Source organism: Nitrospinota bacterium, from assembly GCA_016208975.1.
GTDB lineage: Bacteria > Nitrospinota_A > UBA7883 > UBA7883 > JACRLM01 > JACQXA01.
Window position 1 is genome coordinate 1 of the sequence record JACQXA010000002.1, and the last position, 57,671, is coordinate 57,671.

The 57,671-nt window shown below is 57.5% G+C and carries 48 protein-coding genes (1 of these 48 running past the window's edge); 46 read left to right on the top strand and 2 right to left on the bottom strand.

Translation table 11 applies throughout. From position 1 onward, the window contains the following. Positions 1–240: 240 nt before the first annotated feature. The 21 genes from HY751_01700 to HY751_01800 all read left to right on the top strand — a co-directional run bounded on the left by HY751_01700 (position 241) and on the right by HY751_01800 (position 21,247). On the top strand, positions 241–891 hold the full coding sequence (locus tag HY751_01700) for a winged helix-turn-helix transcriptional regulator (GenBank protein MBI4665103.1): 651 nt from the start codon (positions 241–243) through the stop codon (positions 889–891). Between the two features lie 24 nt (positions 892–915). After that, on the top strand, positions 916–1,686 hold the full coding sequence (rfbF, locus tag HY751_01705) for a glucose-1-phosphate cytidylyltransferase (protein MBI4665104.1): 771 nt from the start codon (positions 916–918) through the stop codon (positions 1,684–1,686). Further along, positions 1,647–2,744: a CDP-glucose 4,6-dehydratase gene (rfbG, locus tag HY751_01710; GenBank protein ID MBI4665105.1), complete on the top strand. Its 1,098-nt coding sequence runs from the start codon at positions 1,647–1,649 to the stop codon at positions 2,742–2,744. The genes rfbF and rfbG overlap by 40 nt, the downstream gene beginning before the upstream one ends. Beyond that, positions 2,741–3,979 carry a class I SAM-dependent methyltransferase gene (locus HY751_01715; GenBank protein MBI4665106.1) on the top strand — a complete coding sequence of 413 codons (1,239 nt, stop codon included), beginning with the start codon at positions 2,741–2,743 and terminating at the stop codon, positions 3,977–3,979. The genes rfbG and HY751_01715 overlap by 4 nt, the downstream gene beginning before the upstream one ends. A 3-nt stretch (positions 3,980–3,982) precedes the next feature. Continuing rightward, entirely contained in the window at positions 3,983–4,762 is a 780-nt protein-coding gene (locus tag HY751_01720) for a class I SAM-dependent methyltransferase (GenBank protein MBI4665107.1), read from the top strand. A gap of 1 nt (position 4,763) precedes the next feature. Beyond that, complete coding sequence (rfbC, locus tag HY751_01725) at positions 4,764–5,306, top strand: dTDP-4-dehydrorhamnose 3,5-epimerase (protein MBI4665108.1); 543 nt, start codon at positions 4,764–4,766, stop codon at positions 5,304–5,306. Between the two features lie 3 nt (positions 5,307–5,309). After that, positions 5,310–5,798 (top strand): acyltransferase, encoded by a 489-nt coding sequence (locus HY751_01730; GenBank protein ID MBI4665109.1) that lies wholly within the window; start codon positions 5,310–5,312, stop codon positions 5,796–5,798. 2 nt (positions 5,799–5,800) lie between these two features. After that, a complete protein-coding gene (locus HY751_01735) occupies positions 5,801–6,619 on the top strand; it encodes an NAD-dependent epimerase/dehydratase family protein (GenBank protein ID MBI4665110.1) in 819 nt (272 codons plus the stop codon). After that, positions 6,612–7,373, top strand: coding sequence for a cephalosporin hydroxylase family protein (locus tag HY751_01740; GenBank protein MBI4665111.1), 762 nt, complete (start codon positions 6,612–6,614; stop codon positions 7,371–7,373). The genes HY751_01735 and HY751_01740 overlap by 8 nt, the downstream gene beginning before the upstream one ends. A gap of 6 nt (positions 7,374–7,379) precedes the next feature. Further along, entirely contained in the window at positions 7,380–8,210 is an 831-nt protein-coding gene (locus HY751_01745) for an ABC transporter permease (protein ID MBI4665112.1), read from the top strand. 10 nt (positions 8,211–8,220) lie between these two features. Then, positions 8,221–9,504 (top strand): ABC transporter ATP-binding protein, encoded by a 1,284-nt coding sequence (locus tag HY751_01750; protein MBI4665113.1) that lies wholly within the window; start codon positions 8,221–8,223, stop codon positions 9,502–9,504. Positions 9,505–9,509: 5 nt separating this feature from the next. After that, positions 9,510–10,406 (top strand): glycosyltransferase family 2 protein, encoded by an 897-nt coding sequence (locus HY751_01755; GenBank protein ID MBI4665114.1) that lies wholly within the window; start codon positions 9,510–9,512, stop codon positions 10,404–10,406. A gap of 2 nt (positions 10,407–10,408) precedes the next feature. Continuing rightward, a complete protein-coding gene (locus HY751_01760; protein ID MBI4665115.1) occupies positions 10,409–11,443 on the top strand; it encodes an SGNH/GDSL hydrolase family protein in 1,035 nt (344 codons plus the stop codon). Between the two features lie 141 nt (positions 11,444–11,584). Continuing rightward, a complete protein-coding gene (locus HY751_01765; GenBank protein MBI4665116.1) occupies positions 11,585–13,006 on the top strand; it encodes a hypothetical protein in 1,422 nt (473 codons plus the stop codon). A gap of 4 nt (positions 13,007–13,010) precedes the next feature. Beyond that, positions 13,011–14,981, top strand: a complete 1,971-nt coding sequence (gene asnB, locus HY751_01770) for an asparagine synthase (glutamine-hydrolyzing) (GenBank protein MBI4665117.1) — start codon at positions 13,011–13,013, stop codon at positions 14,979–14,981. 177 nt (positions 14,982–15,158) lie between these two features. Next, positions 15,159–16,157: a hypothetical protein gene (locus HY751_01775; GenBank protein MBI4665118.1), complete on the top strand. Its 999-nt coding sequence runs from the start codon at positions 15,159–15,161 to the stop codon at positions 16,155–16,157. After that, a complete protein-coding gene (locus HY751_01780; protein MBI4665119.1) occupies positions 16,158–16,328 on the top strand; it encodes a hypothetical protein in 171 nt (56 codons plus the stop codon). It begins immediately after the preceding gene. A gap of 3 nt (positions 16,329–16,331) precedes the next feature. Beyond that, positions 16,332–17,669 (top strand): hypothetical protein, encoded by a 1,338-nt coding sequence (locus tag HY751_01785; GenBank protein MBI4665120.1) that lies wholly within the window; start codon positions 16,332–16,334, stop codon positions 17,667–17,669. Positions 17,670–17,722: 53 nt separating this feature from the next. Beyond that, the gene (locus HY751_01790; protein ID MBI4665121.1) at positions 17,723–19,741 is read left to right on the top strand and encodes a hypothetical protein; all 2,019 of its coding nucleotides are present in this window, start codon (positions 17,723–17,725) and stop codon (positions 19,739–19,741) included. A gap of 1 nt (position 19,742) precedes the next feature. Then, positions 19,743–20,510 (top strand): class I SAM-dependent methyltransferase, encoded by a 768-nt coding sequence (locus tag HY751_01795; GenBank protein ID MBI4665122.1) that lies wholly within the window; start codon positions 19,743–19,745, stop codon positions 20,508–20,510. Beyond that, positions 20,489–21,247 carry a glycosyltransferase gene (locus HY751_01800; GenBank protein ID MBI4665123.1) on the top strand — a complete coding sequence of 253 codons (759 nt, stop codon included), beginning with the start codon at positions 20,489–20,491 and terminating at the stop codon, positions 21,245–21,247. The genes HY751_01795 and HY751_01800 overlap by 22 nt, the downstream gene beginning before the upstream one ends. A gap of 13 nt (positions 21,248–21,260) precedes the next feature. Here the strand turns inward: HY751_01800 and HY751_01805 are convergent, their stop codons facing one another. After that, positions 21,261–22,619 carry a hypothetical protein gene (locus HY751_01805; protein MBI4665124.1) on the bottom strand — a complete coding sequence of 453 codons (1,359 nt, stop codon included), beginning with the start codon at positions 22,617–22,619 and terminating at the stop codon, positions 21,261–21,263. A gap of 3 nt (positions 22,620–22,622) precedes the next feature. Next, positions 22,623–23,543: a nitroreductase family protein gene (locus tag HY751_01810; protein MBI4665125.1), complete on the bottom strand. Its 921-nt coding sequence runs from the start codon at positions 23,541–23,543 to the stop codon at positions 22,623–22,625. A 286-nt stretch (positions 23,544–23,829) separates the two neighbouring features. Here HY751_01810 and HY751_01815 point away from each other — a divergent pair, with 286 nt between their 5' ends. The 25 genes from HY751_01815 to HY751_01935 form a co-directional block, all read left to right on the top strand. After that, positions 23,830–24,879, top strand: coding sequence for an N-acetylneuraminate synthase family protein (locus HY751_01815; GenBank protein ID MBI4665126.1), 1,050 nt, complete (start codon positions 23,830–23,832; stop codon positions 24,877–24,879). A 3-nt stretch (positions 24,880–24,882) separates the two neighbouring features. Beyond that, entirely contained in the window at positions 24,883–25,392 is a 510-nt protein-coding gene (locus HY751_01820; GenBank protein MBI4665127.1) for an HAD hydrolase family protein, read from the top strand. A gap of 11 nt (positions 25,393–25,403) precedes the next feature. After that, a complete protein-coding gene (locus tag HY751_01825; GenBank protein ID MBI4665128.1) occupies positions 25,404–26,192 on the top strand; it encodes an SDR family oxidoreductase in 789 nt (262 codons plus the stop codon). A gap of 13 nt (positions 26,193–26,205) precedes the next feature. Further along, positions 26,206–27,675 carry an aldehyde dehydrogenase gene (locus tag HY751_01830; protein ID MBI4665129.1) on the top strand — a complete coding sequence of 490 codons (1,470 nt, stop codon included), beginning with the start codon at positions 26,206–26,208 and terminating at the stop codon, positions 27,673–27,675. A 5-nt stretch (positions 27,676–27,680) separates the two neighbouring features. Next, positions 27,681–28,409, top strand: coding sequence for an acylneuraminate cytidylyltransferase family protein (locus HY751_01835; GenBank protein ID MBI4665130.1), 729 nt, complete (start codon positions 27,681–27,683; stop codon positions 28,407–28,409). A 30-nt stretch (positions 28,410–28,439) separates the two neighbouring features. After that, positions 28,440–30,344: a transketolase gene (locus HY751_01840; GenBank protein ID MBI4665131.1), complete on the top strand. Its 1,905-nt coding sequence runs from the start codon at positions 28,440–28,442 to the stop codon at positions 30,342–30,344. A gap of 36 nt (positions 30,345–30,380) precedes the next feature. Next, complete coding sequence (locus tag HY751_01845; GenBank protein ID MBI4665132.1) at positions 30,381–31,802, top strand: hypothetical protein; 1,422 nt, start codon at positions 30,381–30,383, stop codon at positions 31,800–31,802. A 35-nt stretch (positions 31,803–31,837) separates the two neighbouring features. Further along, the gene (locus tag HY751_01850) at positions 31,838–33,934 is read left to right on the top strand and encodes a hypothetical protein (protein ID MBI4665133.1); all 2,097 of its coding nucleotides are present in this window, start codon (positions 31,838–31,840) and stop codon (positions 33,932–33,934) included. A gap of 6 nt (positions 33,935–33,940) precedes the next feature. Then, positions 33,941–34,909 carry a glycosyltransferase family 2 protein gene (locus tag HY751_01855; GenBank protein MBI4665134.1) on the top strand — a complete coding sequence of 323 codons (969 nt, stop codon included), beginning with the start codon at positions 33,941–33,943 and terminating at the stop codon, positions 34,907–34,909. 7 nt (positions 34,910–34,916) lie between these two features. Beyond that, entirely contained in the window at positions 34,917–35,885 is a 969-nt protein-coding gene (locus HY751_01860; protein ID MBI4665135.1) for a glycosyltransferase family 4 protein, read from the top strand. Beyond that, the gene (locus HY751_01865; GenBank protein MBI4665136.1) at positions 35,882–36,991 is read left to right on the top strand and encodes a glycosyltransferase family 4 protein; all 1,110 of its coding nucleotides are present in this window, start codon (positions 35,882–35,884) and stop codon (positions 36,989–36,991) included. The genes HY751_01860 and HY751_01865 overlap by 4 nt, the downstream gene beginning before the upstream one ends. A 5-nt stretch (positions 36,992–36,996) precedes the next feature. Beyond that, entirely contained in the window at positions 36,997–38,070 is a 1,074-nt protein-coding gene (locus tag HY751_01870; protein MBI4665137.1) for a glycosyltransferase, read from the top strand. Between the two features lie 8 nt (positions 38,071–38,078). After that, on the top strand, positions 38,079–39,230 hold the full coding sequence (locus HY751_01875; GenBank protein MBI4665138.1) for a glycosyltransferase: 1,152 nt from the start codon (positions 38,079–38,081) through the stop codon (positions 39,228–39,230). Between the two features lie 71 nt (positions 39,231–39,301). Then, a complete protein-coding gene (locus tag HY751_01880; protein ID MBI4665139.1) occupies positions 39,302–40,750 on the top strand; it encodes a glycosyltransferase family 39 protein in 1,449 nt (482 codons plus the stop codon). 359 nt (positions 40,751–41,109) lie between these two features. After that, a complete protein-coding gene (locus HY751_01885) occupies positions 41,110–41,817 on the top strand; it encodes a methyltransferase domain-containing protein (GenBank protein MBI4665140.1) in 708 nt (235 codons plus the stop codon). Between the two features lie 40 nt (positions 41,818–41,857). Next, positions 41,858–43,171, top strand: coding sequence for a nucleotide sugar dehydrogenase (locus HY751_01890; GenBank protein MBI4665141.1), 1,314 nt, complete (start codon positions 41,858–41,860; stop codon positions 43,169–43,171). A 23-nt stretch (positions 43,172–43,194) separates the two neighbouring features. Continuing rightward, a complete protein-coding gene (gene asnB, locus HY751_01895) occupies positions 43,195–45,105 on the top strand; it encodes an asparagine synthase (glutamine-hydrolyzing) (protein ID MBI4665142.1) in 1,911 nt (636 codons plus the stop codon). Positions 45,106–45,127: 22 nt separating this feature from the next. Beyond that, positions 45,128–46,168 (top strand): glycosyltransferase family 2 protein, encoded by a 1,041-nt coding sequence (locus tag HY751_01900; protein MBI4665143.1) that lies wholly within the window; start codon positions 45,128–45,130, stop codon positions 46,166–46,168. 121 nt (positions 46,169–46,289) lie between these two features. Next, complete coding sequence (locus HY751_01905) at positions 46,290–47,756, top strand: cobalamin B12-binding domain-containing protein (protein MBI4665144.1); 1,467 nt, start codon at positions 46,290–46,292, stop codon at positions 47,754–47,756. A gap of 76 nt (positions 47,757–47,832) precedes the next feature. Continuing rightward, the gene (locus HY751_01910) at positions 47,833–50,412 is read left to right on the top strand and encodes a hypothetical protein (protein ID MBI4665145.1); all 2,580 of its coding nucleotides are present in this window, start codon (positions 47,833–47,835) and stop codon (positions 50,410–50,412) included. Between the two features lie 15 nt (positions 50,413–50,427). Further along, a complete protein-coding gene (locus tag HY751_01915) occupies positions 50,428–52,440 on the top strand; it encodes a hypothetical protein (GenBank protein MBI4665146.1) in 2,013 nt (670 codons plus the stop codon). Between the two features lie 287 nt (positions 52,441–52,727). Continuing rightward, positions 52,728–53,723 (top strand): glycosyltransferase, encoded by a 996-nt coding sequence (locus HY751_01920; protein MBI4665147.1) that lies wholly within the window; start codon positions 52,728–52,730, stop codon positions 53,721–53,723. A 33-nt stretch (positions 53,724–53,756) separates the two neighbouring features. Continuing rightward, positions 53,757–55,442 (top strand): hypothetical protein, encoded by a 1,686-nt coding sequence (locus tag HY751_01925; GenBank protein MBI4665148.1) that lies wholly within the window; start codon positions 53,757–53,759, stop codon positions 55,440–55,442. Positions 55,443–55,454: 12 nt separating this feature from the next. Beyond that, positions 55,455–57,371 (top strand): asparagine synthase (glutamine-hydrolyzing), encoded by a 1,917-nt coding sequence (gene asnB / locus HY751_01930; protein ID MBI4665149.1) that lies wholly within the window; start codon positions 55,455–55,457, stop codon positions 57,369–57,371. A gap of 19 nt (positions 57,372–57,390) precedes the next feature. Beyond that, positions 57,391–57,671, top strand: the beginning of a protein-coding gene (locus HY751_01935; GenBank protein ID MBI4665150.1) for a B12-binding domain-containing radical SAM protein. Its footprint extends 1,249 nt past the window's final position; 281 of the gene's 1,530 nt are visible here — the first part of the coding sequence; it begins with the start codon at positions 57,391–57,393; its stop codon lies beyond the right edge, outside the window.

A 57,671-nucleotide genomic window follows, 5' to 3' on the forward strand; every position in this document is an offset into this window, starting at 1 on the left:
AGCGATGTCGTCCCGGGCGTAGCGCAAGCGGAGACCCGGGATCAGGGCCTCTTTTCAAATACATATAAGGTCGCGGCCCCGGCTCGCGCTTCGCTTGGCCGGGGTGACATTGCGGGAAACGGTTTGGGCAACAGGCCGTTTAGATCCCTAATACTACTCTAATTGGTAGTTATAGCCACCGCTCTTCACCACCACAACTTTCCCCCTGCTCCCCCTAAAGACAAGAGGTTTACGCAAAACATGGCTTTTGACAACACGATGGACAAGGACGACAAAAAGTCGCTCCACGCCCATTACAAAGAGGTGGCCGACGACCTGGTGGCCATCCAGATCCTGGGCATGATAGAAAACGGCCAGGAGATCTCCCAGCGCAAGATAACCGCGAAAACCGGCCTTGCGGCGGGGCTGGTGCACTCCTACATGCGCAAGGTGATAAACAAGGGCTGGGTGAAAGCGCGGCAGGTTAGCCCAAAACGCTGGCTTTATTACCTTACGCCGGAAGGGTTTTTAGAGAAAAGCCAGCTTACGCTGAAATATTTCTCCATCACCTTCCAGAACTACCGCGCCGCCCAGGCCCTGCTGAAAGAAACGGTGCAGACCTGCGTGAAAAACGGCTGGAAACGGCTTGTCATCGCCGGGGAGAACGACCTTTCCGACATCGCGGCGCTGAACATCTACGCCATGGGGGACGAGCTGGTCCTCACCGCCCTGCTGGCGGACATCGAAAAAGACACCGGCGAGCATTTCTTCTACCATTTCGAAAAACTAAAAGAGCTGGAGTTCGACAAGGTGCTGGTGTGCGACGCGAAGTTCCTTGAGTGGTGGAAGAAAACCGGGGGCGCCGTGGACGACCCCAGGCTCATCCATCTTAGCAACCATCTGAGCGTGTGAAAATACGGTGAAAAGGAGCGCAAGGTGAAAGCGGTAATACTGGCCGGGGGCATGGGCACCCGCATATCCGAGGAGACGCATCTTAAGCCCAAGCCCATGGTGGAGATAGGCGGCAAGCCCATCCTGTGGCATATTATGAAAATTTTTACCGCCCACGGAATCACCGAATTCGTCATCTGCCTCGGCTACAAGGGGTATATGATAAAGGAATATTTCGCCAACTATTACATCCATACCTCCGACCTCACCATAGACATGGCCACCAACGACATCTCCTACCACCAGAACTACGCCGAGCCGTGGAAAATAACCCTGGTGGACACCGGCGAGAACACAATGACCGGCGGCAGGCTCAAACGCGTGCGCGATTACCTGGGGGACGGGGATTTCTGTTTCACCTACGGCGATGGCGTTAGCGACGTGGATATAACCGGACTTGTGGGTTTCCATAAGAAGCATGGGAAACCCGCCACGGTAACGGCAATCCAGCCCCCGGGCCGTTATGGAGTGATGAAGCTGGACGGGGAGAGCGTGGCAGATTTCCGCGAAAAGGCGGAGGAGGACGGCGGCTGGATAAACGGCGGGTTCTTCGTGCTGTCGCCAAAGGTGATTGACATGGTTGATGGCGACGCCACCCACTGGGAGCGCGGCCCCATGGAACAGCTGGCCGGCGAGGGGTCGCTGATAGCCTACAAACACCGCGGCTTCTGGAGCGCCATGGACACCCTGCGCGACAAAAACCACCTTGAAGAGTTATGGAACGGCGGAAAAGCGCCCTGGAAAATATGGAAATAAACAAAGCGTTCTGGCGGGGCCGTAAGGTATTTATTACCGGCCACACCGGCTTTAAAGGCGGGTGGCTCGCGCTGTGGCTTTCCAACATGGGGGCGCAGGTGACCGGCTACTCGCTGGAGGCCCCCACGGAGCCATGCTTTTTTAAGGCGGTGGGGCTGGAGAGCCGTGTAAAAAGCTTTATCGGCGACATCCGCGACAGCGATAAACTGCAAAACGCCATGGCCATGGCTACGCCGGAAATCGTGATCCACATGGCGTCCCAGCCCATAGTGCGCCGCTCTTATAAAGAGCCGGAGGAGACTTTCGACGTGAACGTGATGGGCGCGGTGGCCGTTTTCGAGTCCGTCCGCGCCACTCCGGGAATCCGCGCATTGCTGGTGGTCACCAGCGACAAATGTTACGAGAACCGGGAATGGGTTTACGGATACCGGGAGACCGACCCCCTGGGCGGCAAAGACCCGTATTCGGCCTCCAAAGCCTGTCAGGAGCTGGTAACCGCCTCGTATCGCGCCTCGTTTTTCGCAAACGGGCCCGTTGTGGCCAGCGGGCGGGCGGGGAACGTGATCGGTGGCGGCGACTGGGCCGAGGACAGGCTGGCGCCAGACATGGCCCGGGCTTTCAGCGAGAACAGGCCCGTGGTTATCCGCAACCCGAAAGCCCTGCGCCCCTGGCAACACGTGCTGGAGCCTTTGAGCGGCTACATCCTGCTCATGGAGCGGCTGGTAAACGACGGGGGCGAATTCGCCCGGGGTTTCAATTTCGGCCCGGCGGACGGCGAAGCCCGCCCCGTTGAATGGATGGCGGACAGGATGGCGGCCCTTTGGGGCGGCGGGGCGCGGTGGGAACATGCCGGTGGGGACGATCCGCCCGAGGCCGGCCTGCTGAAGCTGGACAGCGCCCTGGCCCGCTCAATGCTTGGCTGGCGCGGGCGGCTGGGCGCCGAGGGGGCCGTCCAGTGGGCCGTGGAATGGTACAAAAAATATTATCAAGGCTGTAACATGATGGAATTTACGCTAAGGCAGATAGAGGCTTACGAAAGCCTGGGGGGTGGCCGGTGACCGGCGCGGTTTGCAGGTTCTGCGCCGCCCCGCTGGATGCCGTGTTCACGGATTTGGGGTCCACCCCGGTTTCCAACTCGTTCCTGAAAGAGTCGGACCTGAACCGTATGGAGCCTTTCTACCCGCTAAAAGCGCTGGTATGCGGGAAATGCCTGCTGGTACAGCTGGAGCAGTTCGAGAGCCCGCGGGACATTTTCTCCGACGAGTACGCGTATTTCTCGTCATTCTCGGACACATGGCTGGCCCATTGCCAGAAATACGCCCGCATGGTTGTGGAGCGGTTCGGCCTGGGCGGTAATAACCTTGTTATGGAGCTGGCCTCCAACGACGGATACCTGCTCCAGTATTTCAAGGAGCAGGGGGTGCCCTGCATGGGGGTGGAGCCCGCCGCCAACGTGGCCCGCGCGGCCATCGAAAAAGGGATAGACACGCTGGTGGCCTTCTTCGGCGTGAAGACCGCCGAGGGGCTGGCCGCTTCCGGCAAACGGGCCGACCTTCTGATAGGCAACAACGTCCTGGCCCACGTGCCGGACCTCAACGATTTCGTGGGCGGCATGAAAAAAGCCCTCAACGCGCGCGGCGTCATCACCATGGAGTTCCCCCATCTTCTGCGCCTCATGGAGGGCAACCAGTTCGACACCATCTATCATGAGCATTTTTCGTATTTCTCGTTCGGCGCCGTAAGCCGCGTTTTCGAAAAGCACGGCCTGAAAATATTCGACGTGGAGGAGATCCCCACCCACGGCGGCTCGTTGCGGATATACGCCACGCATTATGAAGATGACAGCAAGGCGACTTCCACCACCGTCACAGCGCTGATGGAGAAGGAACGGGCCGCGGGGTTGACGGAGCTGGCCACATACCTCGCTTACACGCAAAAGCCCGAGCGGGTGAGGCTGGGCCTGCTGGAGTTTTTGATCAAGGCGAAACGCGATGGGAAAAAGGTGGCCGGATACGGCGCCCCCGCCAAGGGGAACACCCTGCTCAACTATTGCGGCGTGCGGCGCGACCTGATGGAGTTCACCGTGGACAAGAGCCCCCACAAGCAGGGGATGTATCTGCCCGGCACGCGGATTCCCATCCACAATCCCAGGGCCATCGGCGAGGCCCGGCCGGATTATGTGCTCATCCTGCCCTGGAACATAAGGGATGAGATCATGCGGCAGATGGGTTTTATCCGCGAGTGGGGGGGCAAGTTCGTCACCCCCATCCCCGAAGTAAAGGTGTGGGAGTAAGCCATGGGGCTGGGATTGGTTAGCGGGATCCGGCGCGGGATGGACAAGGCCGGGCGGGCCATGTTCGAGGCGTTATTGTCCAAATACACAAAACCCACCTACAACCTGGCGGGGCTCATCACCGACAAGAACAGCGATTTCGTGGGCGACCCCGCCTTTGTGAAAGCCTTCGAGGCGGCCAGAAAACAGGCCCCCGCCAACCATCCCGAATGGGGCGAGGTCATCAAGTGGCAGGTTCACGTCGTGCTATGGGCGGCGGCTCATTCAGCGCGTCTGCCCGGCGATTTCGTGGAATGCGGCGTTAACACCGGCATCTACTCCATGGCGGTCATGACCCATCTGGATTTCGCCTCCATGGGCGACCGCCGCTTTTTCCTGCTGGACACTTTCAAAGGGTTCGCCGAAGAGACCCTTCGCGACGACGAGAAGAAGCTCATGCGCGTAAGCGAACGGAAATACCCGGACTGTTACGAGTTCGTGAAAGACACGCTGGGCAGGATACCCAACGCCGTTATAATCCGCGGGGCCGTGCCCGCCACCCTGCCGCAGGCCGCCACGGACCGGGTGGCGTACCTTTCCATAGACATGAACTGCGTGGAGCCGGAAGTGGCCGCGTTGGAACATTTCTGGCCAAAGCTTGCGTCAGGCGGAATCGTGGTGCTGGACGATTACGGCTGGCCGGGCCACCAGGCGCAGAAAGAGGCGCACGACCAGTTCGCCCGGTCTGTGGGTACTTCGGTTTTGTGCCTCCCCACGGGGCAGGGGATTATCCTGAAGGCCTGAAGTGATATTTAAAGAAACCGGCTTGGGCGGGCTTTATCTTATAGAGCCCGAGTTGATTGAAGACGGGCGGGGCCATTTCGCCCGGGTATTTTGCGCCCGGGAGTTTTCGAAAATGGGGCTGAATCCTGCGGTGGCGCAAAGAAGCGTATCGTATAACAAATCCGCTGGCACGTTGCGGGGGATGCATTATCAACGGGCGCCCCATGGGGAAGACAAGCTGGTGGCATGCGCCAGCGGAGCCATATACGACGTGGCGGTGGATGTGCGGATGGATTCGCCCACCTTCGGCCAGTGGCGGGCGTTCGGGCTTTCGGCGGAGAACGGCCACAGCCTGTATATCCCCGCCGGGTTCGCCCACGGGTTCCAGACCCTCGCGGACAATTCGGTGGTCACCTACCAGATGGCGCAGTTTTACGCGCCGGAGCATTCGGCGGGTTTCCGGTGGGACGACCCGGATGTGGACATACAATGGCCCGTGGCGGTTCAGCGGATAATTTCCGCCAAAGACGGCGCATGGCCGTTATTAAAAGAGGCGGCGCATTAGGCGATGCTGGAAATCTCGGCCACGGCGAAAATATCCCCCCTGGCGGACATAGAGGACTCGGCTCGCGGCTCCCTCATCCGCATCGGGGATGGGGTGGTGATAGACGCTTTCGTGAAGATTAAACCGGTAGGCGGGACCGGCGCCGTGGAGATAGGCGGGAACAGTTATATAAACTCCGGAACGGTGATTTATTCCGGTAACGGGGTTAAAATCGGCCAGAACGTGCTTATCGCCGCCAACGTCACCATCGCCGCCGTGAACCATGAGTACCGCGCCCGCGAAAAAAAGATAATCGAGCAAAGGTTCATGCCCGGCAAAGGCGGCGTGGTGATAGAGGACGACGTGTGGATAGGCGCCGGGGCGGTTATCCTGGACGGGGCCATAATACGCCGTGGCGCGGTGGTGGGGGCGCTGTCGCTGGTTCGCGGCGAGCTGGAGGAGTATGGCGTTTACGGCGGTAACCCGGTACAGCTTATGGGGAGGCGCGAATAGCCATGATTACGGTTCTGGGCGGTTCCGGTTTTGTAGGCTCCCACGTGGTGGCGGAGGCCATCGCCCGGGGTATCGAATGCCACGCCCCCGTGCGGGACGACCAGCTGGAGGGCAAAGAGCTGGGCCACGTTATTTACTGTGTGGGGCTCACGGCGGATTTTCGCCAGAAACCTTTCGAGACGGTGGAGGCGCACGTTTCGCACCTTGCGCATGTGCTGAAAAACACAAACTACGACTCGTTGCTGTATCTTTCCTCCACGCGGATATACGGCCGGAAAACCGGCGCGGCCATGGAGGAAGATGAAATAGTGGTGGAGCCGCGGAACGGCGACCATCTGTATAACATCTCCAAGGTGATGGGGGAGTCGCTGGCGTTAAACGCAAGCGGCAAGACGAAAGTGGCCAGGCTGTCCAACGTGTACGGGCGGGATTTTAAATCGCGGAATTTCCTTGTGGAAGTGATCCGCGCCGCGCTGGCCGGGGGGAAGGTGACCTTGCGCACAACGCTGGAGTCGGCGAAAGACTACATAAACGTCAACGACGTGGCAAAAGCCCTGCTGGACGTCGTGGATAAGGGTAAAAGCAGGGTTTACAACGTGGCCACAGGGGTGAACGTGACGAACCGGGAGATCATGGAAAAACTTTCCGCCATCACCGGGTGCGCCTGTGAGGTGGCGGAGGGCTCGGATACCTTCATCGCCCCCTTGATAAACGTGGACAAAATAAAAGCGGAAACCGGCTTTGCGCCAGCCCGCCTTATGGACGAAATGGAATGGCTTGTGGATATGTATTCTCGAAAAATGGGGCCAAAACATGGATGACCTGATAACGATAGACATGAAAAACGGCCTGGTGGGCGTGGGGGGGCAATCCCTGGAGATAGGATCGCCGGAGGCTTTCAACGCCATCTCCCGCGCCTGGCTCCGCTCCGGGTGGGACGCAAAATACGTTTACAGCTTCACCTGGATGGGGCGCCCCATGATCCAGCTACCCGAAGACATGTTGCGCATCCAGGAGGCGGTTTACTCGGTCAAGCCCGACGTATTGGTGGAGACCGGCGTGGCCCACGGGGGGTCGCTGGTTTTCTACGCCAGCCTGTTCACCGCCATGGGCAGGGGGCGCGTGATAGGGGTGGACGTGGAGATACGCCCCCACAACAGGGCCGCCATGGAAGCCCACGAGATGAAACCGCTCATCACCCTTATAGAAGGCAGTTCCGTGGCGGCTGATACGGTGGGGCAGGTAAAGGCCATGATAAAACCGGGCGAGCGGGTAATGGTGGCGCTGGACTCCAACCACACCAAGGCCCACGTGGCCGCCGAGCTGGAAGCTTACGCGCCGCTGGTTAGCGTGGGGTCGTACATCGTGGCCATGGACGGCATCATGGGCCAGGTGGCGGGGGCGCCCCGCTCGAAACCGGAATGGACGTGGGACAACCCCACCGAGGCCGCCAAAGAGTTCGTGAAAATCAACCCGGACTTTGTGATTGAAGAGCCTCCGTTCCTCTTTAATGAAGGCGCGGTGAAAGACAGGGTCACGTACTGGCCCGGCGCGTTCATAAAGAGGGTGCGGTAACGCCCGATGGCCGATAACAGTTTCGACCTGGTGATAGGGCCCCAGGGGGGCCGGAGCAGGTATTTTAAAGACCTGTGGGCCTACCGGGAGCTTTTCTATTTCCTGGCCTGGCGCGACGTTATCGTGCGCTACAAGCAAACGGCGCTGGGCGCGGTGTGGAGCATACTGCGGCCCATTACCATGATGGTGGTGTTCACGGTGGTGTTCGGCGGGCTGGCGAAAATGCCTTCCGAAGGCGCCGCCCCTTACGCGCTCATGGTGTTCGCCGCCACATTGCCCTGGCAGTTCTTCTCCGACTCGCTGGTGAAATGCTCGGGGTCGGTGGTGTCGTCGTCCTCCATGATCACCAAAATATACTTCCCCCGGCTCATAGTGCCGGTCAGCGCGGTTATGGTCAGCGTGGTGGACCTTTTGGTGGCAACGATAATCCTGGCGGGGCTGATGATATGGTTCCAGTACGCCCCGTCGGCGAGCATCCTGTCCATCCCGCTGTTCATGCTGTTGGGGATGGGCGTTTCGCTCGGCGGCGGGCTGTGGTTCGCCGCGCTAAACGTGAAATACCGGGACTTTAATTTCATCGTGCCCTTCCTTACGCAACTTATGCTCTACATTTCCCCCGTGGGTTTCTCCAGCTCCGTGGTGCCTGAAAAATGGCGGCTGGCATATTCGCTGAACCCCATGGTGGGGGTGATAGACGGGTTCCGCTGGGCCATATTGGGCGGGCAGGAGCTGTATATCCCGTCGGTGGCCATATCGGCGCTCATGGCGGCGCTCCTGCTGGCCACGGGCATGTGGTTCTTCCGCAAGACCGAACGGGCCTTCGCGGACATCATTTGACGCGGTAACCATGACAACCGTAATTAAAGTGGAAAACCTCTCTAAAAAATATGTCATCGGCCACCAGGATGGCGACCCGCGAAAAAGCCTGGCCGAGTCCATCACCAAAGGCGCCCGCGCCCTGGTGAACGCCGTCAGCCGCGCTGGCGGACATTCCAAAGAGGAGTTCTGGGCGCTTAACGATGTATGTCTGGACATAAAAGACGGCGAACGGGTTGGCATAATCGGCAAGAACGGCGCGGGCAAATCCACTCTGTTAAAAGTGATGAGCAGGATAACCGAGCCCACAGCCGGGCGCGTGTCCATTAAGGGCAGGGTGGCCAGCCTGCTGGAGGTGGGCACGGGGTTCCATCCGGAGCTTACCGGGCGGGAGAACATTTATCTAAACGGCTCCATCATGGGCATGAGCCGGGAGGAGATAAAGGGTAAGTTCGACGAGATCGTGGATTTCTCCGGCGTGGAAAAGTTTCTGGACACGCCCATAAAACGCTATTCGTCGGGCATGAAGGTGCGTCTTGCCTTCGCCGTGGCCGCGCATCTGGAGCCGGAGATATTGCTGGTGGACGAGGTTCTGGCCGTGGGGGACTACGAGTTCCAGCGCAAATCCCTCGGCAAGATGGAGGATGTCAGCCGTCAGGGGCGCACCATAATCTTCGTCAGCCACAACATGCCCGCCATCACGTCGCTATGCACCCGGGCGGTTATGCTGGAGAAGGGGAGCGTGGCGAAGGATGGCGACCCGGTCTCGGTGGTGGCCCATTATTACACCGGTGGGGTGGAGTCTCCCGCGTCGGCGGATCTCACCACCGCGAAAGAATTGCCCGGCGACGACGTGGCCCGGATGCTCCGGGCCTCGGCGCGGAATTCCTCCGGGGAAGTGGCCCACGAGATTCCCATAGAAGAACCGTTCACCGTGGACGTGGAGTATGAAGTGTTAAAAGACGGCGCCCCGGTAAGCGTGGCGGTAAGTTTCACCCACGACGATGACACGCTGGCCTTCTGGTCCTCGGATATCGTGGAGGATAAAGACAACACCGCCCGGGCGCGCGCCGGGGTTTACAAGTCCACCATGCGCGTGCCCGCCAGCCTGCTCAACAGCGGAACCTATTATCTTTCGGTGAACCTGTACAACCCGGCCTCCATCAAGTCCGGCAGGCATTGCGTGATGACTAACCTCCTGCAGATCCACGTGGTGGACCCAATTTACGGCGTGAAAACCCGCGGCAAATACGTGGGGCCATATCTTGGCGCCGTGCGGCCCCTTCTGGACTGGGGCGTGGAAAAAGTTTCGTAGGCGCCATGGCTAAAGTATCCATCGGCTACCCGGTGTACAACGAGGAGCGCTGGGCGCGCCGGTCGCTGGATTCGCTGTTGTCCCAGACATGCGCCGATTTTGAGGTTATCGCCTGCGACAACGCCTCCACCGATTCCACATGGGAGATAATCCAGAATTACGCCGCGCTAGACAAGCGCGTAAAACCTGTCAGGCAGAAAGAAAACGTGGGCGCGGTGAAAAATTTCCATTTCGCGCTGGACCAGGCTGATGGCCAGTATTTTCTCTGGGCCGCCGGGGACGACTGGTGGGACGCGCGGTTTATAGAAACTCTGGTATCCGCGCTGGACAACAACCCGGATTACGGCGCGGCCATGTGTTCGGTCACCCGCGTGTTTGACGACGGCGAGGTGAAAAACGAAATAAGTTTTACCGGGGCCAACGACATCACAAGGTTGTCCAAAGAGGATGTGTTCAGGAAGATGGTCGCCGGGGAGCATATACATCACCTGGTGAACGCCATATTCAGGACGGCGGAACTCAAAAAGGTGGCCATCAGGCCCATTCCCCCCTGCGCCCGGGGGGACAGGGTGTTCATGAGCGAGGCGGCGCTGGCCATTCGCTTCTACACGGTCCCGCAATCCTTGTATAAAAAAACGGTTTACCGCAAGAAACGGAGCGAAAAATATTCCGCTACGGATTCCGGCCTCGGCTCCGCCTGGACAAGCCCCAAAAGCCACACCCGATACACTTTTGCAATGTTGTCCAGGTTGATGACATCGAAACTTATACCGCTGGCGCAAAAAGGCCTGGCGCTCCGCCAATGGGCAAAAATGGCGTGGGGTTCGCGCGGCCTCCTGCTGGAAGAGGCGGCGCCACGGCTGTCCGGTTATCTGGCCCGGCGCAAGGAAGCCAAAGGATAGACATGGGCGGCGAATTGTATAAAGAACGCTACAAGCTGGCCCCGCATATGAGGGAGTACGACGAGTTCCATTTCGTGCCCTGCCCATATCTAATGTACCGCGCCATGCCCAATTACACATCGCCGGTGATAAGCGCCGACAAATACGGCTTGCGCCGCTCCACTACCGGCGATGGCTCCATGATAAGCGGCGCGGACATATCAAACCTCCCGAAGGTGAACGTTGTCCTCGGCGGTAGCGCGGCCTTTGGCTGGGGCGCCACCGGCGACTCTAAAACCATCGCCAGCGCGCTGAACCGGCTGGATCCGGGAACGCCTTGGATAAACCTTGGCGGGTGCACATATCAAACACTGCAAGAGGCTATATCGCTACTTATGTACGTCCCCCCGGAGAAAATAGGTCAGCTGGTGATGTTTTCCGGCGTGAACGCGGCGTTTCTCACGTTGTTCGAGACATACGCCGACGCGAACATCCCATTCTTCTTCAAGTTCAGCGAATACTGGAACCCCATAGTCGAACACGAGGAAAGAAAGCAAGCCGAGCCGCTGGGCGGGGTTAGGAACGCCATAAGGAACATTTTGGGCAAGCCTTCCAGAAAAACCGGGCTACCCCCCAGCCCCTATGCTGTTACAGAAAAAGACCCTGCCAAAAGGCTGGCCGCTGGAATGGAACGGGCGGAGCGGGACTTGATGACACTTACGGCCATTGCGCGGGGTTTCGGGTTTCAACTAACATACTTTTTCCAGCCCTGCCTTGTGGAAGGCTCCAAAACCTTGAGCCGGGAAGAGCGGGAGATAATCTCCATCCTCGACAGCATGTACAAGGACAACAACCCCATGCGCAGGCTGGGGGAAGTGGTTCCTTTCATGGCGGAACGTTTGAAGCAAACCTGCGCAAAACAGGGCGTGGGGTTTTATGATCTGCGGGATGGGTTTACCGGCCCGGAATGGTTGTATGTGGACAGGGTGCATCTGACCGACCTGGGGTATGAACGGGCGGCAGGTTTGATACACGAGAGAATAAAGAACGGAAAATGACCTTATATATTGTAGCAGGCGCAGTGGCGCTGGTTCTCATCGGCGCCGGGGCTTATTTCATGTCCGCCAAAAAGCGCAAGAAAAAGGGCGCGGACGACATTTACCCCCTCTGGTAACCTTTCAGTAGTCAATCTCCGGTAAATGAAGTTTCTTTTCGCCATCCAGAACACCGCCCATTTCCTGAACTACCGCCGCGTGGCCGAAAGCCTATGCGCCGGTGGGCATAATGTGGTGTTCCACTTGGAGTATGTTGAAAAACCCTGGGCCAACCTCACGGAACGCCCGCTGGCGGATTTGAAGGATAAATATCCGGACAGGTTCGGTTATTCAGACATCATCCGGCGGAACGGGTTCTGGCGGAAAGCGCTTTTCACAAAACGGGAAATGGCCAACTACGGCGGTTATCTGCGGAAAGAAAATCCCATCGCCACCTCCAATTATACCCGGGAGCGGGCCGAGGCCAAAATGCCCCCCCGGGCGCGGCAGGCGTTGAGCATTGCGCCCATTCGAAAACTGGCGTTTAGTAAGGCCGGATGGGCCGCCATGGATTTTGTTGAAAATGTCGCGCCGCTGGAAAAAAGGGTGATGGATTATCTCCGGCGGGAGAAACCGGATCTGGTGGTGGCGTCGCCGTACATCTTTCCCCATTCCGAGCAGATAGATTACATAAAGTGCGCCAAGGCGTTGAACATCCCCACGGTGGTGGGCATTGCCAGTTGGGACAATCTCACGACCAAGGGGCTTTTCCAGGTTTATCCGGACAGCGTTTTCGTGTGGAACCAGCCGCAGGTGGAAGAGCTGAAAAACATCCACGGCGTGAGCCCGGAACAGGCGTTCACCACCGGCGCCCCCTCGCTGGACATATGGTTCGAGCTTACGCCGAAACTGTCTTACGAGGAGTTTTGCCGGGAAAGCGGCGTGGATCCGGGAAAGGATTACATCGTTTATCTTTGCTCTTCCAAAAGCATCATCAAACGCGAGGACGAGTTCATAAGGAAGCTGGCCGAAAGCCTTAAAGCGCGAATGGGCGATAACAGCCCGGTTATCCTTGCCCGGCCCCATCCCGAGCATACGGAGGTATGGAACGATAACCACATCCCCGGCGTCGCGGTCTATCCGAGCCGGTACGACGCGTATTACGACCGCGAGGCGAAAGGGATTTTCTACCACACCCTCTATCACGGCAAATGCGTTATGGGCATCAACACCACAGCCATTATCGAGGCGGCCATAGTAAGCAGGCCGTGCATTTCCGTTACCGCGCCGGAATACGCCGACACGCACACCGGCAGTTCCCATTTCCATCATCTGCTCAACGCCGGGTTCATAGACGTGGCCAGCGGATTTGAATCAGCGGTGGAACTTGTGGCCGGGGCCATCGCCGGTAAAGACGGGCGTAAAACCGCCCGGCGGGATTTTGTGGGAAGTTTCGTGCGCCCCTGGGGGCTGGAAACGCCCGCGTCGGCCATCATGGCCCATGCGCTGATAAACCTTGCGGAAGGCAAAACCCTTTCCGAAGTGAAGGCGCTGGCTGGCTCCGGCGCGCTGGTTCCGGCCAGCTAAAAATATGTGCGGGTTTGCGGGCGTGGTCAGCGTGAACGGCGGCATGAGGGGCGACGGGCTTAACGCCGCCGTTATGTCCATGAACGGCGCAATCAAACACCGGGGGCCGGACGATGAAGGGTTGTGGAGCGACATTCAGGCCGGTGTTGCGCTGGGGCACCGGCGGCTTTCGATAATTGATTTATCCGCCACGGGGCATCAGCCCATGGTGTCCCACAGCGGCAGATTGGTAATAGCCTACAACGGCGAGATTTATAACTTTCAGGAAATCCGCCAAGTCGTGGAGGGGCGTAACGGCCCGATGAGTTGGCGGGGCCGGTCGGATACGGAAATAATCCTTGAGGCTATGGAGCTGTTCGGTGTTGAAGAGGCCCTCCGCATTGCCAACGGAATGTTCGCCTTCGCCCTGTGGGACAGGCAAGAGCGGAAGCTCACCCTCGGGCGCGACAGGTTGGGGAAAAAACCGCTCTATTACGGATGGTCTGGCGGCAGTTTCATATTCGCCTCGGAGCTTAAAGCGATCCGCCGGTTCCCGGCCTTCGATGGGGATATAGACCGGAACGCCTTGGGCCTGCTTATGCGCCACAATTACGTCCCGTCGCCGTATTCCATATATAAAGGCGTTTTCAAACTGCCCCCGGCTTGCGTTTTATCGTTGGATAAAACCGCGCTGGGCGGCCATACCGGGTTCAACCCGTCGCCGGATAAACCGGGCGCAAGCCCGAAACGCTACTGGAACGCCGGGGATGTTATTTTGAACGGCGCGGCGAACCAGTTCGAGGGTGATGAGGAATCGGCGGCGGACCGGCTGGAAACCTTGCTGAAAGACGCGGTTAAACTTCGCATGGTGTCGGACGTGCCGCTTGGCGCGTTCCTTTCAGGCGGGGTGGACTCGGCCACGGTGGTGGCCCTTATGCAGTCTCAAAGCGCCGGGCCTGTGCGGACTTATACGATTGGATACGAAGATGATCCGGAAAGCGAGGCGGAGCTGGCCAAAGCGGTGGCGCGGCATCTGGGCACGGCCCATACGGAGCTTTACGTTACCGCCGGAGACGCGCTGAAAATCATTCCGCAGTTGCCGGAACTTTCAGACGAGCCCATATCCGATACGGCCCTTATCCCAACGTTTCTGGTTTCCCGCCTGGCCCGGCGCGACGTTACCGTGTGCCTCACCGGCGACGGCGGCGACGAGCTTTTCACGGGTTACCCGCGCTATTTGTGGGCCAATTGGTATTTTAACGACTGGGCCGGTCGCGTGGATTGGATGCCCAATGGCGTCCAGAGGGCCGTAAGTTCAATAGCAGGGCTGGCGGGCGCTGTCAGCGGCTCCGCGAAGCTTAAAGAGGTTCAAAAACTTTTGCCGTTACAAACCCCGGAAGAGGTTTACGCCGGGCTGAACTATCACTGGCGCGACCCGGCCGGGGTTGTGGAAGGGTTTGTCGAGCAGGAGACGGTGTATTCGCCGGAAAACCATCTGGCAAAATGCCCGGACGGCGTTCAGCGCATGGTGTATCTGGACATGGCCAGCCGCCTGCCGGACTCTTTGCTGGCCAAGGTGGACCGGGTCACCATGAGCGTGAGTCTGGAGGCGCGATGCCCAATTCTGGACCACAGGCTGGTGGAGTTTTCCGCCACCATTCCCACCTCCATGAAAATCCGTGGCGGCCACGGAAAATGGCTTCTTCGCAAGGTTTTGTACAAACATGTGCCCCGGGAGCTGGTGGAACGGCCCAAAAAAGGGTTTTCCATGCCCATAAAGGTGTGGCTCAAAGGCCCCCTGCGGGACTGGGCGGAGGATTTGCTGGACGAGGGAAGACTTAGGCGAGAGGGTTTTTTCAACCCCGCGCCCATCCGGGCGGCGTGGGCCGAGCATCTTTCGGGGGAGCGCAACCGGCATTTCCACCTGTGGGACGTTTTGATGTTCCAGGCGTGGAACGCGGCCCGGCAAAACGAACCGGCGTTAAGCGATGTTTAATAAGTGTCACCCTGAGCTTGTCGAAGGGTGAGCTTGTCGAAGGGTGACAGCAAAAATGCGTGTCATGCTTCGGCTTGGCTCAGCATGACACGTTATATCGCGCCGCATGTTGACTATGCGGCCCGAAATAAAAGAAGATAGGGCGTTTTTTCCAAGAAAAGGCAAGGAGATAAAATCGTGAAAAATCTGATGGCCACGCTAATAACGGTGCTCATCAGCGTCGTAATCTGTTTCGGGTTCCTGGAAATGGCCTCCCGCGTCATGTACGCGCGCAAGATGGACTACCAGGTGGAGATGAGCAAATACGCCGCCACCGTCAAGAGGGCTTCGGAAAACTACAACGTGGGGCACGAGCACAAGCCCAACCAGCATGAAACGCTGATGGGGGTGGATTTCCGCACGAACTCCCACGGGTTCCGGGGCGCCGAATATCCGGTGGAAAAACCCGCCGGGGTTTACCGGGTCATGTTGCTGGGCGACTCGCTTACAGTCGGCTGGGGAGCGAAGGAAGACTCGCTTTTCGCCACGCGGCTGGAGGCGGCGCTAAAGGACCATTTCAGCAAGACCGGCCGCGCCGAAACGCCGCAGGTGATCAACACCGGAGTGGGCAATTACAATACCGACCAGGAGATATCGTTCTTCGAGTGGCGCGGGAAAGCCTTCAAGCCGGACCTTGTCGTATTGAACTACTTTATTAACGACGCCGAGCCCACCCCCCGGCAAAAATCGCCGTTGATCATAAAGTACTCTTATCTGGCCATGTGGCTGTGGGGCAGGATAGACACTTTCGAGAGGATGTACCTCTCCAAAGAGGATTACGGCGATTACTACTCCAGGCTCTACGACGACAAGAGCGAAGGCTGGATAAAGACCAAAGAAGCCATGGGGCGGCTGGCGGCCCTGTCGAAGAAAGAGGGTTTCAAGGTGGTGGTGGCGCTACTGCCGGAACTGCACGCCGTGGGCCCCAAATACGGGTTCCAGGACATATACGACAAGGTGGCGCTGGCCGCCAAAGAGGCGGGCATTGAAGAGGTGGTGGACCTGTCGCCCAAATTCGCCAATGAGAAACCGGAGACTTTATGGGTGAGCCCCGACGACGCCCACCCAAACGAAAAGGCGCATGGGATAATCGCCAACGGGCTGTATGAATATCTAACTGCCAGGGAGGTCTTTTAAATGTCAGGCGGCAAAGAGGGTAAAGGCGGGGACACGTCCTTCGCCGGGATGATCAAAAAACGGGTGAAGGTGATAGTCATCACTTTCGCGGTGATGCTCCTTATATGGCTTGCGCTTCTTCTGGCCACCGAGGATTCCAGCGTGGCCCCGTTCGTTTACGCCATTTTCTAGTAGATGGGCTTTCTAAAAAAGGCGTTGGGCGACCTTATGGTGGCCGCCGTGTGCGTGGCGCTGTGCCTGGCCGTGGCCGAGGCGGCCTTGCGGCATACCGAAAAACGCCATCTTGTGTTAAACGCCGGGCTCAAGATGAAGGACTATTTCCATGCGGATGTCGAAACCGGTTACGACATAACCCCGAACCTTCCCCCGTTCACCATCGAGACGTGGGACTTGAAATACGAGGTATGGTCTAACGGGCTGGGTTGTTTCGACCTGCCTTTCAATGGCGGGGAGGATTACATCCTGCTCCTGGGAGACAGCCAGGCCCAATGGTATTCCCCGCTGGAGGACAAGCTGGGCTCGGTGGCCGGAAAAGCGCTGGGGATGCGGGTGCTTCAATGCGCCGTGGACGGTTTCGGCGCGAAGGGAGAGCTGGAAAAGGCCCGGAGGGTCCTGGCCCAACTGCCAAACCCGCCGAAAATGATTATCCTCGCCTCCGCCCCCAATGACGTGAGGGACGATTATCTGTATCCCCTCATGACCGTGGTGGACGGGTACCGGGTGCGCCTGGTCCAGTTGACCGATGAAGTGACGGGCGAGTACGAAGTTAAAAACGACCGTGAGGAGCTGGAGCGCGAAACGGAGAACTTCATTAAGCTGTGCTCCAACCGGCCCGCGTTATCCGGCGTGGATTACGCCATCAGGCGGGCGGGTTGTTTCATGCAACGCAACTCCGTGGTTTACAACATCGCCAAAGAGCCCGCCAAAAAGATCATTAAAAAAGTGGCCGGCGTTTTCATGGACTCCGGGGACAAACGGACCTTGCCCGACAACCATCCGGCTAAAAATGAGCCGCGCAGGCTTCCCTGCCCGGTGTGGTACGCCTCGCCCACGCAATATCCGTGGCTGACGAAGGCGTGGGAAGGGGAGGCGCGGCTGTTCGAGGAGTTCAAAAAACTGGCCAATGATACCGGAGCCATCCCATTCTCGCTAATGATCGCCGAGAACGAGCAGGTTTACTCTTATTTCCCCAAGGGGCCCGGTTGCGATGTGGAATTGCCCAACAGGAAAGTCCAGAAATTCTGCCAGGCATTGGGTATCCCGCATTTTGACTTGATGGATGGCTTCCGTAAATACGCCGACCAGACGCCGAAAGAGAAGATGGATCCCGTGAACGACCTCTATTGGCGTTACGACGGCCACATGAACAAAAAAGGGAACCATCTGGCGGGGCTCCTTCTGGCCCAGCGTATATTGGAATCCGGCCTGCTTCCCATCCAGGACGCCGAAAAGAAACTGGCCGGTATAAAAGAACAGTTGAAATCATTTGAACCGGCGAAAAAATCCGGTTAAGTGCGCTTTGCCCAACCCAGCCATTCCCGGCCATTTATAAAATCATCATCTAAGTGACTCTTCAATTGATCTTCGCCATCCCTTGCTGGGTGGCGTTTGGCGTATTCGGATGGTGGTTCGTGGCCAACGTGAAAAACGGCCGCGGGCCCATGGCGGAATTCGCCGACCTGGCCGTGCGGGGGTTAACCTTTGTCACGTTGCTTGCCGTGTTCCGCCAGCTATTGTGCATGATGGGCGGCGCATGGTGGCTTTCAGGCGCGGTGGCGCTTGGCGCGGCCATCGGCGCGGTGGGATGGAACAAGCCCATAGCCAGCGCAGGCGATGTCGGCGGCCGGGCGAAATGGGAAGGCTTCCTGCTGGCCGGGATGGTGGTCATAGTGAACCTGCCGGTGTTCTGGCATCTTTATTTTAACGGCCTGTCGCCCACGCCCGACATCTTCTTATACGTGGACCAGCCGTGGCACCTCTCCCACGCCGAAGCGTTGATGAACGATTGCGTTCCTAAAGACCTTTCCTTCGCCGGGAAGGACACCCACTACCATTTCGGTTATTCGCTTGTAAGCTCGCTAATGGCCAAGGCGTTCTTCATACCTGTGGGGATATCCCACTACGTTGTAACAAGCGTATTGGCGCGGTTGTTTATTCTGGGCGGGTTTTTACTGGTATTACTCCGCCCGGGCGGGAAGAAGATCGCCGAGAACAGCGGCGCCCTTGTATTGGCCTTCGCGGCGTTCTTCCTGTTTTTCAACCTGGATATGGGTTTGGCGGTCTATTGGCTGTTGTTCTCCCGGGACCCATCCCGCCTTCCCGGTTACGAGTCCTATTTCCAGCCCCAGCTATTCATGACCAACGGCATGGTGGGGCCGGAGCTGTATGTGTTCAGCCTGATGATACCTTTTATCGGCCTGCTGATGTTCCGCCGGTATTTCCTTGCGGCGCCTTTACTGGGATATGTAAGCTTCGTGCGGCCGCAAGGATTCATTTCGTTCGCGCTGGCGTATGTTTTATACGCGGGCTGGGCGCTGGCGGCGCGTAAGGATATAAAACCGCTACTCGCCGGTTTTGTGGCGCTGGCCGTGATGGCGCTGTTGCAGATGTATGGCATGTTGGGCCTGGAAGGGTTCGGCATGAGGCTTGGGCGCGGTTACGGAGCGGATTACTTTTCGCTGGTGTCGGTTATGGTGGATTGGGCCTGGTCCTTGCCCGGCTGGCCTATGGAAGGGGTGTACAAGTGGGTCGCGGTGTTCATATCGAACATGATCCGCATGGGCTCCCTGTTCGTTTTCGCCGGGCCTGCGGTTTATATGGCGTGGCTTCTTTATTCAAAAGGCGCAGGCGAAATCAAAAAACTGCTGGGGCCCCACGCTTACGCCATCGGAAGCTTCGCTTTGCTGTATCTTCTTCCTTTCATCATCGTGTTCAAGGCCGGGGAACAACTCAACAAGGCCTATATGGAGCTTTTGGGCGTCTCTTATGACTCCACATACACAAAATCCGGGTTCGCCGCGCATTCGCTGAAAGTGGGCGCGGCGTTCCTTACCTTCTCCGGCGCGGCGCTCATATATGAGACATACGGAAACTTCCAGCCATGGCTCAAACGCCTTACGGCGCTGTGCGTGTCGGCAAGCGTAATCGTGTTCGCGTTGGGATATGTGCGGCCTCCTTCTTATTACAGCGAGTCGGTGGACACCCGCCAGGTGAAAGAGGCGCTCAAAAACGCCCCGCTGGACGCGGTGATTTTCACGAACCAAAGCTCCTACCCGGTGGAGGAGAACCGGCGCCAGTATCGCAACGTGCTTTACCCGGCTTTGTTCGGACACCAGTTTTTCGCGTCCAACTTCGTGTACAACAACCTCCACAGCCAAAGCGACCACGACAGGTTGCAAGAGGTGAAATGGTTCTGGGCGCGCCCGTTCGACGGCGAGAACGCGGCCTATTTGCAGAAAAACCATATCACCCACCTTTTCATAAACGAAAGTTTCCCAAACAACATTCCGGGCGACATTGCGCGATTCGGGCTCACCGAGATATCGCGCAACGGGCCGTACAGGCTGTTGAAAGCGGGTTCATAAGATGGATCTGGTAGAGGCCGGTTCAGCGCCCGGCGCATGCCGCCACCCCTGGGAGACGGCCCGGCTGGCCGCCATTCGCGGCATTCTGCGCGACGCCCTTGGCGCAACTCCGCTGAAAGCGCTGGATGTGGGGTGTGGCGACGGGTTTGTAAGCGCCAGCCTTTTTGCGGGCGGTCAGGCTACATCTCTAACCTGCATAGACGTTTATTTCACCCCGGAGCAGATGGACGAGGCCAACCGCAATTCCCGTGGCGCGGCGTTCGTGAACGATTACGCCGCCATCGAAGGGCAAAAGTTCGACCTTGTCCTTATGCTTGACGTGGTGGAGCATGAGAAGGATGATACGGCCCTGCTGAAAAAGGTCGCCGGTAGCCATATGGACGATAATGGGAAAATACTGCTTACCGCCCCGGCTTTTCACGGGTTGATGTCATCCCACGACGAAATGTTGCGTCATCACCGAAGATACAGCCTGACGGAGCTGGAAGCGCTGGCGGGCCGGGCGGGGTTGAAAGTGGCCCGTTCCGGCTACCTTTTCGGCCTTCTGTTGTTGCCCAGGCTGGTTTCCGTGGTGTTCCAGAAGCTTTTCAACCGGCCACCTGCTAAAATCACCGGCGTTGGAGGCTGGGAGCATGGTTACGCCGTCACCAAATCGTTAGAATACCTGATGAGAATGGACAACGCGATACTCCTTGCCATAAACAAAATGTCCGGGATAAAACTTCCGGGCCTTTCAGCGTGGGCGCTATGCGTGAAAGAACGGCCATAATAGTCCCCTGTTACAACGAAGCGGCGCGGCTGAATCCCGCCGGGTTCATCAGCGCGCTGGACGAAAACGGATATCTTAAGTTTTATTTCGTAAATGACGGTAGCCGCGACGCCACCCTGGCGGAGCTGGAGAATATCCGCTCCCAACGGCCCGATAGCGTGGTAGTCATAAATCTTGAGCGTAACGGCGGCAAGGCCGAGGCCGTGCGGCGCGGTTTGCTGGAAGCAATGCGGGGCGATTGCAAGATTGTGGGCTATTGGGACGCGGACCTGGCCACCCCCCTGGCGGACATTGACCGGTTCGTGGCCACCATGGTCAAGACCGGCGCGGAGCTTGTGATAGGCTCCCGGGTGGGTTTGATGGGGCGGCGCATAGAGCGCAAAATGACCCGCCATTACCTTGGCCGGGTTTTCGCCACCGTGGCTAGCATCGCCATAAACACCAAGGTTTACGACACCCAGTGCGGCGCAAAAATATTCCGCGTCAACGACAGGCTAAAAAACGCGCTGGCCGGGCCTTTCGCCAGCAGATGGATATTCGATGTGGAGCTTCTGGCCCGTCTGCAAATCGCCCTTAAAAAAGATGGCGGCAAACGGCTGGAGGATATCGCCTACGAATATCCGCTGGAACAATGGGCGGACGTGGCCGGGTCAAAGATCCGCACGGGGCATTTTTTCGCGGGGGGGCTGGACATGCTCAAAATAGCTTTGAAATACTCGCCGGAAATATATGGATAACGGCGCGCGGGCCTTACCTGTCTTTAAATATGTCGCGCAGTTTGGGGTATATGGGCTGGCCTTTTGTGAGCAGGTTTATCATGCCCTTCAGGAAAAGCGCGTTGTATTTGGGGTCAATATGGTCCCTGTTGGGGCCGTGGGTGTAGGTCCGGTAACCTTCGGGGGTGTAATACTCCCGGATGGCGGTTTCCACCAGCGTGGTTGAGGCTGTGGCATACGTTTCGTCGCCGGAAAGCTCGGCGTATCTTCTCAGCGATATGGAAAAATCCACCTGGCTGTCCATATGGGCGGGGGAGCCGTCTTCCTTGTACGGGATAAGCCCGTTGGCCAGCCTGCGTTCCATCTGCCGGTCCAGTACGCTTTTCACCACCGGCATGAACCGGGCGAAATCCTTGTGGGCCGCCACGGAGTCGCATATCAGGTCCGCCAGAATGAACGCCGGAGTCACGGTGGGGTCTTTTATCAAGCCGGATTTGGGATGCCATTCCATATACACGTCGCCGTCTTTAACGAAGTTGGCCGTGGCGGAGGTTATCCAGCTGTCCAGGGCGGCAAGCCATTCACCGGCCCCGGTGGCCTGGTAAAACTCCAGCAGGGCGAAAGCGGCTGTGGAATTGCTTTTCATCAGGAAGCTGTACCAGCAGGAGGCGGTCTCGAACCGGTATCGCTCGATGGCGTACACCGCCAGCGCTTTTGCGCCACGCCCCTTTTCGAACACCGGCTCGGTCTGGTAAATGGTTACCGGCCTGTTTTTATGGAAAACAAGTTTTTGAAGCCCCTTTTTCAGGGTGGACTCGTGCATAAGGTAGGGGAACAGCCCGTGGGCCTTGAAATAATCATCGCCAACCCATCCGCGCAAAACCGCCTGGGCCTGCTCGAACGCCTTGGGGAAGTCGCCCCTCATTTCGCAGAGGACTTCGAGGATTCCGGCGGACCAGGGTTCGTAATATCGCACGGCCTTTTTGTTGGGAATAAGATAAGCGGCGGAGAGGAACCCCCCATCCATCATTTTGTTGATGACGAAATCCAGCGACTCGTGGAGGAGCCTGTAACAAACCTTGTCGCCGGTGGCCCTGTACACCGCGTAAAGGCCGCCAAGCCATTCGTCCATCTCCCGGGCGCGCATCACGCCGCCGGTGGGGAGCAGGGTGAACATGGAGTCGCCGTTCTTTGCGATGATGTGGACCTGGCCCAGCAGGAAATCCAGCTCGCCGAAATGTGCGAAGAAGGGGACCACGTCGTCGAAATTGTCGAATATGGTGCGTTTCCCCGGCGGATAGGCCCGGGCCATCAGCCCGTCGGGCCGCAGGAACCTCCGCTTGATGATGGCGATAAGCTCGCGGGCGCGGGAGTTGATCTCCTCGTTGGTCATGGGCTACTTTCCTTCCGGGAAACGGTTGATGGAGAACCTGGCGTGAGGCTCGTCCCGGGGGATGGAGCATACGAACTGGTTAGACCGGCCCACGGCCAGCGCCGCCACGATGAGATGAGTATCAGGGATGCCAAGTCTCCGGCGGACCTCCGCCTCGTCCCCCACGTTGTTGAAACTGGTGAAAGAGCCCCAGCAGGCGCCCAGCCCCATGGTCTCGCACACAAGATAGATGTTCTGGATGGCGGCCCCCGCCTCGGCGTAGGGGGTGACCCTGTCGTCCGGATAGCGGTAATCCCGCCCGTCGGATACTGCCACGATAATGGCCGGCGCGTCGTTGAAGAATTGGTAACCGCCGCCGATGGCGCCCGTGATGAACTTTTTTAGCTCCGGCTCCTCCACGAAAATGAGGGACAACGGCTGGCGGTTGCACGAAGAGGGAGTAAGTTGCGACGCCTCGGTTATCTTCGCCCGTTGTTCGTCGGTCAAAGGCTCGTTCAGCCAGAACCGGCGGGTGCGCCGGGCGCGCATGAGCCTTAATAGATGCCCGGGATCCACCGCCGGTTGATGGACATGGACGTTTTCTTGCATCATGGGACATGCGCAGGCGCCGCTCATCCCCTCGTACTCGCCCATAACCTTTTTTGTCCAATGGAGCAGGCGTTTGGGAATGTCCGGGGTGGTTTGGAGCAGTTCCACAAGCTCGGCGTGGACAGATTCGGCGAAATTCCCGACATAGGCCCCGGGTTTGAAAAGGCACCGCTCCAGGTGGTGGGTGCGTTTCCTTATGAGAAGCAGTCTGTTGTCCTCATGGACCGGCAGGGTGATTTTGGCCCGGAAATAATAGGCCATTTCCCGGCTGTAAGACAGGATGGCGCGCCGGGCCGCCTGGGCGAAGATGCGATATTTTTGAAAACCGGGAAACATGGCGGTACTTTAGGCGCGAACCTTAATATATGTGGAAAAAAGGTAGTGTCCCAGTTTGAAAGTACAGGGGAGATTCTTCACTTACGCCCAGAACGGCAATATAAAAGCCGTTGATAACATTGTCATCCTGAGCGAAGCGCAAGCGAAGTGAAGGATCTGTCTGTTATTTGGGATTCAAACTGAAACGCCACCGGAAAAAACGCATGGCGGCCCCATATGCCGCCAGGTGGTATAATACCCCATTTTTTATGGGGCCAGTTGAACAGTTTTAACTGAAGGAATGTACATGGCAAGGGAGCTAAAAATAGGGGACAGGCACATCCATGACGATAGCGACTGCTACGTCATAGCGGAAATAGGGCACAACCACCAGGGCAACTTCGAGACCGCCAAGGAGATGATCCGGGTGGCCAGGGAATGCGGGGCCGACGCGGTGAAGTTCCAGAAACGGGACAACCGGAGCCTCTTCACGAAAGCCTATTACGACAAGCCGTACGACAACGAGCTGTCCTACGGCCCCACCTACGGCCTTCACCGCGAGGCGCTGGAGCTTTCAAAGGACCAGTTCAAGGAGCTTATCAATTTCGCCGGGGAGCTGGAGATAGATTTCCTCTCCACCGCTTTCGATTTCGCCAGCGCCGACCTTTTGAACGAGCTGGGCGTACAGGGTTTCAAAATCGCCTCCGGCGACGCCAAAACCACGCCGTTGATGAAATACCTGGCGGCTTTCGGCAAACCGTTGATACTCTCCACCGGCGGATGCTCCATGGAGGACGTGCACCGGATTTACGACACCATCATGCCCATAAACAAGAACCTGAGCATCCTTCAATGCACCGCGTCCTACCCGTGCGATTACGCCCATCTGGACCTCAACGTGATAAAAACCTACCGCGAACGGTTCGAGGATGTGGTGATAGGCCTTTCGGACCATTCCAACGGCATCGCCATGGGGCCCGTGGCGTACCTGCTGGGCGCAAGGGTGATAGAGAAGCATTTCACGCTAAACCGCGCCATGAGGGGGACGGACCACGCCTTCTCGCTGGAGCCTGTGGGTTTGCGCAAGCTGGTGCGGGATTTGAAACGGGTGCGCGTTGCCCTGGGTAGCTCCCAGAAAAGGGTGCATGAATGCGAAAAGTCCCCCATGGTGAAAATGGGCAAGAAACTGGTGGCGGCCAAAGAACTGCCCAAGGGGCATACGCTCACAAGGGAAGACATCGCCATGAAAAGCCCCGGCGACGGCCTCCAGCCTTACGAGATGGAACATGTCATCGGCAAAAAGCTCAAACACGAGCTTAAAACCGACGACGACATCATGTTCGCGGTGCTGGAATAAACTATGGCCGCTAAAAAACCGGACGACTCGCTTATCCGCGAAATGCGCCTCCTGGTTTTCGATTTCGACGGCGTTATGACCGACAACGCCGTGTACGTTTTCGAAGACGGGCGCGAGGCGGTCAAGTGCGACCGGAGCGACGGCATGGGCGTATCCCGCCTGCGAAAGGCCGGGTTCGACATGATCATCCTTTCCACCGAGGAAAACGGCGTGGTGTGCGCCCGGGGCAGAAAACTGAAAGTTGAATGCCATCAGGGCGTGGCGGACAAGCTGGTGAAACTCAACTCCATCGCGGCGGACAGGGGCATAAGCCTTTCGAAGATAGCCTATGTGGGCAACGACATAAACGATCTGGACTGTCTCCATGCCGTGGGTATTCCAATTGTGGTGGCCGACGCGCAGGAGGAGGTCAGGTTGAGCGGGTTTTTCGTTACCGGCAAGGTTGGCGGCCACGGGGCCGTGCGGGAAGTGTGCGACTGGTTTTACCATGCGCGGGAGGGGGTTAACCGGTGAGCCTGTTCAATATGGCCGGGAAAACCGCCGTGGTCACCGGGGCGCTGGGAAAACTGGGGCCCGTGTGGGTGGAGGCTTTACTATCCGCCGGGGCCGGCGTTTATTGCCTGGACCATCCCTCGGCGAAAGAGTCGGACGCTTTTTCGGCGCTTTCCAAAAAATACGGCGCCAAAATAAAACTTGGCCGGGCCGACGTTCTGGATCGTGATGCGCTGGAAACGGCGGCCGGTGAATGTGTTAAAACCTTCGGCGTCCCCCATGTCCTCGTGAACAACGCCGGGATAGACCAGCCGCCCAAACCGGGGCAGGCTTTCACGCTGGACAATATCCCCAAAGATTTCTTCCTGCCAACCCTCACGGTGAACGTTTATGGCGTTTTCCTGGTAAGCCAGGTGTTCGGCGGATTGATGGCCAAAGAAGGGCGGGGGAGCATCATAAACATCGGTTCGCTTTACGCCACCGTATCGCCGGACGTGAGGCTTTACGACCATATCGAGGGCGACCCGCCGTTTCTAAAACCCCCCGCTTATGGCGCGTCCAAAGCGGCGGTGCTCAACCTCACGAAATATTTCGCCACCCATTGGGGGCCCAACGGTGTGCGGGTGAACGCATTGTCTCCCGGCGGCGTGCTGGGCGGGCAGGACGAGGAGTTCAAACGCAAGTTCAACTCCCGCGTCCCCATGGGCCGGATGGCCGTAAATGAAGATTTGAAGGGCCCGCTGGTGTTCCTGGCGTCGGAGGCTTCTTCCTACGTTACGGGGCAAAACCTCCAGGTGGACGGCGGGTTCACCCTTTGGTGATGGTGGATTGATAATGAGCGATTTGATTACGGATTACGTCCAGAACTGGATAGACAACAACCCGCGCAACGCCATTAGCGGAGCCACATTCGAAAAACCCAATCCGGCCACGGGGAAAACCCTCTGCAAGGTTGCCCGGTCCGGGAAAGACGATGTGGAACTGGCGGTGGCCTCCGCCCGGAAGGCCCAGCCCGGCTGGGCTAAAACCACGCCGGTGGAACGGGGCGCCATATTGCGGAAGATTTCCATACTCCTGCAGGAACGGGCGCACGAGATGGCCCAGGTGGTCCATCTGGAAACCGGCAAGTCCGTAAAAGACGCCCTGGGCGAAACCGGCGGGGCCGTGGAGCAGGGTTTTTTCATGGCGGGCGAGGGGCGCAGGTTTTACGGCAAAACCACCACCTCGGCCATGGCGGAACGCACTTCGATGATGATCCGCCAGCCGGTGGGGGTGGCGGGTTTGATAATAGCCTCCAACACCCCCATCGCCAACGTTGCCTGGAAAGTTTTCCCGGCGCTGATATGCGGCAACGCCGCCATTTTAAAACCTTCGGAAGACACCCCCATGACCGCCTGGGCCTTCGCGCAGATCGCAAAAGACGCGGGATTGCCTGATGGCGTGTTAAACGTCATCCAGGGGCTGGGGGCGGAAGCGGGAGCGCCGCTGGTGGAACATCCGGGGGTGGATTTGATAAGTTTCACCGGCTCCACCGCCACGGGCCGCTGGATTGCCAAAACCGCCGGGGAACGGCTGGCCAAGGTGTTCCTGGAGCTGGGCGGCAAAAACCCCATGGTGGTGTGCGACGACGCGGACATGGAAAACGCCGTGAAATGGACGGCCCTTTCCGCCTTCTCCAACGCGGGCCAGCGGTGCGCCGCCGCCAGCCGGGTGATCGTGTTCGACAAGGTTTACGACACGTTCCGGGCCGCTTTGCTGAAAGCGGCGCAAAGCCAGAAAGTGGGCTCCGCCGATGATGACGATTTGGGCCCGGTGATAAACGAGCGGCAACTCAACAACATGATAAGCGCCGTGGAAAACGCGAAAGCCGGAGGGGCGAAGATATTGACCGGCGGAACAAGGCTTACCGGCGGCGCGCATGCGGGTGGTTATTACATGGCCCCCACGCTTATCGAAGGGGCGGCCCCATCGGCGGAGATCTCGCGCAAGGAGCTGTTCGGCCCCATCGCCTGCCTTTACAGGGTGAATGGATTCGAAGAAGCCGTGGCGATGGCCAACGATTCGGAATACGGCCTTACCGCCTGCATCCATACGTCCAGCGTCCACCGGGCGCTGGAGTTCGCCCGCAGGGTACAGGCAGGCGTGGTGAACGTGAACGCGGGCACATACGGTAGCGAGCCGCACATGCCTTTCGGCGGTGTGAAAAATTCCGGTAACGGCCTGCGGGAGCCGGGAACCGAGGCGCTGGACGTTTACACGGAATTAAAGAACATCAGCGTCAACACCATTCCGGGGCTTGCGTGAGCGGCATAAAACCTTCGGTGGTCGCTCTCATCCCGGCGCGGGGCGGTTCCGTGCGGGTACCGGGTAAAAACATCCGCCCGCTTGGGGGCCATCCGGCCATTGCCTACACCATCCGCGCCGCCGTTCAAAGCGGGGTGTTCTCATCGGTGATAGTCTCCACAGACGATGAAAAGACGGCGGAGATAGCCAGACAGTACGGCGCGGAAGTTCCTTTCATGCGGCCCGTGGCGCTGGCCGGGGCGTTGTCGCCGGATATCGAGTGGATAGAGTTCACATTAACCAAGTTGAAGGAGCAGGGGCGGGTGTACGACGCTTTCGCCCTTTTGCGCCCCACAAGCCCCTTCCGCTCGCCGGACACCATTAAACGCGCCTGGGCCGCCTTCACCAGCCAGCCGGGGGTGGACAGCCTGCGGGCCGTGGAAAAATGCCATGAGCATCCTTGCAAGATGTGGGTGATACGCCAGAACCGGTTACTGCCTCTAATCCCCTTCGGGCCGGAAAGCCAGCCGTGGCACAGCACGCCATATCAGGCATTGCCGGAAGTGTATGTGCAGAACGCCAGCCTGGAGATAGCCTGGGTTCGCGCGCCGCTGGAAAACCATACCATCGCCGGGGCCACCATGGTCCCGTTCCTCACTGAAGGGTACGAGGGGTTCGACATAAACAACCAGGACGACTGGGAGCTGGCCGAAAAACTGCTGGCCGACGGCCGGGTTAAGGCGGACTGGATTTAGAATTTCTTTAGACTCACGGAAGGTTTAAAAGTGATTTCCAAGGACGAGCTTTGTTACGCTGAATATTCCGAGCTGGAACGGATTCGAAGCCTGAAAACCGGTGGTTTGACGAGGGCCTCCATTTTCGCCAACGTTTGCCGGTTGAACACCCTATACATGATCTCCCACGCGGGCTCCGGCCATGTGGGAAGCTCTTTGAGCAGTCTGGACATCGTTTCATACCTCTATCTGGAACGGGGCATGGGCGCGCCCGGCGGCGATGTGTATTTTTCGTCCAAGGGGCACGACATTCCTGGTCTATACTCGGCCTTCATCGGGCTGGGGCTGTTGCCGTTCGACAACATAAACAAACTGCGCCGGTATAACGGCCTGCCGGGCCATCCGGACATAAACACCCCGCACATCGTAACCAACACCGGCTCTTTGGGCATGGGCATATCCAAGGCCCGGGGCATGGCGCTGGCCGACCGGTTGAAAGGGGAGAAACGCCATTATTACGTGCTTCTTGGCGACGGGGAGTTGCAGGAGGGGCAGTTCTGGGAATCGCTCCAGCCCACCGTCAACCGGGGTGTGGACTGCATCACGGCCATTGTGGACCACAACAAGCTCCAGTCGGACACTCTGGTGTCGAAGGTGTCCGACCTTGGCGACCTTGTGGCGCGGGTGAAAGCCCACGGATGGGCCGTGGAACGATGCGACGGGCACGACATGACAGCGCTGGACTCCGCGTTGAAGAAACTGGACGCGGTTACCGGCAAACCGAAACTTCTCATCGCCGACACGGTGAAGGGTAAAGGGGCCGGCCCCATGGAGTCCATAAATTTCACGGCGGAAGACCGGCTGTACAAGTTCCACAGCGGCGCGCCGGATGTGGACAGCTATATGGCTGGCGTGGCGCTATTGCTGGCGGAAGTGGACACGGCCCTGGAAAAAGCTGGGGCGGAGCCGTTAAAACTTGCAACAATAAAAAGACCTGAAAGGCCCACGCCTCAAAATCCGCAAAAGCTTGTGGGGGCCTATTCGGAGGCCATAGCGGCGCAGGGCGGGAAAAATGAAAACCTCGTGGTTTTAAGCGCCGATCTGGCGCTGGACACCGGGCTTATCGCTTTCGAGAAGAGCTATCCCGACAGGTTCATCGAGTGCGGCATCGCCGAGCAGGACATGGTGTCCCAGGCGGGTGGCATGGCCTTGAAAGGGTTTTTGCCGGTGGCCCATTCCTTCGCCTGTTTCCTTTCCACCCGGCCCAACGAGCAGATTTTCAACAACGCCACGGAGCTTACACGGGTTATGTATGTGGGCTCGCTGGCCGGGGCCGTGCCTGGCATGCCGGGCCATTCGCACCAATGTATCCGCGACATCGCCTCCCTCTCCGCCATCCCGGGGATGGAGCTTATAGAGCCCTGTTGCGAGGCGGAAGTGGGCATGGCGGTGGATTACTGCGTCAACCACGCCAAAGGCGCCACCTATCTGCGCCTGGTTTCCATACCGGTGGAAATACCGTTCAACCTGCCGCAAGGCTACAAGTTTGAACGCGGCCACGGCGTGACGCTTAAAGAAGGCGCGGTTGCGGTGGTCATCGGTTACGGCCCGGTGATGATGGCCGAAGCTTTCAAGGCGGCGGATATGTTGAAAGCCGATGGCATAACCATAAAAATCGTGAACCTGCCGTGGCTCAACCGGGTGGACGGCGATTGGCTGAAAGAAACCACGGCCGGATTCAAGGTTGTGGTGACGCTGGACAACCACTATATGGAAGGCGGACAGGGCAGGTTCATCCAGAGCCAGCTGGCGGCCCTTGGCGCGGCGGAAGGCGTGAAGTTTGTTACCATCGGGGTGGAAGACGGCGTTATCCCCTGCGGCCAGAACGATGAAGTGTTGAAAGCCTGCGGGCTGGACGCGGCCTCCATCGCGGAACGAATTATAAAGTCCATATAGCCTGCTAATAGCGGTTCAATCCTTTTAAAGATGTTCATGCCCGAACCATATTCAAATACCCGCGAAAGCGGAAGCGTCGTGGTGATGATGTCCGAATCCATGTGTACCCGCGTGTTCATGGAAAGCGGCATCCTGGCGGAGTTGGCCGCTCGGTCTCCCATGCCGGTCATCGGCCTGCTGGCCCATGAAAGCTCCAAAAGGGAGGAGTACGCCCGGCGGTTCCCAAACGTTAAATTCTTCACCCTTGCCGATGTGTTCGAGGGTGTGGAGCTGGGCCTGGCGCGCAAGGCGCATATGTACATTGACCAGAGGCTGGAGCCGTATATAGGCTTTTACCCGCTGGCCATGCGGCTTGCCATGACGCATGGTTTCAACGAGGGAAAAAGGCAGAAAGGACACAAGAACCTTTTCCACAACCCGGACACGGCGGGGCCCCTGCCCCATTGGAAGGCTGTTTACGACCTTATGCGGGCCTGGTATTTTTCGGGTCTGCGTTTCATCCATCCCGGCATCGCCAGATTCTTCGAAAAACATAACGCCCATTGTCTGGTTGTGAACAACTCGCAAACCCCCACGGTCCACCCTTTCGCTTACACGGCGAAAAGGATGGGTCTGCGGACGGTGAATTATGTGGCCAGCTGGGACCATCTTGTGGGAAAAGGGGCGCTGCCCGCTTATTACGACGCCTATATAGTCCAGAACGGCATAATGGTGGACTCGCTGGAGCGTTATCACGGCGTATCCCGCGAAAAGGCCCGGATAACCGGCTGGCCGCTGATGGATAAATATTCCCTCTCCCGCCCGGTGGCGGATTACGCCGCGAAAATGAAAAGCTGGGGGCTTGATCCATCAAAGCCCTGCGTGCTGATGGCGGGCAACACGGAGATAAACGCCCCTTACGAGCCAAACCTGTTCGAGCGGATCTTAAAATGGCGGAACGCCAACGGCGGGCCGGATAAGTGGCAGGCCGTGGCGCGGCCCCATCCCAAAGACATCCGGTGGAAAGAGCGGTTCTCGGCGCTATTAAACATGCCCGGCGTCCACGTGCAGAGCGACACGCTGGGCGACATGGACGAGCTGGCCATGTTATTGCGCCATGTCTCGGCGGTGGTTTGCACCGGCGGTAGCGTATTGCTGGACAGTCTTGTGAACGACAGGCCCCTGGTGGGCGTAACATACGACGAAGGAGCGCCAGCGGGCGTCAACAACTCCATCGGCAACTACACCATGTTCCATTACCGCGAGATTATGGAGTCCGGCGCGTTCTACCGCGCGGATGATTTTGACGAGGTGGCACACGGAATAAGCCGGGCGCTGGACAACTTCAACGAACTATCCCCCAACCGCCGGGCGTTGGCGAAAACATTGGTGGGCGAGTTGGACGGCATGGCCGTAACAAGGGTGGTTGATAACATTTTGGAAACCTCCATGGCCCCCTCACCGGCTCTTACCCGCTGATATCAATAACAGGCATGGCGCCGCGTTTTCCTGAATTGAACCTTGCCAGACTGGCTGGCCAGCTTGTTTTCGTGGCAGGGTTTTCGCTTTTCTTTGCGATGAAGATGGCCATAGTAGCCATCCCCATCTTATATAGAAGCGCGCCGGTGGAGAGCGACGACGCATATTCGTACATATATAAGGCCTCGCAGATGCGCTCCTGTTTCTTTCAGGATTGCCCCGCCATGGACGACCTGCGGGAGCAACTGCTTTCCACCACCGGCGATGGGGGGCAAAAGGCCAAACGGCTGGAGTTTTACAGCAAGATTTTCATTGTGTATCAGCCCTTGCAGTCGCTCATCATAAACGCCCTCCACGCCGCAGGGTTAAGCTGGGAAAACGCATACAACACGTTCGTCATCGGCGGCGGGCTGTTTTTGTTTTCCGCCATCGGGTTCTGCATGTACATTCTGGCCGGGCCCGGCCCGGCGGGGATCGGCCTGGGCCTTATGTCGCTTTACCGCATGCAGGAACAGGGGTTCCACTACATTTCCCCCAGCAACGTGGTGGTTGGCATGGGTTTTCTTATGTGGGGCGTTATAGCCATCCGCAGGGATAAAGCCGCAACTCCCATGATGGTGGCCGCGCCGCTTCTGCTGGCCCTGCACACCATCGGCCAGTTATACGTTGTCATCACCGGAGCCATGTACACCCTGCTCTCAAACAGCCGGAAGAGCCGCCGTTTTATGGCGGCCATAGCGTCGCTTATAGCTTTTTTGGCGGTAGCCCATTTCCTGCCGCATCTGGTTACCCGGCCAGACATGAAGAGCGCCGAGATAGGCGCGGGCGGCGCTCCAGTAACCAGGATGGACATAGTAAAGGACAACTGGGGAAAAGCCGAAACGATTATCGAGGAATGGCAAACCCGCTGGTTCGACAGGAATATAATGCTGGCCCTGGCCGTAGCGGGATTATTCGCGGCCGTTTACCGGAAACGCTGGGGCTATCTGGCCTTGCTGGCGTTACTGACATCGGCGCTGGCGGCCAGCCTTCTGCACCGGCATTCAGTTTATCCCGCCGTGCTTTTCATGCGCATATGGCCATCCACAGCGGTTTTGCTCACGGTTCTTGCTGGCTTTGCCGTGTGGGAAGCATTGACCATGGCCGCCTCAGCCATTAGCGCCATGGCCAAACGGCTCTATGACCGGCAGGTTCCTTTATTCAACGAATCGGCTCTGGCGGCGTTAAAGATAGTAGCCGCTATCGCTGTGTATGGTGTGGCCACCGGCTGGGGGGCGGACTGGGACAGGCGTCTGGAAGATTCCAAATGGGACATGCGATACGCCATGGAATCGGCCCTGGCCCGGTACGACACATTTTTCAACCCCGAACAGCCCAAAATACTGGCCGCCGTGGCAAAGCCCGGCGAAAGCGTGATCTATACGGACATCGTCTCGCTCCTGTTCCATCTTTCCTACGGCTCCAACAGGTTTGGCGCGGTGCTTGTCCCGGCTGTGAAGAACACTCCGGACAAGGCGAAATGGATAGACGATAATCCCTCAATAAAGTACCTGGTCACCAAAAGCCCCGTAAGCGTCATGCCCAACGCCAGCGCCGACGGGCTTACGGTATCGTATTACGACAACATGGTTATCCGGGGATTGAGGCAAGCGGGCGCCGAATCGGTTTTCCTGTTGCTGGCAAACAAAAGCTCCCAATCCGTTGCGTTGGACATCGTGCCACTCAGCGCCGAAGGCGCCGATGAGCCCAAGGGCGCCGCCCGGGAAGAGCTGGCCCCCGGTTTTACCGGCTGGAAACGCTTTTACCTGGCGAAACCCTGCGGCGCGGGCGGCGTGGCATTAAGGTCGCAGGAACCGCAAAGCGCCGTGCTTTTGCGCGGGGTGAAGACCGGTTTCAATTCCAGCGTCAACTGGCCGTGGGACACGGGTTTGTCCATCGCGTACCTTCGCGGGCCGGAACGGCGGGCGGTGGATGTTTGGGACAGGGTTATGACCATCCAGCGCCAGGGCCTTTTAAAAGAGGGGGAGAACGAGCGGATGATTTCGTTTAGGACAGACTACTTCTCTTTCATAAAACAGCCCGCCACCGTGGTGGACGACACGGGCTATTGCGTCCTGGTATCGGGGAGCTAAAAAGCGATGGTTGATAATAAACAGGAACCCCGCATCGCCGTGGTCATCCCGTGCTACCGCACGAGGGATAAGGCGCTGGAAGTGATAGCCGGAATCGGCAAGGAAGTTACCGCCATCTACGCTGTGGACGACAAATGCCCCGAAAACACCGGCCAGCGGATTGTTGATGAATGTAAAGACCCCCGCGTGAGGGTTATGTCCAATAAAGAAAACCTTGGCGTGGGCGGCGCGGTGATGGCCGGATACCGGCAGGCCCTGGCCGACGGCATGGACATCATAGTCAAGGTTGACGCGGACGGGCAGATGGACCCTCGTCTGATTCCCCGGTTCGTTAAACCGGTTCTCACGGGCGAGGCCGATTACACGAAGGGCAACCGGTTCTTCAATTTGGAATCGGTCCGTTCCATGCCCAAGGCCCGGCTTATCGGCAACCTGGGGCTTTCTTTCCTGGCGAAATTATCCACCGGCTACTGGGATCTGTTCGACCCCACTAACGGATTCACCGCCATCCACGCCAAGGCGCTGGAGCTATTGCCCCTTGCCAAAATCAGTAACCGGTATTTCTTCGAGACCGATATGCTGTTCCGCCTGAACACCGTCCGCGCCGTTGTGGTGGACATCCCTATGGAGGCCAGATATGAAGGCGAAACGTCCAGCCTTCAAATCAGCCGCGTATTTACGGAATTCGCGTTGAAACACGCCGTTAACATGGCAAAGCGCGTTATCTATAACTATTTCCTGCGTGATTTTTCCATCGCCTCGGTGGAGCTTGTGGCGGGAACGGCTTTTCTGCTGTTCGGCGTGGTGTTCGGCGTGGGCGAATGGCTGGAGAGCATCGCCACGGGCGAACCCGCCACCAGCGGCACCGTCATGCTGGCGGCCCTGCCGGTTATCATCGGGACCCAGTCCATACTGGCTTTCCTCTCTTACGACATAAACAGCAAGCCTAAGCGGCCGCTTTCCAGTTTCATCTGAACAAGTAATGGGCGACATATTATCGCGGACATGGCTTGCGCTTAAAAGCCGCTTCGCGCCGGACATCTCCATCTTCCACCAGTTCGTCAAGCCCCCCTATGGCGGCGGCAACCAGTTCGCGCTGGCGTTGAAAAAGGAGCTGGAGAACCGGGGTTACGCCGTGGGGGCCAACCGGATTACCACCTCCACCCTGTCGTGCCTTTTCAACTCCTACAATTTCGATTACGAAAAGCTGGCCCGGCTGAAAGACAAACACCCGGACTGCAAAATGACCCACCGGGTGGACGGGCCCATAACCGTTTACCGGAGCGTGGACGATGGGACAGACAAAAAGATCCACGAGATGAACACCAACCTGGCGGATGTCACCGTGTTCCAGTCCAACTACAGCTTCTCGCGGCACAAGGAGCTGGGGCTGAATTTCGTTAACCCCGTGGTGATTGTGAACGCCTGTGACCCTTCCATATTCCATTCCCGGGGGCGCGTTCCATTCGACCCCGCTCACAAAATAAAACTCATTTCCGTAGCCTGGTCCGACAACGTGAACAAAGGCGGCCCCGTTTACCAGTGGCTTGAAAAACATCTGGACTGGAACCGGTACGAATTCACCTTCGTGGGTCGCACCAAATACGAGTTCGAAAAGATAAAGGTGATCCCCCCCGTGGGCTCGGAAGAGATGGCCAGGCTGTTGCGGGAACATCACATTTACATCACCGCCAGCAAGCACGAGTCCTGCTCCAACTCGCTGATAGAGGCGCTTACCTGCGGCCTTCCGGTGGTGTATGTGAAAAGCGGAAGCAACGGCGAGATAGCGCAACAAGGCGGCGAGGGTTTCGAGACAAACGAAGAGGCCCTGGCGGCCATAGACAAAATTGCCGGGGCCTATGAGAAATACGCGGCCATATTGCCCCAGAGGAAGATATCGGACGTGGCGGACAATTATCTTTCCGCCATGGGGGTTGTGGTAAAGCCATGAACGTTCTGGAAAAAATCGCGTGGAAAACCCGGCGCGCGGCGGGGCTGGCCCGGAGCGCCGTGGAGAACATTGTTGAACGGCCCTATTCGTCGTTCATCGTAAGCTCCGATTCCGCCGGATGGGTGCTGGACGTGGAGGCCAACGGTTTTATGGATATATGCCGTTCGCTGGGGATAAAGGCCAGGGTGGGGGATCCCGCCGGGCGGAAACATTCATGCGTCCATTACCTTTCCCAGTTCGCGCTGGACACCCATGGCAAAAGCCTCTCCGGAGAAGGATGCAGATACTCGCTGGCATATTTCCATGGCGGCCCGGCGGACTTGGGGTTCGGCGAGCTGTTCGCCACCTTCGCCGCCTTGAAAGACAGGTTCACCAAGGTACATGTAAGCAATTCCCACATCGCCACCGCCTGTCTTGAAGCGGGCTTCACGCCGGAACAGGTGGTCACCATTCCCATTGGGTTGAACGTGGACTGGTTCCCGCCGCAAACGGCGGAGGCCCGGCGAAATATGCGGGAGCGGTTGAACATTCCCCAAAGCGCGTTCGTGGTGGGCTCGTTCCAGAAGGACGGCGTGGGCTGGGGTGACGGTATGGAGCCCAAATTGATAAAGGGCCCGGATGTGTTCGTGAATGTGATGGCGCGGGCGCAAGATAAAATCCCGGAGCTTTTCGTTCTGCTATCAGGCCCGGCGCGGGGCTATGTGAAAAGCGGGCTGGAAAAACTTGGAATACCATACGTCCACACCTTCCCCAGAGATCCGCGCGAGGCCGCCGGGCTGTACCAGGCCATAGACTTGTACGTGGTGGCAAGCCGCGTGGAGGGGGGCCCGAAAGCCATATTGGAAAGCATGGCCACGGGCGTTCCCCTTGTCACCACCAATGTGGGTCAGGCGGTGGACATCGTGGAACACGGGAAGAACGCCTGGCTGGCCGGTTCGGAAGATGTGGAGAATCTCGCCGATGGTGTTTTAACGGCGCATCAAAACCCGGCTTTCTTCCGCTCGATGAAAGATACCGCGAGGAAAACGGCGGAGACCGAGGATTACCTGGCCCAGGCGCCCCGCTGGCGGGAAAGTTTCTTCAAAGGCTACGTGGAAGGTATTTAGCCCACATGCCCGTTACGGTCCTCATGCCCGTTTACAACGCGGGCAAATATCTGCGCCAGTCCATCGAAAGCGTTCTCGCCCAGACCTATGGCGATTTCGAGTTTTTGATAATAAACGACGGCTCCACCGACGACACGGCCCAAATCGTCCGGTCATATTCCGACAGCCGCATAAGGTTCGTGGAGAACGAAAGCAACACGGGCATGGTGGCTACGCTCAACCGGGGGCTTTCGCTGGCCACCCACAAGCTGGTGGCCCGGATGGACGGTGACGACATTTCGCTTCCCCAACGGCTGGAAAAACAGGTGGCGTGTTTCAGTCAAAACGAAAAACTGGCCCTGCTCGGCTCACGGTGCGGCCAGATAGACGAAAACGGCGTTTCCATATACATGGGCGCTCTGGAGAAGCCGCTGGAGCCTGTGACGGTGAAATGGTACCAGCTCTTCGACAATCCGTTCACCCACACATCGGTGATGTATAAAAAAAACGTGGTTTTTGACGATTTGGGCGGGTACCGCTGGTCGGACATCTGCGCTGATTACGATTTATGGGCGCGGATCGCCGAATCGGGTTACGAGGCGCAGAACCTGCCGGACAGGCTGGTGGATTACCGGACCCATTCATCCTCCATCATCGGCGCGTTGCGGGCGAAGAATGAAGAGAAACTTAAGATCGCCGCTAAAGAACGGCGGGAGATAGCCAAAAGGGCCGCCAAATCATCCGCCGGGTGGGACATGAGCGATGACGAGGCGGACACGCTTCAAAGCTTCGTTTACGGCCACACGGCGCAAACCGCCGGGAAGTTTATAGAGACGTTCGATAAAGCCCTTGCCATGTTTGTGAAGGAGAACCCTGAAGCGAAATCATCGGCGGATTTCCGCGAAACCGTGGCGGGTCAGTATTGCACCGTAGCATATCAGGCCTTGGCCGGGGATAGAGGGCTTTCAGCGCAAATATACGCCAAAGGCGTGAAGTACCATCCGCCGATAGCCATAAAGCTCCCATGGGGAAGGATAACGGCCCTCGCCCTGTTCGGCGAAAAGGCCCGCGAGATGTATGGAAAGGTCCGCGCCAGATGAACGCATAAATGAACGGCAAACTGAAAATATTCCACCTCATCACCGGCCTGCAAACCGGCGGCGCGGAAACCATGCTGGCCAAGCTCGTGGGCGGGATGGACAAATCCCGGTTCGAAAACGTGGTGTTGAACATGAGCGCCGGGCCTTCAATGCTTGCCGGGATAATCGAAAAAAACGGCTCCAGGGTGGAAACGGTGGCCATGCGTCCTGTCTGGAGGCTCCCAAGCGGAATGGCCAAACTTGTCTCCCTTATAAAACGGGAAAAACCTCATATTTTACAGACCTGGCTCCATCACGCCGATTTCTTCGGAATGCTGGCGGCCCGCATGGCGGGGGATACGCCGGTTCTATGGAACCTCCGGTGCGCGGAGCTGGCGGTGGAAGACCATCCCAAATCGCTTTTTTATATCCTTCAACTGCTGGCAAGGAATTCAGCGCTTCCCGAAGCGGTGATCGTCAATTCCCGGGCGGGGTTGCTGGCTCACGAGGCCATTGGGTACAAGCCTCGGCGATGGGAGATAATCCCCAACGGGTTCGACGTGGAAAGGTTCGCGCCCTCAGACGAAAAACGGCGGGCCGCGCGGCGTCAGCTGGGGATTGGCGATAAAACCCCTGTAATCGGCCTTGTGGCCCGGTATCATCCTATGAAAGACCACGCCACGTTTTTAGCGGCCGCGGGATTGGTCCATAAAAAACGGCCGGACGCGGTTTTTGTCATGGCCGGGACGGGGGTGGACAGTTCCAACGAAACCATAATGTCCCAAATCCGGCGGGAAGGGCTAAACGGCTCTATCCATGCCCTGGGCGAGGTGGCCGATGTTCCCGGCATAACCGCCGCGCTGGACATCGCCACATGCTCCTCATACAGCGAGGGGTTCCCCAACGTGATTGGCGAGGCCATGGCCTGCGAAGTCCCATGCGTGGTGACCGATGCGGGGGATTCTTCGGAAATCCTCGGCGATTACGGCGTTGTCGTCCCTCCACGCGATCCGTCAGCCATGGCCGAAGGCATATTGAAACTGTTGGCCATGAGCGAGGTTGACCGGCGCGAACTGGGCCGCCGCGCCCGGCAAAAAATCGTGTCGAACTACTCGCTGGAACAAATCACGCGGCGGTACCAGTCGCTTTACGAAGAAATAGCGGGGCAACGCCGCCAATGAGCGTTACAAAGGTCTTGGACAGATACTGGTTGCCTATATTGTCCGCGTTCCATTTTATGGTGGCGGGGGTCATGAGCCTAATAGCGCGAAGCGGACACCTGCCGCAATATCACAACGGCAAAGGGCTATGGGGGTTTGGGATGGACTCGTTCCAGTATCACGACATAGCCGTGATAGGGGCTCAGAAAATAGCCGCCGGGGAATATTCCTTCTTCCTCAAGCTGGACAACGAGAACACGCCCCATACGAAACTCATCACCACCGCATATTACCTTTTCGGGGCGGACCCGTTTTCATTCGAGCCAGTAAACGCGCTCACCTGGGCCCTGTCGGTGTTCATGGTTTACCTCACGGCCAAAACGCTCTTTGGCGAGGGCTCAAAGGCGCCATGGCTGGCCGGGCTTTTATATGGATTGTTCCCGTCAAACCTGGCCCTTTCCACGCAACTGATGAAAGACCCCATATTCAACCTGGCCTGCCTGTTAATAGTTTATGGATGCGCGCGGTTGATCACCGGCAAGGGCAAGGCGGCTCCGTCAGCGCTTTCTTTCATAGGGCTGGCGCTGGCGGTTGTTACACGGGTGCAGGCGGCGCCGTTCCTTCTGGCGGCCATCCTGATTTCCACCATGATATGCGCCTTCAAAAAACGCGAGGTCCTGATTTATTCAGCGTCGGCCTCGATTCTATCCATCGGGCTGGTGATGTTTTCCATGAAAGCCGCCGAACCGGAAGACAAGCCCCGTGTAAAATTCGCCACGGCGCAGGAATATTACAGCTACTTTGATAAAAAGCAGGAGCGGCTTAATAAGGAAAATGCCGAGATAGAGCATGTCAAAAAGGCGCTTCCGCTGATCACCGGTGCGCCGGACAAGGAAGACCTGGGCCGGAAAATAGATAAATGGTTCGAGCCCGGCGTGGCCCCGTGGAAAACTTTCGAGGAACGCAAAAGGGTACTGCTGGATCTGGCGGAAGTACACGGGCAAAACCTTCCCGGTTTTCTGGAACAATGGAACAGGCCCTGGGAAGAAAGCCGCCTGTTGCCGTCATCTTTGGACCACGCCCTGCGAATAGCCAACTCCGCCCGTGACAATTTTGTAAGCTACTACGTGAAAACCTCCGGGAGCCTCATGGATGGCGATGTTATATTCCGCTCGGCGGGGGAGATGATGGCCTACATCCCACGGTCGGTGGAAATAGGGTTTTTCGCGCCTTTCCCCACCATGTGGTTCGATAAGGGGCAAACCGGCGGCAAAATGGCCCGGGCCGTGGGGGCTTTCGAAATTCTTATCTGGTACGGGCTATACGCCGCTTTCGCCTGGTTTTTACTGAAAAGCCGCCAGCCTGTGGAAATAAAGCTGTGGCTGGCCCTGTTTTGTTTAATAACAATTATCCCGCTGGGGGTACTTACCCCGAACATAGGCACACTGCACCGCCTGCGCCATGTTTATCTTGCGCCGGTATTAATAGGCGGTCTGGAAGGTTTAAGGCTTATTTTCGCCTCCCGGCGGAAATCCGCGTGAAGGGGCTTTGGTAGTGTCCAGTTTGAAAGTACAGGGGAGATTCTTCACTTACGCTCAGAATGACAATATAAAAGCCGTTGATAACATTGTCATCCTGAACGAAGCGCAAGCGAAGTGAAGGTCTGTCTGTTATTTGAGATTCAAACTGGGACACCACCGGGGCTTTATATTCCTTAATACGAAGGCCCCGAATAATATAGAATATGCTGTTTATTGTCGGCTCGGGATTCCATAGGGTTCAAACCGTAACCCGGGGTCCTTTCATATAAAAATGCCTTTTGGAGATTATTGTGGTTACTGAACATGAACGCCAGGTGGCTCTGAAAACAGGCGAGCTATACGCCTTTATCTGGGACCAGATGAGCGAGGCTCAATGGAAAGAGTTTTCAGACAATCATTTCAAGAAGTGGTCCCCTTTGCCTCTTTCCGACGATAACTTTTTTAAAGACAAGGTATGCCTGGACGCGGGTTGCGGAAGCGGCCGGGCCGTGCGAAGCCTGCTGTTAGCCGGGGCCAAAAAAGTTTGCGGCGTGGACATGGGCGTCGGATGCGTGCGCAATACCACCGGGCGGAACAAGGATTTCGCGGATCGCATCGAGATTAAGCACGCTTCGGTGCTGGAGATTCCATACCCGGACGCCACTTTCGATTTCGTGCATTGTGACGGGGTGCTTCACCACACCACGAATCCGGAACAAGGGTTTAAGGAGCTTGTCCGGGTGTTAAAACCCGGTGGCGACATCGTAATGGCCGTTTACGGGCGTGGCGGGCTGATGAACTTCGCCATTTACGCCTCGCGGATATTTAAAGACATCATCCCCATGGGGCTCACGTTCAAGATCCTCAAGGCGCTCAGCGACAATCCGGTAACCTGGTACGCCGTTCTTGATTGCATGTATGTTCCCATCCGCGAGAACTATTACGCCTGGGAAATAAAAAAGTGGTTCGAGCAGGCCGGGCTTTCGGACATCACGCGGATGGATTCCACCTGGGGCCCTTACGCTTACGGGCCGTGGATGAAAGGCGAGGGTTACGTCAAGTTCCTCGCCAAAAAACCGCTTGAATAGGATTTTGATTAAATAGAGCCCATAACGCTGGAGCATGTGAATGTTCACCGATTTGCTTTCCAAGATCAGGAACGGCCAGGCCCCCATTGCCGTCATCGGCCTGGGTTACGTTGGGTTGCCGCTGGCCGTGGCTTTTGCGAAGAAGTTCAGGGTCATCGGGTTCGACAATAACCCGCGTCGGCTGGAACGGCTTATGGCCGGCCATGACGACACCGGCGAGGTGGAATCGGCCCGGCTTACCAGCGGGAATATTACTTTCACCGGCGACCCCTCAAAACTCAAAGAGGCCCGGTTCATCGCTGTCACCGTCCCCACGCCGGTGGATGGAGACAAAAGGCCGGACTTGAGCCCGTTGATATCCGCCAGCGCCTCCATAGGCCGCCATATAGCGCCGGGAACGGTGGTGGTGTACGAATCCACGGTCTATCCCGGTGTCACCGAAGATGTTTGCGTGCCGGTTATCGAAAAAGAATCGGGGCTGGAACGGGGGGTGGATTTCAAGGTGGGTTACTCCCCGGAACGCATCAACCCCGGCGACAAGGAACACACCATCGAGCGGGTCACCAAGGTTGTGTCCGGCGAAGACGCCACAACTCTGGACATCGTGGCAGGGGTGTATGGCGACGTGATAACCGCCGGGGTGCATAAAGCGCAGTCCGTGAAAGTCGCCGAGGCGGCCAAGGTTATAGAAAACATCCAGCGCGACATAAACATAGCCCTGGCCAACGAGCTTTCGATGATTTTCAACCTGATGGGTATCAGGACAAAGGACGTCCTGGCGGCGGCGGGCACCAAGTGGAACTTCATTAAATACTCGCCGGGGCTGGTGGGCGGCCATTGCATCGGGGTGGATCCGTATTACCTCACCACCAAGGCCGAGCAATTGGGCTACCATCCGCAGATGATACTGTCGGGCCGCCGCATCAACGACGGCATGGGCAAGTACGTGGCGGAACAGGCAGTGAAACGGCTGATAAAATCCGGCAAGCAGATATTGGGCGCCAAGGTGGGCATTTTGGGGCTTACCTTCAAGGAAAACGTGCCGGACCTGCGCAACAGCCGTGTGCCGGACATTTACAGGGAATTCGTGGAGTTCGGGCTGGACGTGAAAGTCCACGACCCGGTTTGCGACCCCAAAATGGCCCACGAGGAATACGGTATCCACCTCTGCGGCCAGGAAGGCTTAAAGGGGCTGGACATGGTGGTGCTGGCCGTGCCGCACAAGGAGTTTCTGTCCGCCGGGCCCGCATGGATAAAGGGCATGTTCAGCGACGGCAAAGGCGTTATGGTGGACGTAAAATCGGTGATGGAGAAATGCGATTTTACGCCCGGGGCGGATTACTGGTCTCTTTAACACACTTTGAATAAACCACGCCGATGTGCGGAATAGCCGGAATAATCGGGGGCCGTTTCAGCCAGGAGGAACGCCAGCTCCGCGTGGAGCGTATGAAAACCTCCATGGCCCATCGCGGGCCCGATGGCGAGGGTATCTTCGCCGACCAGGGCGGCCTGCCCGCGGTTCTAGGCCATAGGCGGCTGGCCATTATAGACCCGGAGCATGGCGCCCAGCCCATGACCACGCCGGACGGCAGGTTCACCGTGGTGTTCAACGGCGCCATATATAACTACCTGGAGCTGAGGAGAGAGCTTACCCAGCGCGGCCGCCACATCCAGACATATTCAGACACCGAAGTCCTGCTCCACAGTTACGCTGAATGGGGCGCGGATTGCGTGCACAGGCTCAACGGCATGTTCGCTTTCGCCGTGTGGGACAGCATGGAAGGAAAACTTTTCCTGGCGCGGGACAGGCTGGGAATAAAACCGCTCTATTATTTCCACGACGGGCACTCCTTCACCTTCGGCTCCGAAATAAAGGCCGTCCTGGCCTCCGGCCTTGTAGAGGCTCGGATGAACCGCAAAGCCCTTTCCGACTACCTGACGTTCCAGTTCTTCCTGGAGGGCAAAACCCTTTTTGAGAACATCCGTGAGCTTGCGCCTGGATGCTCTTTAACAGTTAAGGCGGGCGGCTCCGTGGAGATTTCAGCGAAACAGTACTGGGACCTGCAATATGAAATAGAAGACGGGCGCGACGAAACGTATTTCGCGGACAAACTTATGTCGCTCATAGAAGACGCCGTGCGCCTGCAACTCCGCTCCGATGTGCCGCTGGGCGCGCACCTGTCCGGCGGGATGGACTCGTCGCTGGTGGTGTGCGTGGCCGCCTCCATGCTGAACGGCGGCGCGTTCCACACATTCACCGGCGCTTTCGCGGAGGGAAAGCAGTTCGATGAAACAGAATACGCCAAGGTCGCGGCGGAACACGCCGGGGTGCAATATCACGAGATTTTCATCTCCGGCGGGCTGTTCCCCGAAACCCTGCCCAAATTGATGTATTACATGGACCAGCCCCAGGCCGGGCCGGGCCTATACCCCCAATATTTCGTGAGCAAGCTGGCGGCGGAGCATGTGAAGGTGGTGCTGGGCGGGCAAGGGGCCGACGAGCTTTTCATAGGCTACACCCGCTACCTGGTGGCGTATCTGGAAAAATGCCTCGCGGGCGCCATATACGAAACGGCGGACAATCAAAAATACGCCGTCTCGCTGGAATCCATGGTACCAAACCTGCCCGCGTTGCGGAACTACGCCCCCATGTTGCGCGGCTTTTTCCGGGACGGGCTGTTCGAGGATTCGGACAAACGCTATTTCAAGCTGATAAGCCGGGACGACGGCATGCGCAACCTGCTGGCCGAAGAGGCGGTGGACGCGGATTATTCCCCCTTCGAGTCGTACAGGAAAATATTCAACCGCCCGGGGCTCCATTCCCTTGTGAACCAGATGACCTACTTTGACGTGAAAGCCTCCCTCCCGGCGCTACTGCACGTGGAGGACAGGACCAGCATGTCGGTGTCGCTGGAGTCCCGCGTGCCGCTGATGGACCACAGGATTGCCGAGCTTATGGCCTCCATACCGCCCAACATAAAGTTCAAGGGCGGGCGGATGAAAAGCATATTCAAACAGGCGGCGCGCAACAAGATGCCCGGAAAGATACTGGACCGCAAAGACAAAATGGGGTTCCCCGTTCCTCTCAACCATTGGATAAAGTCCGGTAGCGCCGAGTTCGTGCGGGACGTCCTTCTTTCGGAGAGGACCCGGAGCCGGGGGCTGTTCAACGTGCCCCGCATCGAGGAGGCTGTTACCAGCCAGGGCGAGTTCGGCCGGGTGGTTTGGGGCCTGCTGTGCCTGGAGCTGTGGTGCCGGATATTTATAGACTGGGAGCGGCCAGCATGACCCCGCGCAGAAAGGCTGAAAAATGATTTCGGTGGTCATAGCCGCTTACAACGAAGAGGGGATAATCCGCCAGAGCGTCCTGAAAACGCTGGATTATCTGCGGAACGAAATTGCGGGCTCCTGGGAGCTTATCGTTGTCAACGACGGTAGCGCCGACGGCACCGGGGCGATCCTCGATGAGATGGCAAAAACAGAGACAGACCTTGTAGTCCTTCACCATCTCCACAACTACGGGCAGGGCCGGGCGTTGCGCACCGGCTTCGCCCAATGCCACGGGGACGTGATAGTCACCCTGGACGCGGATTTAAGCTACGGCCCTCAATATATAAAGATCCTCACCGGATCGCTGAAGGACAAACGGGTGGACATAGCCCTGGCCTCCGCCTACGCCAAGGGCGGCACGGTGAGAAACGTCCCTTATTACCGGCTTTTCTTAAGCAAGTGGGGCAACTATTATCTGGCGCGCATGAGCCAATACAGCATTTCCACCAGCACCTGCGTTGTGCGGGCGTATAGGCGGGAGGTTATAGATTCGCTATTCCTCACCGCCGACGGCATGGAGCTCCAGCTGGAAATACTAATGAAATCGGCCATGATGAATTTTAAAGTGAGCGAGGAGCCCGCGGAGCTTGCCTGGGATATGGATAAGCTCATGGAGGCGGATTTTGGCCGCGTCTCCAAAATGAGGATATTCCGCACCATAGCCCTGTATCTTAAAATGGGCTGGCTGTTCCGCCCCGCGTATATTTTCATCATAGCCTCGCTCCTCCTGCTGGGGCCGGGGCTATACATGGCGTTTTACCTGGCCCTGTTCAGGCTGGCCCCTACGTTCATGGAGCATCTGGGTTCCGGTCTGTCCGTGGCCGTTTCGGTGAGCCTTGCGGAAAACCTCACCAAATACGCTTACAGTTTCGGCCTCAGCGCGGCGCTCATCATTTTCGGGTTCCAGCTGTTCATCTTCGGAATGCTTATGATGCAGAGCAAATTCTATTTCGACGAGCTTTACAGGCTGGGCCAGCAGATAATTTTCGACAACCGCAGGAACAGGGAAGATAAGAAATAATTCCCGCGGTCAGGCGGCCCCGGTGAAGCGTGAAAAGCTCCCCGCGCGAAGGCCCGGCGCTTTTAATGTAAAATGAATATATGACGTTCTCCGTTTTTGAAGTTTAATCCCGGTTTCCAACATGAAAGTATCCCTTATCCATTACGACGTTGACCGGATCACCAACGAGCCGGGCAACAAAACCGTGATGAAGCATTTCGGGCACATGCCCAACATACAGCTCCTTTACGTGGCCGGTACGCTGGAAAAACTGGAGGTGGAGCTCCAGTATCTGGACATCATCGGCATGGGCCTTTCCAACCACGACATGGAGGAGCGCCTGAAAGCATTCCAGCCGGACGTGGTGGGGCTCTCCGTGTTCACCTCCCATTTCCACAACGTGGTCAATTTCGTAGGCTATATAAAATCGTTCCTGCCGGACACTAAGGTGATCCTTGGCGGTGTGCATACCTCCATATTCCCGGAAGAAACCCTCATCTATAACCCACTGGTGGATTATGCCTGCGTGGGTGAGGCGGAAATGGTAATGCCGGAGTTCGTCCGCCGTTTCACCGCCCGGGAGAGTTTCGAAGGGCTCAAAGGCCTTGTGTGGCGGGACGAATCAGGCGCCGTCCGATACAACGGCCCGGCCCCGGTGAACCTGGATCTGGACAGCACGCCCTTCCCGGCGAGGCATCTTGTGCCCAACGAGGTTTACTATAACTTCATCAGCACCCGGCGCAACTACACCGTGTTCAACTCCAGCCGGGGATGCCCCTTCGCCTGTATTTTCTGCGAGGCGGCCCAGTCCAAATGGCGCGCCCGGAGCGCCATGAACATCGCCGACGAGTTCGAGGAATGTTACGAAAAACACGGCATCCGGGAGATAGACCTGTTCGACTCGTCGTTCACCATCAAGAAGCAGAGGGTGCTGGACATCTGCGCCGAGCTTATCCGGCGCGGCCTCCACAAGAAGATAATATGGGACGCCCGCTCCCGGGTGGACAGCATAGACCAGGAGATGCTGGAGGCCATGAAAGAGGCGGGCTGTTATCGCATTTTCTACGGGCTGGAGTCGGGCAATCCCGAAATTCTGCTAAAACTCCGCAAGAAGGCGGATGTGCCGCAGATGCGTGACATCGTGAACAAGACCAAGAAAGTGGGCATATCGGCGTTCGGTTATTTCCTTGTGGGAAGCCCCGGCGAAACCTACGAGTCTTACAGGCAAACGGTGGACCTGGCAAAAAGCCTTCCGCTGGATTTCGCCATATTCAACGCGCTGGTGCCTTTCCCGAAAACCCAGCTTTACGAGAATTATTACGTAAACAACGTCAATTACGATTTCTGGGCGGACTATATAAAATCCCCCAAACCCATAGAAACATTCCTTGGCAGGCCGTGGACGAACCTTACCGACGAAGAGGTGCGGCAAATGTCCCACAAGGCCATGCTGGAGTTTTATTTCAGGCCCGTCCAGCTTATGCGCGCGGTAAAAACCGTGGGCTCCATGGACCAGTTCGCGCGGTATTGCAGGGCCGGGGTGGACATGCTGTCAAGTTACGCGGCTAATTTCATGGGTGGGGGGTCAAAACCCCATAAAGCCGGGTAATATCCGATACCCTTGAAACCCATTTCCCTGTGCGCCTCGCTGAACGGCCCATGCCAGGCGCTTCGCCTGAACTTTAATGAATATCCTTCAAGATAATAACCGCATTCAAAAGACCATCGCCGGGATCATATTTCTGGTAACGCTTTGGGCGTGTTACCAGTTATTCTTCCGTGTTGCGCCTGAAAGGGTCTATTTCGCCGACCGGGCCATGGCCGAGCAGTTCTGGAATGGCAAAAGTGAATACTCGGCCACCGCGAATAATCAGAATATCCCCATCCAGCTTCCCGGCCCGCTGGACGCCTGGGCCGGAGGGCAACCCAAAACCATCTCCATCGAAGCGCCCAGTGACGGGCCGGTGGAAGTGGAAATAATTTTCTTCGACAGCCACGACCAACATCCCACGGAGCTTATAATCCAAAGAGGCGCCAGCGTTTCCAATGTTATCAATGTGGCTTCAGGAACCGGCGGCGCAAAGGACGGCTGGATAGATAGAGGCTCCCCCAGCGCTGTTAATGTTTGTATCCCCGCTGGCGACGCCACCCTGTCCATAAAATCCGTGGGCGGTTCATGGAGCGCCCTGCGCGGAATAACGGTAAAGGAAGCGCCCTCCATATTTGCGTACGCCGCCGCCATTCTCGGCGGACTGGCCACATTGGCGCTTTTATTTTTCCAGGCTGGGCGTGGCGCCAACCACCGTTTTTATATGGGCGCGTTGGGCGTTGGCGTGATTGTCGTCGCCGCATGGTTTTATAACACCCGGAACCTGGACTTATACGTCGCCATAAACGGTTATACGCCAATCACCTATGTCCATCAGGCCGTCAATCCGCAAGCCATGGCCAGGGATTTCACCTCCGGCACGGCCCTGTTCGACAAGTCGCTGTTCATGCACTTATATAAGGTTGCTTACAACCTTTTCAACGCCGCCCCCCAAAAACTTTTCCCGGCCATCGCTGGGTTCCAGATATTGGCGCTCACCCTTGGCCTTATAGCCCTTGTCCGCGCCACGGTTAAAGACGCGCCTCCGGCGGTTTATGTAATATCAGCCGCTTTCGCGCTGGCCAGTAGCGCCATAGACTTGAGCATGGGCGGTTACGCCCGGCCCACGCCGCTTCAAAGCCTTCTACTTTATTACAACGTGTCCGACGCGTTGATCCTTTTCGCGCTCGCCGCGTTTCTCACGGGTAGGACGCTGGCGCCATATATATTGCTGGCCGTGGCTTTCTGCATATACCCCACCACGGCGCTCATGGGGCTTTTTGTTATCTTCGCCATGCAACTGGCCGAGCCGAGGGGCTTTTTCAACAAGGCCCATCTCGCCGGGCTGGTGATGTTCGCCATAATTGGCGGATTGTGGACTTTCACCCACAACGACATGAGCGCCGTCCTTAGCAAGGGCGTTACGGAAGAAGAATTCTACCGCTACACCACGTTCGCCAGTTTCCATCTGTACCCGGTGGACAGGGGATCCCTCACCGCCAAGCATTATTTCCGGTTCATGCCTTTTCTCTCGTTCATCCTGCTGTTCATCCACTATTCCGGGAAGAACGCTAACGATGGGCCCGTAAACCGCCGGGTGGTTTTCGGCGTGGCGGGGGCGGTGGCCCTGGCGGTAGCCGGGCTATTGATAAACCATTTCAAACTGAACGTAACTTTTGTGAAACTCAGCCTGCACCGGGCCAACGAGCTGGCCGTGGTTCTTGGGCTTGGGATTGTGGCTCGTGGCCTGTATGAGCAGATTAAAAACGGCTCTTTCGCCGGAAGGGTGGCCGGGGCGGGGGCATTGTCCGCCCCCTTTATCCTGGGCGCTTCATACCCTTTGGCCTATTCCTTGGCGTTGGTGGTGAAAGAACCGTTCACGGCCATCCGTCAGCGTATTCTTGCGCCGCGCCATGTCGCCACCATGGGTTGGACAGCGTTAATCATGGCGATAATCGGGTTCTACGCCTATTTGGGGATATACGGCCCCCTCTCGCCGCTTTCCAGATTTTATGAGGATCCGCCGCGATACCTCGAAGCCTACGTTGGAAACCTTACCCTTTTGATTGCGGCGCTGGTTTTGGGCGCGCTGGCGCAATGGGGCAAAGCGCGGGACGGGATTGCGCCCATGTTCATAAGCTTTATTGTGGTGGGGATGTCGGTGTTCTGGTTGAACCAAAAACTGTCCTATTCAAAAGAGTGGCTACAGGAGGCCAGCGACTATAAACAGGTCCAGCAATGGGCGAACGCCACAACGCCGGGACAGTCGTTGTTCATGACCGACCCGGGGTTTTTCACCGGCTGGCGGGACTATTCGTTGCGAAGCTCGTTCGGCGTGTTCCATGAATGGATCCTCATGGGATGGGTCTATTCCACCGACCGCAAAGTGTTCAACGAGGGGATAAACAGGTTTAAGGAATTCGACTCCGGCGGCGATTTAAGCGAAAAAATCATTCCGGGCCGCTATGGCCAGGTTTACAAGGCGGTGATTGAAAGATATTACACCCTGGGGGACGCGTGGCGGCTCAAGCTGGCGGATAATTACGGGGTGGATTACTTCGTGCTCAAAAAGAAAAAAATGGATGAGCTTTCGCGGGATGGGCGCTGGGCGGGCTCGGCCTTGCCGGTGGCGTTCGAGAATAAAAGCTTTCTGGTGCTGAAGGCCACCAAAGGTTAACAGCCGCCGAACGCCATGGACACCATAAGACATTACGCATCCAGACTGGCCCAATGGAGCGCATCGCCCTATGTGGCGGTTCCCGCGCTCATAGGCCTGTTGGGGTACGCGTGGTGGGAGTACACCGCCCAGCTTAAAATTTACTACGCCATGTACGGCATGGCGCCCATGGAATGGGTGAACGAGCTGTTGGAACCGGAGAATTTCACCAGGAACTTCCCCGGCGGTTATGTGGCGTTCGGCAAATCGGCCTTCATGTACATTTACCCGCTGGCGGCGAAAATCACCGGGGCGGAGCCATCCACCATCCTTATCTGGGTGGTGGCGCTGGAGCTGGTTTTGATAGCCTCGGCCACATACGTTTTTTCCAGGACCCTTTTCCCCAGCGCCTCTCCCATGGCGCATCTTCTGGTGGTGGCCGTGGTGATAGCCTCCGACGCGCGAAGCGTGAACATCGGCTGGTTCACGGGCCCGTTCTTCAAGGGCGTCTATTACAACGCCTGCGACGCGTTCAAGATATTCGGGATTGTGGCGGCGCTGAAGAACAGGTACGCATTGTCCGGCCTGTTGCTGGGGCTGGCTTTCGCCACCCATCCTATTTTAGGTTTGCACGGCGCCATTTTCATCGCGGGCATGGCCGTGATGGACCCGGAAGTCCGCCAGCAATGGCGAAAACCCCTGTGGGGCGCCCTGGCTTTCGCCGCCATCGCCGCCATATGGACAGCGCTGATGTACGAGCCGCAGAACATCACCAACGCGGGTCTGCCGGACAAAACATGGTTCGACATCGCCCGGCTCAACAAGATACACCTGTTCCCCATCACCTTGGGGTACTTCACGGCCCTTAGCAGGGAATATATATCATTCCTGTCGGCTTTCATATTGATGGCCTATTACATGGGGCGCAGGTGGGAGAGCCATCGGGAAACCGACTCGAAAATAATCGCCGGGCTTATCCTGTGCCTCCTCATGATATACGCCGGTGTGGCGCTTTCAGAAACCGTGGTTAAACCCATCCTTGTGAAAGTCACGCTTTTCCGCGCAAGCGAGCTTTTATTGTTCGTGGCCATAGTGTATGCCGTGAACGGGCTGTGGGAAGACATCGTGGCGGGAGGCTACATCCGCCCGTTTTTGGCCGCCACTGCGCTTTTCAGCGCTTTTTATATCGAATCGGTCTTCCCCGTTTTGCTCACGATACTGATAGCCTCCCCGGCCGTCCGGGGCGCCTTCAATCGCCGCGTAACAAACAACGCATGGATAGCGGCTCTGATGCTCTTTACACTCCTTACCATCGCTGGCCTGGCCCATCTGGGTTACGCCGGTGGCAAGGAGGCCAAAGAGGCCATTGGTGTTTTCGATTACTGGAAACAGCTTGCGGTCTATTACCTGGGCGGCGCCGGGCTGTTAGGCAAGGCATTCCATATAATCCTTCCCGTCTGGGTCGCGGCGGTGGCGGCGCGATTGATATTCAAGAGTGATTATTTCCCGGTAGCCGTTACGGCCATCGCCCTGTTTGGCGCGCACACTTACATGGAGGCCAGGCAGATGGACGAACGCAAGATGAAGACAGGCGCCGACTACATGGCCGCCCAGCTTTGGGCTAGGGATCAAACGGATAAAAAGGCGCTGTTTTACGTGGATCCGGCCATTTTCTATCCAGCGCACGACCATGCCGGGTGGAGGACCTATTCGGAGCGTAGCTCCATGGGGCAGTTATACGAGTGGGTGGTAATGTCCGGCCTGTATGTTTCGGACAAGAAGCTGTGGGACGAAGGTCTGGCCCGGCTTGATGAACTTGGGATAGACATAAACGAATACTTCAAAATGCGGACGGACAAAAACCGCTACAAACTGCTTCGCCAGCGGGCGCAGGAAAGTTTTTACGGGAAGGACGACGCATGGCGCATGGGCATGGCGCAAAAGCACGGCATTGACTATTTCGTAATGGAAAACGGCAAGCTTCAAAACCCCAGCCGCCTGCCGCTGGCCTTCCAGAACGACAGCGTGCTGGTATATTCCGCCAAATGAATAATGTCACCCTGGGCTTGTCGATACGCTGGTGGCGTCCCATTTGAAAGCGCAGGGGAGATTCTTCGATTACGCTCGGAATGACAGCAAAAGCGCCGTTGAGTACATTGTCATCCTGAACGAAGCGGAAGCGAAGTGAAGGATCTGTCCAATAATCGGGATTCAACCTGAAACACCATCGAAGCATGACACGAGTTGTGTAAATATGCCCCGGAGGTTACAATCTGTGCTTACCAAAAGGGCGGGATTATCCGCCCATGCTGTCCCAATTACGGAAAAACAGGTGAATGACTGAACTTGCCATTTCCGCGGTTATCCCGGTTTATAACGAGGTGGAGTCGCTCCCTATCCTTGTCCAGCGGCTACTGCCCGCGCTAGCCGCCATCGGGCCTTATGAAGTTATATTCATAAACGATGGTAGCGACGACGGTAGCGCCGAAAAGCTGGACGGGATAAGCCGCGCCAACCCCGGCATGGTGAAGGTTATCCACCTCCGCGCCAATTGCGGGAAATCCCTGGCGTTGCAGGCCGGGTTCCGCGAGGCTAAGGGCCGTCTCACCCTCATGATGGACGCCGACTTGCAGGACCAGCCGGAGGAGATCCACAAGCTCATCCGCCATATGGATGAGAACCGGCTGGACGGCGTTACCGGCTGGAAAGCCACCCGGCACGACCCTATCGGCAAAACAGCGCCATCCCGGTTTTTCAACTGGGTCATGCGCCGGTTCTCGGGGCTGGAAATCCACGATTTCAACTGCGGGCTGAAAATATTCAAACGGGAATGCCTCCAGGACGTTTCCCTTTATGGCCAGCTTCACAGGTTCATACTTATCCTGGTGGCGAACATGGGGTTCCGCGTGGGCGAGGTTCCCGTGGAGCACGCCCCCAGGCAATTTGGATACTCCAAGTTCGGCGCGAAACGGATTTTTTCCGGCGCGGTGGACTTCCTTACGGTGTTCTTCATCACGCGCTATCTTCATTCCCCCCTCTATTTCTTCGGCTTTTACGGCGTGGCGCTGATTCTTGTTTCAATGGTCACCGGCGCGTACTTCATATTGATGCACTTTTACTCGCTGGCCATGGGGCTTCCCCTGTGGCATCTGGCCAACCATCCGTTATGGATACTCTCGCCCATACTGTTTTTGCTGGGCGTCATCATGCTCTTCTTCGGGCTCATCGGCGAGCTTATCACCTACCACATGATGGGGGGCGCGCATCATCTCAAATTCATCGCGGGCAAAACCGGCTTCGCGGCCGAAAAAGATGACGCCCGCTCCAGCTAACGGTTTATCAAGCTGTACCCCGGCCATATCCGGATGAAAGACATAGAAGAGCAGATCGCCTATGTGGCGGGCTCCGTGAACCGTCTGCTTTCGCAGATGGATATGGAACCGCTGTCGCCCACATACGGGTGCATGCACCTTGCCTATTGGCGCGACAAAACCTCGGACGTGGCGGACGCAAGAAGGCAGGAGGTAATGCTCCCGCTGGCAATGCTTTACCGGAACGAATACCCCGGCTCGCCCTGGCGCGGCGGCGAGCGGCTGAAAAACGCGGTCATCGCGGCCATGGTCTTCTGGCGCAAAAGCCTTTATGCGGACGGGTCGCTGGACGAATGGTACAAAGGGGAACGGGCCTTCGCCGCCGCCGCCTTCACCACCTTCGCCGTGGCCAAAACGCTGGAGGTGATGGGAACCGATTTGCCGGCGCATGTTATAAGAATCGCCCGTGAGGGGCTGGCTTCCACCGCCGGATGGCTCACCCGCAGGAACGACCTGTTCAAGACGAACCATCAGGCGGTGGGCGTGGGGGCGCTGGCCTTCGCCGGGAAAATATTGGGAGACGATAAACTTGCCGCCGCCGCCAGAAAGAAGCTGGACTCCATAATAAAGGCCCAAACGGCGGAGGGATGGTTCCCCGAGGTGGGGCATATGGACCCGGGTTACACCTTCCTCACGGTGGAGTACGTGGCCATGGCCATGGACCTGTGGAACGATTGGTCAAACGTGGCGCCCTTTATAAAAGCTTACGATTTCGCCTGCGAATGGGTTCATCCGGATTTACGGCTGGGGGACGAATACGGCGTATGCCACAACCCCTATGTATCAAGAATAGCCGCAATCCTCATGGCGCCCCATTCGGGCCGGGCGGCGTTCCTGCGCGAAAGGTTCACGGAAAAATCCGCCGGGTTTGACAGTTACAAAAACACGCTGGGGGACGAGCTTAGGCTGTCCCGCTGGGCTTTCCAGCCGTTATTGGCCTATGAATACGCGCGCAACCCGCAATCGGGCTTTGAAAAGACCCCGGAAACATTGCCGCTGTTCGCCCCATCGGGAAAACGCGGGTTTTACCAGTCCGCCAAAACAGGCTGGTTCTCCGGCAAAAATTACACCGCCGTGTTTGCGCCCGCCGCCGGGGGGCTGGTAAGGATATTCAACTCCGCCAACGGTTATTGCGTGGCCGATTACGGATACGCTTTGCGCCTCCCCGCAGGCGACGCCACCAATATCACTTATAACCGGAACCTGCCGCTGATCGAAGGCTCCAGCAAGATGATGACGGAGGCGCCCATAAGCGTTGTGAAGAAATTCATGCCGTCGTTCATCTCGCGGGTGGGTTTAAGGCTGGCCTGCTCCACGGCCATAGGCTCGCGGCTGGCCAGGATGGGCATAGACGTGGTGCGCAAGAGAAAAGGGAGCGCGCTGAACCAGTCGTCGGTGAACCTGGCGGCGGGGGAGGGGGGAATGGTACTCCGGCGGAAAGTTACGCTGGGGGAGACCTCCATCACCGTGGAGGACGAGCTGGCGTTCAACGAGGCTGTCCCAACCGGGGCCATCATGTTCTACCTGTCGTCCGGCAATGGCGGGATTACGTTAAAACCTGTCACGGATTTGGCCGATATCCCTCTGGATTCCGTTGCGCGGCGCATAGAGTTCACCAAAAGATACGAGATAGTGGAAGACACCATCATCTCGACCATCACCGTATCCAACCTTGCGTAAGAGTCTCTTGAGATGTGCGGCGTAACGGCCCTGATTAGCCAGGACGAGGCGGACCATTCCCTTTTCGCCCAAGCCACCGACCTGCTGGCCCATCGCGGGCCGGACAGCCGTGGGGTAAAACGGGACGGCCCCGTGGCGCTGGGCCACCGCCGCCTGGCGATAATAGACCTGTCGCCCGCCGGGGCCCAGCCCATGACCAACGAGACCGGCGACGTTTGGCTTGTGTGCAACGGCGAGATATACAATTACGTGGATCTAAACCGCCAGCTTAAATCCCGGGGCCACGTCTTCCGCTCCCACAGCGACAGCGAAACGCTGATCCATCTATATGAAGAATACGGCGAAAGCTTCCTGGAGCATGTAAACGGCATGTTCGCCTTCGCGCTGTGGGACGGGCGGCGGAAGAAACTTATCGCCGCCGTGGACAGGTTCGGAAAAAAGCCGCTGTATTACGCCGGGGCGGGCGAAAAACTCGCCATGGCCTCGGAGCTTAAATCCCTGCTCCTGTTTCCCTGGGTGGGAAGGGACATAGACCCCAACGCGGTGGACCGGTATCTATCCTTAAGATACGTCCCGGCTCCAATGACCATTCTCAAGTCGGCCAAAAAGCTGGAGCCGGCCACAATGCTGGTTTGGGAGGGGGAGAAGGTTTCGATACGCCGTTACTGGAATCCCGCCAAACCCGGCCCCATAGCCTATGACAGCGAGACCGTGGACCGTTTCGAATCCCTTTTCTCCGACGCGGTGAAAATAAGGCTTCAAAGCGACGTGCCGCTAGGAGTTTATTTGAGCGGAGGGGTGGATTCCGCCGCCGTGGCGGGCATGATGAGGCGGCTATCCGAGGGCCGCCGCATATCATATACCCTAAGCGTGGACTATAAATATGACGAGCGGGAACGGGCGCAAAAGATAGCCGGGCATTTGGGGTTCGAGTTCAACCCCGTAACGGTGGACTCGGCCGATTTTGACCTCCTGCCGGAAATCGCTTATCACCTGGACGAGCCCTTCGGCGACATGCTCTGTCTGCCATCGTATTTGCTGGCGCGGGAGGCCAAACGCAAGCTTACGGTGGTTCTTACAGGCGACGGGGCCGACGAGATTTTAAACGGTTATTTCCATCAGCGGCTGATGGAGAAACGCCGCAGGATGGGTTTTCTCCTAAACGCGCCGTTCATGGGCTCCGCGCTTTCAAGCGCCATAAACGCCGCTCCTCTTGCGGTTTTGAACTACTTTTTCGATTACCCGGACCGCATAGGCCAGCGTGAAAGGCTCAAAATATCCCACATGCTTGAAGGTTGCGGAAGTTTCGGCGGGTTTTACGAGGGCATAACCTCCTGCTTCACCGCCCAGGACAAGAAAAACGCCCTCACCGGTTCTTTCCGCAAATCCGTTTCCGCCGCTCCCTGGAGCGAGGAGATAGAGCGGGAATGGGCGGGCATAGACGGGTTCTCTTTTTATTCCGCCTTGAGTGTGCTAGATTTGAAATATTGGATTCCGTTCAGCGTGGTGTACCGTTTGGACAAGCTGAACATGGCCCACGCGGTGGAAACCAGAAGCCCTTTCCTGGATTACCGGGTCGTCGAAATGGCGTTGAGCCTGGAAGACGCGGGGAAAATCCACGGGAAGCGGAACAAGGTCATTCTCCGCAAGCTCATAGAACGGCTTTACCCGCCGGAGCTGAGGGAAAAGGGCAAACAGGCGTTTTACATGCCTGTCACCGGCGAGAACAGGAAACGGTTCAGGAACTGGGCCGCTACCCTGCTGGACAGGAAACGGATGGAGCAACGCGGCCTCTTCAGGCCGTTATATATAGAAGGGCTTTTTACGGCTTACGATAGCGGTAGCATGCTGGCCACACGGCAGTTGACGGCTTTGGCCATGCTGGAGCTGTGGTTTGACAAGTTCGCCGCGACGGGCCGCCAGCCTTAAAAACCTTGCAGTGTAAATCATGATTGACGCGCTTCTCATATATCCCAAACTCGGGAGCATGGACAGCATGGTGGTGGACCTGCCGCTTTCCATCATCTATGCCGCCGCCGAAAGCTTAAAGCGCGGTTACAGGGTGGAAGCGGTGGACCTGCGGGCAGAGCAGGAAGACTGGCGCGTCACTATCCGCCAGAAATTGAAGGAAGGGGTGCGCCTGGCCGGTATTTCGGTCATGACCGGTAGCCCGCTGATAAACTCCCGCGAAATATCCGAGTTCATCAAAAGCGAAAGCCCGCAAACGAA

Excerpts from the sequence above, each read along its gene's own strand:
- HY751_01735 (MBI4665110.1), top strand. The coding sequence starts at position 5,801 with ATGATTACGGTTCTGGGCGGTTCCGGTTTTGTAGGCTCCCACGTGGTG.
- HY751_01865 (MBI4665136.1), top strand. The coding sequence starts at position 35,882 with ATGAACGTTCTGGAAAAAATCGCGTGGAAAACCCGGCGCGCGGCGGGG.
- HY751_01795 (MBI4665122.1), top strand. The coding sequence starts at position 19,743 with ATGGATCTGGTAGAGGCCGGTTCAGCGCCCGGCGCATGCCGCCACCCC.
- HY751_01785 (MBI4665120.1), top strand. The coding sequence starts at position 16,332 with ATGGGCTTTCTAAAAAAGGCGTTGGGCGACCTTATGGTGGCCGCCGTG.
- HY751_01880 (MBI4665139.1), top strand. The coding sequence starts at position 39,302 with ATGAGCCTAATAGCGCGAAGCGGACACCTGCCGCAATATCACAACGGC.
- HY751_01860 (MBI4665135.1), top strand. The coding sequence starts at position 34,917 with ATGGGCGACATATTATCGCGGACATGGCTTGCGCTTAAAAGCCGCTTC.
- HY751_01900 (MBI4665143.1), top strand. The coding sequence starts at position 45,128 with ATGATTTCGGTGGTCATAGCCGCTTACAACGAAGAGGGGATAATCCGC.
- HY751_01825 (MBI4665128.1), top strand. The coding sequence starts at position 25,404 with ATGGCCGGGAAAACCGCCGTGGTCACCGGGGCGCTGGGAAAACTGGGG.
- HY751_01745 (MBI4665112.1), top strand. The coding sequence starts at position 7,380 with ATGGCCGATAACAGTTTCGACCTGGTGATAGGGCCCCAGGGGGGCCGG.
- HY751_01820 (MBI4665127.1), top strand. The coding sequence starts at position 24,883 with ATGGCCGCTAAAAAACCGGACGACTCGCTTATCCGCGAAATGCGCCTC.
- HY751_01870 (MBI4665137.1), top strand. The coding sequence starts at position 36,997 with ATGCCCGTTACGGTCCTCATGCCCGTTTACAACGCGGGCAAATATCTG.
- HY751_01760 (MBI4665115.1), top strand. The coding sequence starts at position 10,409 with ATGGGCGGCGAATTGTATAAAGAACGCTACAAGCTGGCCCCGCATATG.
- HY751_01755 (MBI4665114.1), top strand. The coding sequence starts at position 9,510 with ATGGCTAAAGTATCCATCGGCTACCCGGTGTACAACGAGGAGCGCTGG.
- rfbG (MBI4665105.1), top strand. The coding sequence starts at position 1,647 with ATGGAACGGCGGAAAAGCGCCCTGGAAAATATGGAAATAAACAAAGCG.
- HY751_01720 (MBI4665107.1), top strand. The coding sequence starts at position 3,983 with ATGGGGCTGGGATTGGTTAGCGGGATCCGGCGCGGGATGGACAAGGCC.
- HY751_01855 (MBI4665134.1), top strand. The coding sequence starts at position 33,941 with ATGGTTGATAATAAACAGGAACCCCGCATCGCCGTGGTCATCCCGTGC.
- HY751_01800 (MBI4665123.1), top strand. The coding sequence starts at position 20,489 with ATGCGTGAAAGAACGGCCATAATAGTCCCCTGTTACAACGAAGCGGCG.
- HY751_01845 (MBI4665132.1), top strand. The coding sequence starts at position 30,381 with ATGCCCGAACCATATTCAAATACCCGCGAAAGCGGAAGCGTCGTGGTG.
- HY751_01890 (MBI4665141.1), top strand. The coding sequence starts at position 41,858 with ATGTTCACCGATTTGCTTTCCAAGATCAGGAACGGCCAGGCCCCCATT.
- HY751_01805 (MBI4665124.1), bottom strand. The coding sequence starts at position 22,619 with ATGACCAACGAGGAGATCAACTCCCGCGCCCGCGAGCTTATCGCCATC.
- HY751_01765 (MBI4665116.1), top strand. The coding sequence starts at position 11,585 with ATGAAGTTTCTTTTCGCCATCCAGAACACCGCCCATTTCCTGAACTAC.
- HY751_01905 (MBI4665144.1), top strand. The coding sequence starts at position 46,290 with ATGAAAGTATCCCTTATCCATTACGACGTTGACCGGATCACCAACGAG.
- HY751_01750 (MBI4665113.1), top strand. The coding sequence starts at position 8,221 with ATGACAACCGTAATTAAAGTGGAAAACCTCTCTAAAAAATATGTCATC.
- asnB (MBI4665117.1), top strand. The coding sequence starts at position 13,011 with ATGTGCGGGTTTGCGGGCGTGGTCAGCGTGAACGGCGGCATGAGGGGC.
- HY751_01885 (MBI4665140.1), top strand. The coding sequence starts at position 41,110 with ATGAGCGAGGCTCAATGGAAAGAGTTTTCAGACAATCATTTCAAGAAG.
- HY751_01815 (MBI4665126.1), top strand. The coding sequence starts at position 23,830 with ATGGCAAGGGAGCTAAAAATAGGGGACAGGCACATCCATGACGATAGC.
- HY751_01780 (MBI4665119.1), top strand. The coding sequence starts at position 16,158 with ATGTCAGGCGGCAAAGAGGGTAAAGGCGGGGACACGTCCTTCGCCGGG.
- HY751_01925 (MBI4665148.1), top strand. The coding sequence starts at position 53,757 with ATGAAAGACATAGAAGAGCAGATCGCCTATGTGGCGGGCTCCGTGAAC.
- HY751_01915 (MBI4665146.1), top strand. The coding sequence starts at position 50,428 with ATGGACACCATAAGACATTACGCATCCAGACTGGCCCAATGGAGCGCA.
- asnB (MBI4665142.1), top strand. The coding sequence starts at position 43,195 with ATGTGCGGAATAGCCGGAATAATCGGGGGCCGTTTCAGCCAGGAGGAA.
- asnB (MBI4665149.1), top strand. The coding sequence starts at position 55,455 with ATGTGCGGCGTAACGGCCCTGATTAGCCAGGACGAGGCGGACCATTCC.
- HY751_01740 (MBI4665111.1), top strand. The coding sequence starts at position 6,612 with ATGGATGACCTGATAACGATAGACATGAAAAACGGCCTGGTGGGCGTG.
- HY751_01830 (MBI4665129.1), top strand. The coding sequence starts at position 26,206 with ATGAGCGATTTGATTACGGATTACGTCCAGAACTGGATAGACAACAAC.
- HY751_01910 (MBI4665145.1), top strand. The coding sequence starts at position 47,833 with ATGAATATCCTTCAAGATAATAACCGCATTCAAAAGACCATCGCCGGG.
- HY751_01920 (MBI4665147.1), top strand. The coding sequence starts at position 52,728 with ATGACTGAACTTGCCATTTCCGCGGTTATCCCGGTTTATAACGAGGTG.
- HY751_01730 (MBI4665109.1), top strand. The coding sequence starts at position 5,310 with ATGCTGGAAATCTCGGCCACGGCGAAAATATCCCCCCTGGCGGACATA.
- HY751_01700 (MBI4665103.1), top strand. The coding sequence starts at position 241 with ATGGCTTTTGACAACACGATGGACAAGGACGACAAAAAGTCGCTCCAC.
- HY751_01875 (MBI4665138.1), top strand. The coding sequence starts at position 38,079 with ATGAACGGCAAACTGAAAATATTCCACCTCATCACCGGCCTGCAAACC.
- HY751_01810 (MBI4665125.1), bottom strand. The coding sequence starts at position 23,543 with ATGTTTCCCGGTTTTCAAAAATATCGCATCTTCGCCCAGGCGGCCCGG.